The sequence below is a fragment of the Streptomyces sp. GL_140 genome (assembly GCF_057834465.1).
The window spans coordinates 56026-113112 of sequence record NZ_CM174404.1 but is presented as its reverse complement, the minus strand read 5'-3'; the positions used below and the strand labels follow the sequence as shown (position 1 = coordinate 113112).

Below are 57087 nucleotides of genomic sequence, written 5' to 3'. Positions count from 1 at the left end.
GGCACCGCCTCCTACGCCAACGCATCCTGCTCAGCTGACATCCAGCTCGAAGCGATCACCGGCTACGAAAATCTTGTAAGACCCCACCAGGTTGTGTGAGTGGGGGAGGATTGTTCCTGTTGGTTCCGGTTCCTGCCCTGAACGGAAAGTTGCCCATAGTGATATCGAGGCAGGATGCTGAGGCAGGTCGCGCTGAGGCTGCGGAGCGGGTGGCGCGGGCGTTGTCGCCCGGGGCGATCGACGCGCTGATCGCGGACGCGAAGGAGTCCGAGGTCCCCCTGGACGGCCGGGACGGTTTGCTGCAGCAGATGATGAAGCGGGTCATCGAGCGGGCTCTGCAGGCCGAGATGGCGGATCATCTGGGCTACGAGGCGGGGGACCCGGCCGGGCGGGGCAGCGGGAATAATCGCAACGGCTCCTACGGCAAAACGCTGACCACCACCGCGGGCGCCGCGTCCCCGCGGCTGGAGACCATCATCTTCGGCCCGGCCAACTTCATGGCCTCCATCAACATGAAGTCCCTGGTCGTGGGGATGCAGCCGCCCGGCTACGGCGCGGACGCCTACCACTACATCCTGATGCGGATCCTGATGGCGGCCCGCATGCACAAGCTCCAGGCGATCGACGGCCCCTTGCCCCAGATCAAGAACGTCGACGGCTACCGCGAGGTCGCCGGGCGCGCGGCGGCGCTGGGCTTCGACGGCAAGTGGGTGCTGCACCCGGGCCAGGTCGACGCGGCCAACGAGGTCTTCTCCCCCTCCCAGGAGGACTACGACCACTCCGAGCTGATCCTCGACGCGTACGACTGGTGCACCTCCGAGGCCGGAGGCAAGAAGGGCTCGGCGATGCTCGGCGACGAGATGATCGACGAGGCCAGCCGCAAGATGGCCCTGGTCATCGCGGGCAAGGGCCGCGCCGCGGGCATGGAGCGCACCACCGAGTTCGAGATCCCACAGGCCTGACCTTGGACGGAACAGGTCCCGCGGCCCGGCAGACCTGTGAGGTGCCCCAGTTGTGACTCTGCTGGCCAATTCACACGGCGAGGGCGCGTCGGCGTGTGCTGGCTTGGCGGCGAACACGAGGGCCGCCGCCATCGGTGGGTAGATCGACGGCCCGTGGCTCATCCGGTTGCATCTGGCAGCCTGTACGGCGGGAAGACCGAAGACCGTCTGGAACGCGTGGTCCAGCGTGGTCACCGTGTTATGCGGTCTGCTGCCAGCTGGTTCTTCCGCCGGCTCCTGACCACCACCACCGGACGGGAGCCGAGGGTGATCGTCACGGACAGGCTCCACTCCTCACGGTGCCGCGCACCGTGAGGTGAAGGGGCGTGATCCCGAACTCGATGACATCGAGTTCATGCGCTCACCGGGGGAGTTGGCTGGTCTGTCGGGGCCGCACGCGGACTACCCGGAGCCGATCGTCCGGCGCTACACCGCCAGCCGCTGACGAGGCGGCGCCGTTCAAGTACCGGCGAGGAATCTGCGGCCGCGAGATGTAGCGACACCCCGGCCCGCGTCTTCATAACCCGGTTTTGAAGACGCGGGCCGGGGTGTGCCCTGGGTCACGGTCCAGTGAGGATGGAGTGGGTCCCAATCCGGCGCCAGTAGGAGCAGCCCGCGCTACATGCTGGTTCGGTGGCAGCGATTTCACGAATCCTCATCAGCACCCCGTTGCCGTGTTCGCCCGCCGCTCTCGACGCCGAGCTGCACGCCGCCTTGGCTGCTTTCGACGCTGCGGCCGCTCCATGGCGTGAGGCCCTCGAGGACCTGGACGGTGAGCTGGAGCTCCCAGTTGCCCGTAACGGGCGCTTCAGGGGCGCGGGCATCCCAGAAGGCTGCGCGGTCAGCGTCGGCCGCCGCCGATGCGGCGGTCGTCGGCCAGTGCGGTAAGCGGGCCGAACTCGCGGGCAAGCTGGTTCCACGTCAGAACCTCGCCACAGTGGGCCGGGAACTGCTTCGGGTTGAACTCGGGCATGGTCCAGGTGCCAGTGCCCCGGTCCCGCAGCCACAGGTCCCCGTCACCGTCGACCACAGTCGGCGGGACTGGTACGGGCTCGGCCTGATCGGTGGGATCCCAGGTGACCCGGCCCGGGTGGGAAACGCGGCGCAGTTCGGTGGTGGCCAGCCGCGCGGCCAAGTCACGGGTGGACTCTTCGGCGTCCTTGACCGACGCGAGTCGGAATGCGTCGTCAAGTACGGGCAGGGCTGGATTCTTGCTGCGCTTTGAACTCATACGCTGACTACCTCCGGTGGGGGGCGTCACATCCGTTATGGCACCCCGTAGAGGAACACGGTATCCGAGGCGGGAGCCGGGCCCGGCTACGACCACTGTCCAGGTGGAGGCGCTGGCACACCGGGCGGTGGGGCTAGGTTGGTGAGCTGGTCCTGGACGTGGCGCAACCCGTGGTGCGGGCCAGGACCCCGTCCCAGCCCGGAGCCGCAGGACGAGCCCCAGCCGGCATTCGACGTGGCGGCGCTGCGGGCCCTGAAGGCATCGCGCACAGACATCGAAGCCCTGGACATCACCGCCGAGCAGCTGCGTCGCGTCACGGACGCCTCCACGAAGGCCGGTGACGGAGCCCGTACGAGGACGAAGAAGCTCGCCGACCCCGACGACGCCTCCACACCGAACCCGGTTCGCGAGGACGACCAGCGGGCGCACCGCCCGCAGCAGCAAGACCGGCATCACGGGCCAGACGCCAGCCGCCGAGTGAATCCGGTGTGGTGCACCCAGCACGTCAATCCGCTCATGCGCTTCCGCGTCGATCACCACGGTGGTGTATCGGTGCCGCCGACGCAGGGCGAAGTAGTCGACACCGATCACGCGGGGCACCCGTCCGGTGGGCAGCGCAATGCGCAGCAGGGTGCGTAAGAAGTCATCTCATTTGGGCTTCGCGGGTAGACTGTCGGCCATGGTGGGGATCGTTGAACGGCTGGTGCCGGACGAGCTGTGGGAGCTGTTCCAGCGGGTGGTGCCGGACGCGCCGTCGCGGCCTCAGGGCGGTGGGCGGCGCCGGCATGGTGACCGTGAAGTACTGGCCGCGATCGTGTTCGTCGCGACGTCGGGTTGTACCTGGCAGCAGCTTCCCAAGGCATCGTTCGGCCCCTCGGGGGCGACAGCCCACCGACGATTCTCCGAGTGGAGCGAGGCCCGGGTGTGGGCCAAGCTCCACCGGCTGGTCCTCGACGAACTCGGCGTCCGCGGTGAACTCGACTGGTCCCGCTGCGCGATCGACTCGGTGAACATGAGGGCCCTGAAAAGGGGGATCTGACAGGTCCGAATCCTGTGGATCGGGGCAAGTTCGGCTCGAAGATCCACTTGATCACCGAGCGGACCGGTCTGCCCCTGTCCGTCGCGATCTCGGGCGCGAACCTGCACGACAGCCAGGCTCTCGAGCCCCTTGTCCGCGGCATACCGCCCATCCGATCCCGCCGCGGACGCCGACGACGCAAGCCCGGCAAGCTCCACGCGGACAAGGGCTACGACTACGCCCACCTGCGACGATGGTTACGCGGACGCGGCATCAGACACCGCATCGCCCGCAGAGGCATCGAGTCCTCACAACGGCTCGGCCGCCACAGATGGGTGGTCGAAAGGACCATGTCCTGGCTCGCCGGCTGCCGACGCCTGCACCGCCGCTACGAACGCAAGGCCGAACACTTCCTCGCCTTCACCAGCATCGCCTGCACCCTCATCTGCTACCGCAGACTGACCAAATGAGATGACTTCTAAGGCTGTGTGACGCGACAGGCCCATCGCGAGTATCGCCAGCAGACGCGATCTCGCGCGGCCCGCTAACTCCTTGACCACGGCCTTGACCTGCCTGGTCAGACGGGTTGTGCGCCGCTGATATCGCTCCAGCACCCCCGGCAGCTGCTCGCGGAAGGTGTGGCGACAGCCGCGGGTAGGACACACCAGACGCCGAACCCGGACACGGACCACGACCCGCCGGCCATCGATCGGGAGGTCGGCGACCGTCCGCCAGCAATAGCCGTGCACGTCCCGACAACACCCTGCACACCGGGCAGACAGCGGTCTTTCCCGGAGTCCGTGCCCTCACGACCACGCGTTCACCCTCGTCGACCACACCCTCGATGACCAGCGGGGATATCCCCGAAAACACCGTCGCCACCAGCTCGTTGAGACTCTCCACACCGACATCAACGATCTATACCACTCTGCGTCACCACCGAATGTGAGACAGGGCCGTTTACTGGACACACCCCTCCCAGGAATCCCAGATCTACTGGACCACGACCGGCATCATGTTTCGCAGAGTCACTGACACCAGTTCCGTCACGACCTACCGGACCACCCCAGAAACACCACTACCAGCATCGACCTAAATCAGACGGTCTCTCATACTGACGCCTTGTCAATGTCGTTCGTGCGGCCGAGTGACCGATTCCGCAGGAGAACGACGATGGAGGCAGAATGCCGTTCCAAACCGGCCACTGGAAGATCCCTTTACGCGGACTGGTGGCGGGAATCGGCATGAGCGTGCTCGCCACGCAGGTGGTCACCGCGGCGGTGGCCGCGGAGAACCAGCCCGCCCGACGGATCTCGTACGAGGACGTGACCGTATCCGTGCCGGACGGCTGGGAGACTTCGCCAGGGCACCGGGCGCCTGCCTGCGCCTGGACCGCCCCGCCCTCTACCTGGGTCACGCCGGCGAACAGACCGACTGCCCGGCCTCCGGCAGCAGCACCGGCCGGGCGCCAACCGTACACCTGGAACCGGCCGCGGGCGCCCCGGACCGGGCCGACGTCCCGACTGTGGAGATCGAGCCGGGCACACGGACCGCCGACCGGATCCCCGCCGCCCCCAGTGGAGAGGTACGGCTACTCCTCACCGCGCACGGCCTCGTCGCCACCCTTGGTTCCGCAGGTTCCTGGGAGCAACAGGCCACAGTAGTCGACGCCATCCTTGCCCAGCCCGCCATGGCGCACGGGGCACAGCGCCCCGCCACGCCCCGTGCGGCCCCCGCGCCACCAGCCCCCGTCACCCCAGGCGCGTTCAGCGGCCTCGCCTTCGACGCCTGCACCGCCCCCAGTCAGGCCACGATGAACGCCTGGCGCACGAACTCCCCCTACGGCGGGGTCGGCATCTACATCGGCGGCCAGGCACGTGCCTGCGCGCAGCCCAACCTCACCCCGCAGTGGATCAACACCCAGCACACCAAGGGCTGGCACCTGATCCCGATCTGGGTCGGCCCCCAGCCGGAGTGGAAGTACGAGGGCAACCGGCTGCCCGTCTCCCCGGCCGCCGCCGGGGCCTCGGGCAGCGCCGCTGCGGACGGGGCCGCCGACGCGGCCAAGGGCCTCGGCCTGGGTACCGGCACCATCCTCTACAACGACGTCGAATACTACAATGATCGCGCCACCTGGGACGCCCCCGTCCTCGCCTACCTCGACGGCTGGACCAAGCGCCTGAAGGAGCGGGACTACCGCTCCGGGGCTTACGTCCACCGCAACTCCGGAGTCCAGGCCCTCAGCGCCCAGTACACCCAGGGCAAGTACGCCATGCCCGAGGTCCTGTGGACGGCCAACTGGAACAAGGTCGCCGATGTCAGCGACGCCGCGATGGGGCTGCCCGAAGGGGCCGGCCAGTGGTCGGGCTCCCGCCGGATCCGCCAGTACCAGGGCGACACCACCGAGACGTACGGCGGGGCGACGATCAACATCGACCGCAACGCCGTGGAAGTGGCGGCCGCCGGCAAGCCGGAGCCCGCGGAGCCGGCCTTCTCCGAGAACGTCCCCGGCGCCATGGCTGCGGCCGACTTCACCGCCGATGGGCGCCACGACGTGGCCGCGATCCACGCGGACGGCACGCTGCACGCTTACTACACCGGCAAGGACGGAAAGCTGACCTACGGGCGCAAGCTGTGGCACGACGGCAGCTGGCGCAGCATGCGCCAGATCACCGGCGGCGACTTCGACGGCAGCGGCCGGGCCCAGCTGGCCGCCGTATGGGCCGACGGATCACTGCACCGGTACGAGGCCGGCAAGGACGGCATGCTGCGGCACGCCGGGCAGATGTGGAACGACACCAGCTGGAGCACCATGCGCCAGGTCACCACCTGGAAGACCGGCCCGGGAGCCCGTGACGGGCTGGCGGCAGTCTGGGCCGACGGCAGCTTCCACCGCTACGACATGGGGGCGGCCAACACACTGAACCAGAACAGCACCCGACTGTGGGCGGACAACAGCTGGCGCACCATGCGTCACATCGTCACCGGGGACTTCACCGGCTCGGGCCGTACCGAGGTCGCCGCCGTCTGGGGCGACGGACAGCTCCGCGCCTACCCGGGCACCGGTAAGGGGACCCTGGCAGGCTCCTCCAGCCCGCTGTGGGGGGACCGGTCCTGGGGCAGCATGCGCACGGTGATCGCAGGGGACTTTGCCGGCAACGGTAAGACCGACCTCATGGGGTACTGGTCCAACCGCGCCCTGTACCTGTACGGCGGCCAGGCCAACGGCACCCTCCAGCCCGGCATCCCGGCCGCGAAGTAGGACAGCGGTGCTGTCACGTTTGTGGGGGAGTGTTCATGAACGGCGGATCTGATGATCAAGGAGACGCCAGATGAGCGACACCACCATCGAGCAGATATCGGGCGGTGAGGCGGCGGTTGCCGGGGCCGCGCCGGCGAGCGACGAGCAGTTGGTCGCGATGCTCGTGAGCCGGGCCTGTTCGGAAGGGCTGCAGCTGACCGGGGAGGGCGGGCTGCTCCAGCAGCTGACCAAGCGGGTCCTGGAGTCCGCGTTGGAGGGCGAGATCACCTCGGCTACGAGAAGGACGACGCCGAAGGCCGGGGCAGTGGTAACAGCAGGAACGGGAGCCGGGCGAAGACGGTGCTGACCGACGTCGGTCCGATCGAGGTGAAGATCCCCCGGGACGTGGCCGGCACCTTCGAGCCGGCCATCGTCAAGAAGCGGCAGCGGCGCCTGACCGGGGTGGACCGATCTCCCTGGACGTCAGCCCCTTCCCCGTGAACGAGAGGACCATTTCGTCCAGGGCTCCGCTCGGCGGGGTACTTCGGCACCAGTCCCGGGCGGAAGGTGTCGAGCCGGTCACGCGGGACGTTCACCACCACCGGGCCGACCTCGGTCATCACCTTCTTCGCCCGGTAACCGTTACGCATGTTTCGGCCCGAACGCGATCCCCGGCCGCCCACTCGCACCGATTCATCGGCCAGATGCAGATCCATCTCCGCCTCGAGCGCGGCCTGCATCAAATGCTGAGCGAGCTCAGGAAGAATGCCGCCCTCGCCCATCAGCCGAAGACCACCGGTCGCGGTCTTCTCCGCCGCGAGCACGGCCAGTTCTTCCAGCAGTTCGACCGACAGACCGTTCTCGGATACCGGCATCGCCTTCACACCAGAACCCTCAGCAGTCCCGCCGCCCCCGGCAAGCGACACACCGCCGGCCATCCCGATCGAGTGCCCCGTCGTCGTACCCACCAGATGACTCCTTCGAGGAAAGAACCCACCTGATTCATGGGTCTTACAAGATTTTCGTAGCCGGTGATCGCTTCGAGCTGGATGTCAGCTGAGCAGGATGCGTTGGCGTAGGAGGCGGTGCCCGGCGCGGCCGTAGGTCTGGCGTTTGAGCAGTTTGATCTTGTTGTTGACGCCTTCGGTGCGGCCGTTGTGCCAGGGAAGGGTGAGGGCGTGGTCGACGGCCGCACGGTCGCGTTCGAGGCCGGTGGCGTAGGAGTGCAGGAAGGGCAGGTCCGCGGTCCGAACCCTGGTGATCCAGCCGGTCAGCGCGCGGGCGTTGGCCGGTGCCGGGGTGAGCAGGGAGGCGAAGTCGCCCAATGCCGTGGCCAGCGCCGTCATCTGCGGACAGGCTCCGGCGAGCTGGTCGCGCAGTACCAGCTGCTCCTCGCGCAGGTGGACGGGGTCGGTGAGCAGGAGGCGGGCGGCCTTGCGCATGGAGAGGCTGGCGTGGTCGGCCTCGACCCGGCCCTGGGTGATGAAGCGGACCAGGAGGTTCGCGCTGCCGGTGTAGCCCAGCTCCTTGATCTCTCGCAGGAGGTGGGTGACGGGCACTGCCGGGTCCTCGGTCCGGCGTCGGCGCAGGTGGTCGCGGTAGGGGTCGACCAGGGTGGGCCGGTACTGCGGTGCACGGACCATGCGCTCGGGCTTTGCGTGACGGGCATAGCGCTTGACGGTGTTCAACGCGAGGCCCAGGCGGCGGGAGCATTCCAGCAGGCCGGCGCCGGCATCAAGCAGCTGATGGACCTGGTGCCACCGCTCGAGGGTGGTCTGCGCACGAGTGCCCTCCCGAAGCGGCGGACCGGCCTTGGCCCAGCAGGCGCTGTGTGCTGCGACCTCCCTCTGTGCCGCCTCGGCCAGGCCGTGCCACAGGTGCCAGCGATCGCAAACTTGAGTGATCGCGGGGTCGGCATCCGTCGTGGCCTGGGCAAAGCCCCCAGCGCCATCCCGGCAGACCACGTGGATGCCGGGGTGGGCCTGCAGCCAGGCAGTCACCGTCTCCATCCTGCGGTCTGGCAGGACATCGATCCGCTCGCCGGTGGTGGCGTCGATCAGAATGGTGGCGTAGTGGTGGCCCCTGCGCAGGGCGAACTCGTCGATGCCCAGCACCCGCGGGACTGGCCGTGGCGGCGGCGTGATGCGCATCAGGCAGTTCAGTACGCTCGCCCAGGTCAGCACGTGGTGCAGCACACTCAGCAGCCGGGCTCCGGCCGACCCGGCCAGTGCCACGGCGACCGCGTTGACCACCGCCTGCAGGGCCGGAGTGCGGCGCTGGTAACGCCGGGTCAGCCCCGGGACCTGCTCGACGAAGGTGGCCTTCTCGCAACCAGGGTTCTCGCAGTACAAGCGGCGCACCGATAAGTCGATCACGACCGCACGGCCACCCACCGCCTCGTCCGCGACATGCCGCTCGTATCGAGAGTGCGCCCAATTCGACGGTTGCCCACACGCCGGACATGCCACCGGAGCGTCATCCCTGGTCCGGGCCGTGATCCTCAGCAGATCCTCGCTGGCCTCCACCCGCTCGACCTGCACCGCGGCCAGCTGCGGCAGCAGGTCCCCCACCCTCACGACACACACAGCCAGCATCTCACCGACAACCAGCCAACACCACAGGCAAGTTGAAGCGATCACCGGCTACGAAAATCTTGTAAGACCCTGATTCATGACACTCCCGCCTGCGACGGCCCCTGACACTACTGTCCGGCGAAGGCGGTCCGCCGATGGGTCTTGTCGGACGTCACGGCCGCAGCTGCTCGTCGGCGTCGAGAGTGATGCTGATCCCGGGCAGGGTGCCGCGGTGGTTGAAGTTTTCGCAAGTGCACGGACTTGCTTCATGTGCACCATCTTGGTGGCTATCGCCCGATTGTCGTTACGAGTCGGGAGCGGTTGAATGTCCAGCAGGCCCTCCCTGGTGAGCCCGTAGGCGAGCGATATGCGGGTTTATGTTCCGGAAGCCTCGGGCTCGGTGCCGGTTCGACGAGACGTCGCCGCACAGCATCAAGGTTGAGCCGGCAGCCCCAGAACCCGCGATCAGCGTGTCGCTATCTTGAGGGTTTGCTCATATTCATAACTTTTGTTCTCTTGTGCTGGAGCGTGGTGTCGGCGGCGTGTTCGTCGCCGACGCAGACAGATGGCTGGAAGGTTCTGGATGAGCGGCATACACGAAGGTCGACTCCGAGAGGTTGTGGACCGGGACGCCGGACGGCTGGAGGATGCGTCGGCGGAGGAAGTGAACGCGTGGGCGGCGGACACGTTCAGGACCTGACGGACGCCCGCCACCGCAGATAAGCCCGCCGGGAGAAGCAATGGGCCCGGCTGAGGTCGGAGAACCCGCAGGACCACCAGGCCGCCGTGGAGGCGGTCCTGGGGCGTACCGGTACCACGGGGCTCCGCGACACACCGGTGGACCAGCTCTCCGGCGGTCAGCGCCAACGCGCCTGGAACGCTCTGGCGCTGGCCCAGGACACCGGACTGCTGCTGCTCGACGAGCCCACGACCTTCCTCGACCTGCGCCACCAGCTCGACGCACTCGACCTGGTGGCCGAACTACACGCCGAGGCCGGCAACGCCATCGTCATGGTGCTGCACGACCTCGGGCAGGCGGCCCGCTACCTGCGAGCGGCGGCGGGTGAAATTCCCGCCGCCGACTCACCTGGTCGTCCTCAAGGAAGGGCGGCTGGCCGCGGCCGGAGTGCCCGCCGACGTCCTCGACGCCGACCTGGTCAAGTCCGTGTTCGACGTGGACTGCCGGGTGATCCCCGCCCCGGAGACCGGCACCCCGCTGGTCATCCCCAAAGGCACCGCGGCCCGGCACACCACCACCGCGATCCCAGCCTGCCCCGACCTGATCCTCTCCTCGAACGTCCGGCACGGGAAGGTGTACGACAAGCTCAGGGGAATCGCCCCTACGGTCTTCACCGACACCACCGGCGGCCCGTGGAAGGCGAACCTCAAGGTTCATGCCGAGGCACTCGGCATGAAGAAGCAGGCCGCCGACGCCTTGCAGTCCTACGAGACCCAGGCCAAGGCACTCGGCAAGGCAGTCAAGAAGAACTACGACGCCAAGATGTCCGCCGCCTCCGTCGTCCGCTTCGGCGCCGACCCGATGCGCCTCTACCAGAAGTCCTCGTACAGCGGTGTCGTCCTGAACGACATCGGCCTGCAACGCCCGGCCTCGCAGTCCTCCGAGGACCCGAAGGTCACGATGAAGGACGGCAGCCCGGAGTGGATCGACCAGGCCAACGCCGACCTGGTCTTCGTCACCACCGCCGACGAGCCGTCCAAGACCAAGACCAAGCAGCCGGACGTGATCTCCGACCCGGTCTGGAAGGGGTTCTCACCCATGCGCCTCTATCTGCTCGCCCTCAACCCAACCGACTCGGTCACCGAAGGCTTCCTGCCCGCCGCCCGCCGGCTGGGCCTCGACGTCACCATCCTCACCGACCTGCCCGAACCGCACCGCCGGCGCAGCCCCGACGTCGAAGTCCTCGAATGCGACGTACGCGACCACCACGCCGTCATCTCCAGGATCGCCACCCACCACCGGGCCGACGCGGTCTTCACCAACAGCGACCACCTGCAGTCCCAGACCGCCCTCGCCGCCACCTACTTCGGGCTCCCCGCCAAGGACTGGCGCGCCGCGCTGCGCACCAAGGACAAGGCGGAGATGCGCCGCCATCTCGCGGCCACCGGCGCCGACACCGTCTGGTCCGCCGAGCTCACCGCGGGCCAGGACCCCACGGACCTGCTCGCCGCGATGGTGCCCTTCCCCTGCGTCGTCAAGCCCCGCGAAGGCGTCGCCAGCGAGGACGTCGTGCGGGCCGGCAGCCCCGACGAACTGGTACTGCGCTGCAAGGAGATACAGCAACGGCGCCCCGGAGCTGCCCTGGTCGTCGAGGAGTACCTCGCGGGGGAGCTGCACACCCTGGAGACCCTCGGCGACGGCCGGATCCGCCATGTCCTGGGCGGCTTCCGCACCCAGATCTCCCCACCCCCGTACTTCATCGAGCAACGCCACACCTATGTGCCCGCGCACCCCAAGCCGGTCGTCTCCCAGGTTCTCAACCACCTCGACGCGCTGGGCGTCGGGTTCGGCGCCTGCCACACCGAGTTCGTGGTGCACGAGGGCCGGGCGCGGATCATCGAGGTGAACTACCGGGTCATCGGCGACCAGTGCGACCTCATGCTCCAACAACTCTTGGACATCCCCCTGTTCGAGCACATCCTGCGCACACACCTGGGTGAGCCGCTCCCCGCCGACCTCGGCGCCCGCGACGACGGCAGGGCCCGCATCGACCACCTGTGTGCCACGAGCGCCGGAACCCTCATCGCGGCACCCGCCGCGGCCGACCTGACCATGGACGGCGTCCACCTGACCTACCGCCCGCTGCGCGCGGTCGGTGAACGGCACGAGCTGCACCACGCCAACCGCGACTACGTCGGGGTGCTCAGGGCCACCGGCACTGACCAGGCGGCCGTGGACCGGGCCGTGTCCGCCTTCCTCGCCGACCAGCGATGGGAGTTCACCCCGTGAGGACCGTAGCCGCCACCGCCACGGCTCGTGACGCCGACGAGGCCGCCCTGGCACTGCGCGTGCTCAGTGCGATGCTGCGGGAGGACATCGTCGGCCTGCGCACCGCCGCCACCCCCGTCGAGCTGCCGGACGGCCCCTGGCTGCGACTCACCCCCGCCAGCCCGGCCGGGGCCCTGCTGCTGCCGGTGGCCGACGACGGCTTCCAGTGCGCGCAGGCCCCCCGGCTGCCGCTGCTGCGCCGCGAGGCGGACGGCACCGAACTGACCGGCGTCCAGGAGATCGTCACCGCGCTACGTGCACTTGCCGACCCCGCCGACCGCGGCGGCTTCGACGACTTCGCCGAGGAGTGCCGGCAGACCCTGGCCACCATGCGGCTGCACACCGCCACCCGCGACGAGCTGGACACCTCCCTCACCGCCCGCTACGGCACGGACCCCGGACACTGGACGGGCCTTGCCACCAGTCTCGCCCACGACGCGCTCGCAGCCCGCCTCGACCACCCCGTCTATCCGACCGCACGGGGCCGCTCCGGCCTCGATGAGTCCCAACTCCGCTCCTACGCGCCTGAGTTTCACCCCTGCTTCGCACTGCGCTGGCTCGCACTTCCCCGCGAGGCGGTTACGGTGGCCGGCGGTCCCGAGGCCCTGCCCGCGTACTGGCCCACACCTGCCGACCTCAGCCTCGGCCACCTCGACGACAGCCACCTCACGCTTCCCGTCCACCCGCTCTCGCTCGGTACTCCGCTGCGCGAGGCCCTGCGCGAGCAGGGCCTGACCGACCGCGCCGTTCTCGCCGAGCGCCCGTGGCTTGACGTCGTGCCCACCCTGTCGATGCGCACGGTCGCCCTCGCTGATGAGCCTGCGCTCCACCTCAAGGTGCCGCTCGCCACCGCCACCCTGGGCCTGCGCAACCGCCGCACCATCAAGCCCCGTACACTGCGCAACGGCGCTGTAACCCTGCGGATGCTGCAGAGTGTGATCGCGCGCGAGGGGCGGTTCGGGGACACGGTCCTGCTCGCCGACGAGAGCGTGTACGCCCACGCCGATCACGAGCTTCTCGCCGTCCTGTGCCGCAGCTACCCCACGCCGCTCGACAACGGCGCCGTCGTGCCCATGGCCGCGCTGCTCAGCCGGGCGCCCGGCGGCCGTCTCGTGATCGATCACCTCGCCGACCGGTTCTATGGGGGCGACCCGCTCGCCCTGCTCGACGCCGCTTTCACCCTGCTCTTCGACTGGCAGACCACGCTCTTCGGCTACGGCATTGCGCTGGAGTCCCACCAGCAGAACGTCTCCCTGGTGTTCCAGGACGGCGCGGACGGCCCGCAGGTGCGACTGCTCCTCAAGGACAACGACGGTCCGCGCCTGAACTTTGTCTGCCTCCGCGAGCGGCTCGGCGCCGACGCCCCCGGGGCGGAGGACTTCACCGACCCGCGGATCACCACCGGCGGGGACCGGTCCCTGACCGACCTGTTCGCCACGATCACCGTGCACCTGTGTGCGGGCGCCTACGCCTTCGGTCTCGCCGAGCACGGGCACGCCCCGCTGGAGGTGCTGCTGCGGCTCGTCCGCGACCGGCTCGCCGAGGCCGTCGAGCGGCTCGGCACCGGGCCCGGCGAGCGGGGGGCGGTGCTGCGCGACCACGTACTGGACGCGTCGGGCCTACCGGTCAAGGCGATGCTCACCGCCGGCACCCTGCTCAGCAAGGAACGCTCCGGCGCCACCGACATCAACAAGCACTACACCACCGGACCCAACTACCTCAAGCTGAAGGAACGTTCACGATGAGCACTCCCACATCGGGGGTGCCCGCCGAGGCGGAACAGTCCCCGGCGGCCCCGGCCGGCCTCGGCCGCCGCCAGGTGTACGCCGTCGCGGCCTGCTACTTCGTGGCGTCCTTCGCCGCACTCGGCCTGCCGCCGTACCTCACCGAGATCCTTCCAGAACTCGGCGACGGGAGCGCCCGCTGGGCCGGTCTGCTGTATGTCGTCCCCACCGTCTTCGGCGGACTCGGTGCCCCCCTGTGGGGCCGCCTCGCCGACCGCTACGGCCGCAAACGGCTTCTGCTGCGTGCCCAGTTGGGCCTCGCGCTCTCCTTCCTCCTCGCCGGATGGGCCGATTCACTGGCGACGTTCACCGCGGCACTGGTCCTGCAGGGCATCCTCGGCGGCACCTTCGCCGCGTCCAACGGCTACCTGGCGGCCGGCCTCCAAGGCCCGTCCCTGTCCAAGGCCCTCACCCTGATGCAGGGCAGCGCGCGGGCAGCCCTCGTCCTCGCACCCATCCTCGTCGGCGCGCTGTCGCCCTGGCTGTCCCCGCACCGCCAGTACGCGCTGCTTGCCGTGCTACCGATCGGCGCCGCTCTACTGCTGGCCACGCTACCCGAACCGAAGGCCACCGCACCCGGACCGAAGAACACCGAGGCGCGGGACACACCGGACACCACCACGTCCCCGGTCATGTCCCTGCGCGCCCTCTACGCCCTCGAATTCGGCTTCGTCTTCTCGACCGTCATCTCCTTCCCGTATCTGATCTCCCTCGTCAAAGAACAGCTTCCGGGCACCGGACCGGTGCTGGCCGCCGTCCTGTTCGCCCTGCCGCACGTCTGCTACCTGGTGGCCGCGATACCCGTGCACGCCGCCCTCCGGGGCCGGGCCAAGCTCGGCATTGCGGTCGGCTTCGTCTGCATCGCGCTGGGCCTCGCCTGGCACGGTGTGGCCGAGTCGCAGGCCGCCTTCATCGGCGCCCGGCTGCTGCTCGGCGCCGGCCTCACCCTCGGCCTGGTCGGCCGGTCCCTGCTGGCCGCCGAATGCGCCGAGGGCCGCCCGCCCAGCGGCATGTTCGGTTCCCTCGAATTCTTCTCCAAGGCCGGGGCGGTGAGCGCGGGGCTCGCCGCCGCGGCGGGTAACGCCGGGTACGGGCCCACCGCGCCCGTGCTGACCGGCACGGCGGCCGCTCTGGCCGCGGCCTGCCTGGTCGCCCTCCCCGCTCTGATCCGCCGCTCGTCCACTTCGCTCTGGAGCCGTTGATGTCGCTGCCGACCGGCACTGCCCCACTTGCCCCCCTTCCCACCTCCACCCCTCGCGTGCTGCCCACCGCCGACGAGGCCGTGGTGCATACCCTGCTGAACTGTCTGCTGCGCGAAGTGTCGGCACCCGAGCACCAGACCGCCGTGGCCGACGGCCATCTGCTGCTGCGTCTGCCCCGCCGCGGTGTGCTGCTGCGGGTCGCGCTGCGCCGGACCTCCCTGCTCGGCGCGCACCGCTTCACCGGCCCGGTGACCGAACAGCGCGACGGCGCGTGGACCGAGGTCGGCTGGCGAGCGCTCGCCGAGCACACCCGCGCCGAACTCTCGCTGCGTACGGGGGTGAGCAACGACGAGTTCCTGGAGCAGATCACCTCCAGCCACCAGGGAGTCTCTGCCGCGCTGTCGGCCCGAACCGCCCGCGCCGACGAGGCCGACCGCTATCTGGCGTCCGAGCAGTCGCTCCTGTTCGGCCACCGATTCCACCCCACACCCAAGGCCCTTACACGCGATGCCAGTTCGTGGTCTTCGTACGCGCCCGAGGCGGGGGCCACCTTCCCCCTGCGTCATCTCGCCGTCCGCGCGGAGCTGATCGCCGAGGAGTGCGCGCAGGCGGGCGCGGCCACCCCGCTGGACCGGCTGTACCCCGACGTTCCGGTCGGCTACCGGCTGCTGCCCGTGCACCCCTGGCAGTACGAGCTGCTGCACGAGCACCCTGCGCTGCGCGCGGCCATGGACCGGGGCGACATCGTCGATCTCGGTACGGGTGGGGAACCGTTCGCCGCCACTGCGTCCGTGCGCACCTTGTACGACGGCAGCACGTTCCTGAAGTTCAGCCTCAATGTTCGTATCACCAACTGTCTGCGCAAGAACGCCAGTTACGAACTGTCGGGCGCCGTAGCCCTGACCCGCCTGCTGGAACCGGCGCTGACCGACCTGGAGGCCCGCTTTCCCGGCAGCGCCATGCTCCGCGAGCCCGCTTACCGCAGCCTCGCGCTCCCCGGCCCCGACGGCGTCCCGGACCTCGCCCTGCTCGAAGGCTTCGGCGTGATCGTCCGCGAGGGCCTGGCGCAGCGGCAGCTGCCCGGGACCACCGCACTGCTCGCGGCGGCGGTCGCCGACGAGTACCCGACCGGGCCCGCCCACATCTCCCGTCTGCTCGACGGGGCGGGCCCGCAGGCCGCACTCGTCTGGTGGGCGGCCTATCTGGACCTCCTCGTCCCGCCCGTCCTCGCCGCCCACTTCGACCACGGCCTGGTACTCGAACCGCACCTCCAGAACGTCGTGGTCTGCGTCGACAGCGACGGCATGCCCGCCCAGGTCCTCTTCCGCGACCTGGAGGGCACCAAGCTCCTGCCCGAGCACCACGCCGAGACCCTCGCCTCCCTGCCCGCCGCTGTCGCCACCCCGATGACGTACGACGCGCAGCGCGGCTGGGACCGGGTCGTGTACTGCCTGTTCGTCAACCACATCGCCGAACTGGTCGCCGCCCTCGCCGACCTGCACCCGCAGACCGAGCCCGCCCTTTGGACCCAAGTCCGGCTCACCATTGAACAGTTTGCTGACCGGAACGGCTGCCCACCCTTGCTCGCCGCCCTGCTCGCGGGGGTGCCGCTGCCTGCCAAGGCCAACCTGCTCACCCGCTGGGAGCGCAAGGCCGACCGCGAGTCCGGTTACGTCCGCCTGCCCTCGCCGCTCGCCGAAGACGTCCTGTCCTCGATGGTCCGCGCCGACACCCCCTGGAGCGCCCGATGACCACCCCCACCCCCACGGTACGCGACCTCGCCCTCACCCTTGTGCCCACCGAACTCCCGGCCTACATATACGACATGGCGGGGCTGCGCGAGCACGCAGCAGCCGTACGGGCCACCTTGCCCGACCGGGTCGAGCTGTACTACGCCGCCAAGGCCAACCCCGACCCGGAGATCCTGGCCGCGCTCGCCCCGTACGTGGACGGCTACGAGGTCTCCTCCGGGGGCGAACTCGCCCATGTCCACAAGGCTGTGCCCCAGCACCCGCTGGCCTTCGGCGGCCCGGGCAAGACCACCGAGGAGATCACTGTCGCCCTGGAGACCGGCGTACAACGTTTCCATGTGGAGAGTCTCCACGAACTGCGTGTGCTGGCGGAGCTGGCCGCCCGCACTTCCCCGCCCGCTCCACTCGCGGTCCTGCTCCGCTTTAACCTCCCGCTGGCCGAGGGCTCGCTGGAGAACAGCTCGCTGGCGATGGGCGGCCGGCCCACGCCGTTCGGACTCGACCCGGGGCAGGCCGACGAGGCCGTCCGGCTGCTCACCGACGGTACATCTCCCGACCTGGAGCTGCGCGGAGTGCACGCGCACCTCGCCAGCGGACTGGAAGCCGCGGAACAACTGGCGGTGGCCGAGTCGGTGGTGGGCTGGGCGGTGGACCTGGCAGGTCGCCACGGCATCCGCATTTCCGAGGTGAACGTTGGCGGCGGCATGTCGGTCGACTACTCCGACCCGTCGCACCACTTCGACTGGACGGCGTACGGCGAGGGTCTGAGCCGCCTCACAGAGGCCCACCCGGAGTTGACGCTCCGCATCGAGCCCGGCCGCGCCCTCACGGCGTACTGCGGCTGGTACACGACTGATGTGCTCGACGTGAAACAAAGCCACGGCGAGGAGTTCGCGGTGGTCCGCGGCGGCACTCACCATCTGCGCACCCCGGCGACCAAGGAACACGACCAGCCGTGCGCGGTGCTGCCGGTGGCCGACTGGCCCAGCCCCTGGCCGCGCCCGGCAGCCCGGCAGGACCTCATCACCCTCACCGGACAGCTGTGCACCCCCAACGACGTCCTGGCCCGACAGGTCCCCGCCACGGGCCTGCGCGCGGGCGACCGGTTGGCGTTCGCGCTCGCCGGTGCATACGCCTGGAACATCTCCCACCACGACTTCCTGATGCACCCGCACCCGTCCTTCCACTACGTGGGCCGGGGCCGCTGAGGTGCTGCGACCCAACCTCGTCAAGGCGAAGCTCTCGGCGGGGAAGGAGGCCGACGGGCTCTTCTGCTCTATCCCGGAGCCCGCTCTGGTCGAGATGATCGGCTGCGCAGGATACGACTTTGCGATCCTGGACACCGAGCATCTCCTCGTGAACCCACAGCAGTTGGAGAACCTGATCCGGGCCGCCGAGGCAACTGGCCTCACCCCCTTCGTGCGCGTGCCGGAGGCCAATTCTGGGGCGGTGCTGCGGGCACTCGACGCCGGCGCGATGGGCATCGTCGTCCCGCACGTCCGCAGCCGGGCCGACATCGACGCAGCCGTCCGGGGCGCCCGCTACGCACCGGAAGGTATGCGCTCCCTGAACGGCGGGCGCGGGCCCGGCTTCGGCCGGATCGACCCGGTCACGTACATGAAGCAGGCGAACGCCGAAGTCATGGTTGTGGCGCTCATCGAGGACGCCGAAGGGGTGGCGGCGATCGACAGCATCCTGGCCGGCGGCGGCATCGACATGGTCCTGCCCGGCCCCGCCGACCTGTCGCAGTCCTACGGCGTTCCTTGGCAGCTGCGCCACCCGCTCGTCCGCGACGCCGTGCACGCAGTGCACGCCGCCTGCCACCGCCACGGCGTGCCGTTCTGCGCCATGGCCACCACCCGGGAACGCCGTGCACAGTGGCGCGCCCTCGGTGTCACTACGTTCGTCCTGGGTGAGGAACGGGATCTGGCTGCACGCGCGTTGCGAGGCCATCTGGAGGGGCATCGCGGTACTCCTGAGGCTGAAGCGAACTGACAGGGCCTCCCGCACGGCCAGGGCGACGGCGGCGACCGCCCTCCCGCCCCAACCCCGCCCGTTTTTCATCCCCTCATCACCGCCGACCTCGGCCACCGCCTCATGACCCGGCCCCGGCACGGCGCCTGGTGGTTGCCCCAGGTAGCAGTAACCGGTGCTGCTGCCTGCGGGGTGAGCAGGTGGATCAGCTGTGCGAGGAGTTCGTTTGTCCGTCGCTGCTCGGCGACCACCTGCCGCTGCTCTGCGATGAGCGCCTCGAGCCGATCGTTGGTTTCACCTTGGGCATTCTTGGCCTGCTGCAGTACGGCTTGGTCGAGCATTCCCATCGCGTTTGCCTCCTGAGTGCGGCTGTCGGAGCGGGCTGAGGGCGCTGCCGGGGGCCTATCCGAGCTTGATGGCGGCCTTCTCGTAGTCGGCTGCTTGTGCGGGGGTGAGGTAGTGGCTGACGCGGATGAGGTGGTTGCCGTGGACGTAGCCGTATTCGGCGAGGGCGGGGATGCTGCTGGTGACGGCTTGGAGGTGGTCGTGGCGGGTTTTGGCGTCGGCGGGGGTTGCGAAGGTTTCGATGCTGCCGCCGAGTTCGATGTCGTCGGGCTTGTTGCCTTCGGTGTTTGCGGCGGGGATCCGGCTGTCCGTGAACGTGATCTTCGAGGTGTATTGGTGGGGCCGGCCGAGGAGGTGGTTGCCGTCGTTTTCGGCGGTGACGGTGGTGCCGAGTTTGGCGGTGGGGATGGCGGCGGAGATGGTGGTGAAGGCACTGCCGGCGTCGGCTGCGGCCTTCGGCGCTGGTGCGGCGGCCTTGCTGCTTGAGGCTGTCCCGCCGGGGGCGGCTTTGGGGGTGCTGGTGGCGGCGCTGCAGCCTGCAAGCAGGATGACGGTGGCGGCGGCTGCGGTGGTGGTGACGGCTCCGTTCATTGGTGTCCCTAGCTTGTGGCGAAGGGGCCATCTGACCGGCTCGAGGGGGTGGGTGTGCCCGATGTTGCTGTTTCGTGACGGATGTTCTGGTTCATTCCGGTGCGAGGGCGTGTGCCGGGCGGGTGAGGCTGCCTGCGCGGAGGGCTGGATGGTGGCGCACCGTGCGTTTTCGACCACGGGAGGACTTCTGAGCTCGGGCAGCATTACGCCCCGCCAGCCCGTGGAGGGTTGGCGGGGAGGTTGCTGGCCGGTCACGCGAGTTCGGCGACTGTCTCACGGGTTACCGGCCGGGGGTGAAAGTGCGACTACTCGGAACGTTCCTGGGGCTTCCCGTTTCCGAGGATCTTCGCCTTGTTTAGAGCGATGGCATAGATTCCCCCGAGGAGGAATGTTGCCAGGTATTGCGCCCGGGTGATGTTGTCAAGTGCCCTGTTCGCCGCGATGAGTACTCCGGCCCAAAGGAGAGTGAATGCTACCTTGGCTATTTAGGTTGCCACCTTAGGCGAGGGATGCGAGGCAGCCGGTGGCGTCGGCAACGAGAATTCTGGCCGCAAGTCCTTGAGAATGTCCTTGCCGATGAAGGGGCTGGCGATTAGGGCTGCGCGTCGGGGGCCTGAATCGGCGTTTGCTGCACCGGCGCCGCTGGTCAGGATCACGGTTCCCATGAGAGCAGCTGAGAGCGCACCTGAGATGAGAGTCTTCATTTGGGTTTTCCCGGTTCAACAGTCTACTTGGAGCGGCTCTGGTCAGGCGCCGCCCGTTCTTGATCGCTTACGAGGTTACTTGTCAGATTTGTCCAGAGGAACACAGTTGAGCAAGTTTTGAGGTTGATCGACGTTTCCATTCCTGCACCGGCAAGAGATCGAGGAATTCGGCCAACTCGGGCAGACATTCAGCCACTGAATGGGCGACGGAATTGTGAAACGCTAAACAAAGTGTTGGATGCCATCGACGGCCCGCTCGGGCCACGGCCGTGGCCCGAGCGGCGAAGGGCCTCATCCGACCCGCCAACGCAGCCGACTGCCCGGCCGTCTCGCAACGGGTGGGGTCAGTTCTGTCCGTTACAGGGGCGCGCGGGGGTTGCTCGCACGCCCCCGTGGTGGGAAGTCGGGGTAAGCGGCTGCTGCTCCTGGAGCAGGTACGCAGCTACCTGTGGCCCACGGTGACGAAACTGACGCCGCTCACCAGCCCCGTCGTGGGAGGCGAGGGGCTCACGTCGGCTGGTTCCTGGGAACTCGGGCAGGGCCTGACCTCGGCAACAGGACAGCGCGTTTCCGGACTTGCCGGAAGGCTCCAGTGCCCGGGGACCGGAGACTGTGAACAGTGCCTCAAGCAGCACGGCTTCAGCGACTTCTGGGCCGAGTCCCCCCGGACCCCCCTGTGGCCGCTGCAGTGGATGGAGGCGGGCGTGTGCCTGGCGGCCGCCACGGTCCTGCTGGTCCTGTGCACCTGGTGGATCCATCGCCGCCTCACCTGAGAGGGGGCACGGCCGGACAGCTGCGCCGGTGACGGGCGGTCGTTGCCCGGCGGCCAGCGGGACCCGACAGCGCAACTCGGCCGTGGGCGGGGTCGGGCGCGCATACCAGTGGTTCGAGCCGGTGCATGACCTGCTGTCCTGGGGGCTGCCCACGGGCATTGAGGAGCGGCCTTTCCTGGGAGTGGACGAGGTGAATGCCTTCCTGCAGATGCTGGTCCCGCTAGGCAGTGTCTGATGGCCCTTGCCCGGGATGGTGGATCCTCGCTGTTCCGGGCATGAGTCGGTCATGGTGCGTCGGCATGAACTGACGAGTGCTCAGTGGGATCGCATAGCCGGGCTGCTGCCGGAGACCGGTAGTCCGGGTGGCCGGTGGGCCGACCACCGGACCGTGGTCAACGGTGTCCTTACTGGACGCGGACCGGTATTCCTTGGCGTGACCTGCCCGAACGCTACGGATCCTGTCGGACCGCCTACGAACGCCATCGTCGCTGGTCGGCCGACGGCACTTGGTCGAAGATCCTGCGGGCGTTGCAGGCTGACTCAACCGTTCCGGACGCGGACGGTTCATGGGCGGTCAACGTCGGCTCCACCACCTGCCGGGCCACCAGCCGGCCGGGGCCCGGCACTCCGCACCTGCCGACCGTCCTGAAAAAGGGGCGGGACCCGTGTGGGTGCAGATGGCCGCGAGGCCCTTGGACGCTCCCGGGGCGGACTGACCAGCAAGATCCATCTCCTGGCGGACGACTGCTGCCGCCCTCTGGTCTGGCTGACTTCGCCCGGCCAGCGCGGGGACAGCCCGATGTTCATCCCGCTCAGGCAGGCCCTGAACGTGGCCCGCACCGGGCCGGGCGACCCTGCAGCCGACTGGACCGGGCCCGCGGCGACAAGGCGTACTCCAGTCGTGCCAACCGCGTCTACCTGCGCAATCAAACTGAGCGACCCACCCGTTGCAACGCCGAGAACGCCAGCAGCCTCTTGCGGCTCGCGTGCCAGTCCCCGGAGACAGGGTGTCGGCCCCCATGGCGGGCCGACAGCTTGTCGGTGGACGAGACCGAACTGGCTCAGGTGTCCGTACGTTCCTAGGCAGGCACCCCACATCACGACGGCCCGGCCCCGGTCGCCGAGCGTCCCACGGTCTTGATCTGCCAGGAGGGGCGTATCCGCAGTTCAGTATACCCCGGTGGGTATCTCGGGTGAGGCATCTGAGATGCACACAGCGCTGCGACCCAGGATACCCTGGGGGGTATTTGACTTTTCCGTGGTGTCGACTTATGGTCGAGGACGTATATACCCATGGGGGTATCGAAAGCAAGGGATACCTCGATGCGTGAAGTAGGTCTGGACGTCTTCGCGGCCGAGCTCGCTCACGGTGCGTCCGTCATCGATGTCCGCGAGTCCGACGAGTACACGGCGGGCCACGTGCCGGGAGCGCTCAGCACTCCGCTGTCGGCGCTCGGAGCTGTCTTCGGTGAGCTGCCCGGCGACCGGCCCGTGTACGTGATCTGTGCGAGCGGCAACCGGAGCGCCTGGGCGGCTGAGCAGCTCACGGCTGTCGGTGTGGACGCCGTCTCCGTTGCGGGTGGCACCGCGGGCTGGGCCCGCACCGGGCGTCCGCTCGTGCGCGGTGCCGCCGCTCACGCCGCCTGAAACCCCAGATCCACCGGGCCCGGACCCGTCACGCCGGGCGTGCAACCGCCCCCTGCTCCACCGCTCTCGCACCCGGCTCGTGGTGCGCGTTCCTCATGAAGGGATTGCCGTGTTCTTCACCCAGTACTACCTCGACTGCCTCTCCCAGGCGTCGTACATGATCGCCGACGAGACCACCGGTCAGGCCGTGGTCGTAGACCCGCGCCGGGACGTCTCCGAGTACCTGGCCGATGCCTCCGCGCACGGGTTCACGGTGGTCGGCGTGATCAACACGCACTTCCACGCGGACTTCGTCGCCGGCCACCTGGAGATGGCGGACGAGACCGGTGCCTGGATCGGCTACGGCCGGCGGGCCGAGACCGAGTACCCGATCCGCCTGCTCGCCGAGGGTGAGCGGATCTCTCTCGGCGACGTCACCCTGGAGATCCTGGAGACGCCCGGGCACACCCCGGAGTCGATCAGCGTCCTTGTGTACGAGCGCGCCGAGGACCCCGTCCCGTACGGCGTGCTGACCGGCGACGCGCTGTTCATCGGCGACGTTGGCCGCCCCGACCTGCTCGCCTCCGTCGGCGTCACCGCCGAGGAACTGGGTGTGATGCTGCACGACAGCGTCCAGAACAAGCTGATGGGTCTGGCCGACGAGGTGCGGGTCTTCCCCGCGCACGGCGCCGGATCGGCCTGCGGCAAGAACCTCTCGACGGAGAAGCAGTCGACCATCGGCGAGCAGCGCGCCACAAACTACGCCTGCGCCCCGATGAGCCGCGAGGAGTTCGTCGCGCTCGTCACTGCCGGGCAGTCGGCCGCGCCCGGCTACTTCGCCTACGACGCCGAGCTCAACCGCAAGGACCGCGCCCGGTACGACGCCTCGGCGGCCCCTCGGCCGCTGTCGCAAGCCGAGTTCGCCGAGCTGCGGGCCGCCGGCGCGGTCGTCGTCGACACCCGCGACCCGCAGGAGTTCGCCGCCGGGCACCTGCGCGGGGCGGTGAACGTGCCCGCCGACGGGCGGTTCGCCGAGCAGGCGGGCACGGTGCTCGATCCGGCCGACGAGCTGGTCGTCGTGGCGCCGCAGAACCGGGAGGAGGAAATCGTCACCCGGCTCGCCCGGATCGGCTTCGACCGGGTCGTGGGCTACCTGCGCAACCCCGAGGACACCCTGGAGGCGTGGGCCGACGAGGTCGCCCCGGCGAGCCGGGTGACCGCCGCGCATCTGCGTGCCGCCCTCGCAGGGGACAACCCTCCCGCCGTGGTGGACGTCCGCACCTGCGGCGAACGCGAGGCCAACGGCCTCATCGACTCCGCCCTGCACATCCCCCTGAGCGAACTGCCCGCACGCAGCGGCGAGCTGCCCACCGACCAGCCGCTCGTCCTGCACTGCGCCGGCGGCCACCGCTCCTCCATCGCGGCGAGCCTGCTGCGCCACCGTGGCTTCACCGACGTCTCCGACATCCTCGGCGGGTACGCCGCCTGGGCCCTGTCTGCGGATTCGGCCGGCGCGGCCGAGCCCGCCAACGGCTGACGGTAGCGGCCCCCACCCCCTGGCCCCGTCGACCGCCGGGACCCCTGCGCCCACAAATACCCCTGTGGGTATATAGGTTCGACCGAAAAGGACCCTCATGAGCACCACCCCCTCACCCTTTCCCTCCCTCACCCCCGCCGTGCTGGCACAGCTCGTCCAGGAGGGGAGGGCGCCGCGGCTGCTCGACGTGCGCACGCCCGGTGAGTTCCGTACGACGCACATCCCGGGCTCGTACAACGTGCCCCTGGACACCTTGCGCGAGCACCGGGCCGAGCTGCTGACCCACCTCGACGAGGACGTCGTGCTCGTCTGCCGTTCCGGGGCCCGTGCCGCCCAGGCCGAGAAGGCCCTGGCCGAGGCCGGCCTGCCGAACCTCCGCGTCCTGGACGGCGGCATCGTCGCCTGGGAGGCGGCGGGCGCGCCGGTCAACCGGGGTCCCGAGCGGTGGGACATGGAGCGTCAGGTACGGCTCGTCGCCGGCTCGATCGTCCTGGCCACCGGCCTCGTCGGTGTGTTCGTGCCGGGTGCGCACCTGATCGGCACCGCCGTCGGTGCCGGCTTGACCTACGCGGCGCTCAGCAACTCCTGCATGATGGGCGTCCTGCTGTCCAAGCTGCCCTACAACCGCGGCCCGCGCCCCGACATCCGCACGGTGATCACTGAGCTGCGGAGCACACCGTGACCGCCCTGATCGTCGCCGCGTCCCTGCTCGTCGGCGTCAGCCTGGGCATCCTCGGGGGCGGCGGCTCGATCCTGACCGTCCCGATCCTGGTCTACCTGGCCGGGCAGGACACCAAGGAGGCGATCGCCACCTCGCTCTTCGTGGTCGGTGTCACCAGCCTGTCCGCGCTGGTCCCGCACGCACGCGCCCACCGGGTGCGCTGGCGGACCGGTCTGCTCTTCGGCGCCTTCAGCATGGGCGGGGCCTACGGGGGCGGGCGGCTCGCCGAGTACATTCCCGGCACGGTTCTGCTCGTCGCCTTCGCGCTGATGATGCTGGCCACGGCCGCCGCGATGCTCCGCAAGTCCCGCAGCGGCCGGAAGGAGACCCGGCCCGCACACAGTGATCTGCCCCTGAAACACATTGCGGTCGAGGGCCTCGTCGTCGGCGCGGTGACGGGCCTGGTCGGCTCCGGCGGCGGATTCCTCGTCGTTCCCGCCCTCGCGATACTCGGCGGGCTCCCGATGGGCATCGCGGTCGGCACCTCGCTCCTCGTCATCGCGATGAAGTCCTTCGCCGGACTCGCCGGGCACCTCTCCGGCGTCGAGATCGACTGGCGTCTCGCGCTGACCGTGACGGCCGCCGCGGTGGTCGGCAGCCTGGTCGGAGGCCGGCTCGCGGGCCGGATTCCCCAGGACGCGCTGCGCAGGGCGTTCGGCTGGTTCGTCGTCGTCATGGGCGTCTTCGTGCTCGCACAGCAGCTCGACACCGCCGTGTGGACCCACCCGGTCGCCTGGGCGGGACTCGGGACCGCCCTGACCGCCACGGTCGCCGCCCGGCTGCGGCGGGCCTCGCGGTCAATGAACCCGCTCACAGTCCGTCCGCTCAAAGGCGTTCCAATCCGGCGGAGGGGTGCGCGGAACACACGGTAAAGTTCTGACTCATACCCCATAGGGTATTCTTGTCGGGGGGCGAAGGAGGATCTCGTGCAGGTGGACGAAGAATCGGTACGGCCTGTCCTGAACCGTCTACGACGGGCCCAGGGGCAGCTGGCAGCCGTGATCGCGATGGTCGAGGCAGGCCGCGACTGCAAGGATGTCGTGACCCAGCTCGCCGCCGTCTCACGGGCCCTGGACCGGGCCGGTTTCAAGATCGTGGCAAGCGGGATGCGGCAGTGCCTGGCCGAGGGATCCGACGCCCCTCCCATGACAGAGGAGGAGCTGGAGAAACTCTTCCTCGCCCTCGCCTGACTCTTCTCCGTCCGGTCGGCACTGCCCAGTACTGACCGGACGGTGCAGTTCCGGTGCGGCGGCCTTGCGTCCGCCGCACGGCAGACCCCGGGAAGGAACGACTCGGCTCGCGGACTTCGCCGCCGGCCACATCCCGGGGGCGACCTCCATCCCGCTCCGCGCCGAGTTCGCCACCTGGCCGGGGTGGCTGCGGCCCGACGGCATCCCACCCGGCTTCGTCACCCGCCCGGCCAGGACCGGAATGACCCGACCTGGCAGGCCCTGAAGACCGGGTACGAGCGGCCGACGGGACATCTCGACGGCGGCATGCCCGCCTGGACCGCCGGTGGCGGAGCGCAGGAACACGTCGAGCTGCTCACCGCCGACAAGATCACCACGCCCGCCGTCCTCGACATCCGCCAGCGGAGCGAACACATCCCGGGGCACATGCCCGGCGCCGTTCACATCGAACTCGGCGAACTCGCCACCCGCTTTGACGACGCCCCGAAGGGCGCCGTCGTCGCCTGCGGCCACAACGAACGTGCCATGACCGCCGCCAGCATCCTCCAGCGGGCAGGCCACACGAATCTCGCCGTCCTCGACGGCGGTCCCACCGACTCGCCCCCGTCCACTGGATGCCCGTTGAAGAAGGCAGGCGCGTGACCACCACACGAACCACCCCGGGCACCGGCGCGATACAGCTCGGGCTGCGCGCCAACCTGGCCCAGTTCACCCTGCTCGTCGCGGTCAACGCGCTGGTCGGCGGCATGCTCGGCCAGGAACGCACCGTCCTGCCGTTGCTCGCCGACGACGTCTTCCGTCTCTCCGCCTACACCTCCGCCCTCACCTACATCGTGGCGTTCGGGGCGACGAAGGCCGTCACCAACTTCTTCGCCGGCACCTGGTCGGACCGCTTCGGCCGCAAGCCGGTCCTGATCGCCGGATGGCTGATTGCCCTCCCCGTCCCGGCGATGCTCGCCTGGGGCCCCACCTGGGGCTGGATCATCGCCGCCAACATCCTCCTCGGCATCAACCAGGGCATGACCTGGTCCACCACCGTCATCATGAAGATCGACCTGGTCGGCCCCGAACGACGCGGCCTGGCCATGGGCTTCAACGAAGCCGCCGGCTACGTCGCCGTCGCGGCGACCGCCATGGCCACCGGCGCCATCGCCGACCACGCCGGACTCCGCCCCCAGCCGTTCCTCCTGGGCGCCACCTACGTGATCCTGGCCCTGGGCCTGTCCACGCTCGCCGTACGCGAGACCCGCGACCAAGCCCGCCTCGAAGCCGCCCGCCACACCGCCCGGACGGGCCGTGCCGACGACGGTGAACTGACCACCGGGCAGGTCGCACGGCTCACCAGCCTGAAGGACAGAGCCCTGTCCGCCGCCAGCCAGGCCGGAATGGTCAACAACCTCAACGACGCCCTCGCCTGGGGCATTTTCCCCCTCCTCTTCGCCGCCCATGGCCTGTCCATCGCCCAGATCGGCATCCTCGCCGCCCTCTACCCCGCCGTCTGGGGCGCCGGCCAGATGCTGACGGGCTGGTGGTCCGACCACATCGGGCGAAAACACCTCATCACCGCAGGCATGCTGCTCCAGGCCACCGCCATCGCTCTCGTCGCAGCCGGCACCACGTTCAGCGTCTGGGCCACTGCCCAAGTCCTCCTCGGCATCGGCACCGCGCTCGTGTACCCCACCCTCCTCGCCGTCATCGGCGACGTAGCCCACCCCGCCTGGCGCGCCCGCGCCGTCGGCGTCTACCGCCTGTGGCGCGACGGGGGCTTCGCCGTCGGAGCCCTCCTCGCGGGGATCCTTGCCGACGCCTACGGCCTGACCATCGCCATCTGGGCCATCGCCGCTCTCACCGCCGCCTCCGGCCTGGTGGTAGCGGTACGAATGTACGAGACGCGCCCCCACAACTGACCAGCGAGAGGCCCAGCGATCGACCGAGGGCTGCCGACCGCCTTGGCCAGGAAGGCGAGACCATGCGTTTACCGCGACGTTCCCCTTGGGCAGCACACTCGCCGGACCGGTCCGGCAGTAGGACGGGGCTCGGTGGGTACTGCTCCTCCGTGTTGATGGTGGCGTGGGTCTATGTTGCAGGCCGGTCGGCGGCGGACAGGCGGCTGAGGATCCTGAGCGCGGCAACGGTGTGCACGGCGACCAGGTCGTCCTCCGCTTCCTCCAGGGACTTCTGGGAAGGGAGGGACCCGAACGCGACGAGTCGGTTGGGCCGTGCGACCCAGCCGAGCAAAGGGACGCCGCGGTCGCTCATGTCCTGCGCCACAGCTCTGTAGAAGGACGGTTCCGTCGCGGGCGCCTCGGCTTCGCCGTGGCAGACCAGACCATGGACCGCGACGTCGTGGCGGTCGCGCAGGACGGCGGCGCTCTGCTGCGGGGTGAGCCGGGGCTGGTGAACAACCTGCCTGGAGCCGGCTTGGGCGATCCGGCGCTCGGTGCGGGGGAGATCGCCGACTCCCGCGATGGCAATGAAGTGGTCTGCCACGTCGTAGGGGTGCCACAGGTCGCTCAGGATGAAGTCCGGCAGCAGGACGATCAGGTCGAAGGCTTCACGGGCGTGGCCGACCGCATCGCGCAGGGGGGGTGAGTTCGCGGGCTGTCCTGGGCCGGCTTCAGCCGTGTACCAGGCCAGGTTCTGCACGGCCAGCCGTCCATGGCTTCCCTGGTGAGGAACAGGGGTCCAGAGGGGAACCGAGTACGGCCCGGGCGGTGAGGGGGGTTCGACGGACACCCACTTCCCCTTCACCCGCTCAAGCAACGGCATCCGCACGTCGTGTTCCCGATCGCGCAGGAGGAGAACGCGCCGGCCCAGCCGGGCCCAGGCCGCTGCAATGCCGCCGATGACGTAGACGGGGTCGTGCAGGTTGCGGGCAAGGAACTGGACCACCTGCCCGCCCGACGGGCACCCGCGGGTATGGCCGCGCAGAGCGGTTGTGTACTTGGCGCCCCAGCGGGCTCGCTGTTCAGCGGTGGACTGGGATTTCGGCATGACGTTCTCCCGCCGGCAGAGCCACGCTCTCCACCGGCACGACGACAGGCCGTTGTACGGAAGATGATGCGCGGGACTCGGAAGACTTTGACCAAGGTGCACACCTGGCAGCATGGGCCTGGGAGCGGGGGTGAACGGCGGTACGCGTCTGGCCGTGCGGACAACGTAGTGGACCGAGCCCGTCCCCGAGCCACGACGTGCCGGGTGGGGTTGCCGGCGGAGACCGGCTTCTTCGGCCGTGAGCGCCTCGCCGGGGCGCCGGATACGGACCTGGCGGGGTCGAGGGGCTGCCGTCGGCGGCCCGGGCCCGCCTGGCTGCAGCTGTCAGGTGCGGCGCTTGTGGCGTCGCTTGGCGACGGTGTTGTTGGGGCCGTAGAAGTGCATGTCGATGCCTTCTTCGTCGATGATGAAGACGGTGGTGCTCTCGAATCCGGCAGTGGCATTCTTCTGCTGCAGGATGATGCGGTTCCCGTCGCGGCGGGCTATCCCTTTGACCGGGGCGCCGTACGGGCTCTCGACGAACTCCTGGCCGAGGGTGAACTGCGACACGATGGTGCGGGCGGGGCCGGTGGTCTTGAACGTGTAGTGGTCGCCCTCCTGCATGACCATCAGGATCTGCTCGGGCGATGCCAGGTCCTTGCGGGCGTCGGGTGCGAGACCGATCGACTCGAGGTACTCCTCGTACCCTTCGCTGTCGGCCACTTCGTACGTGCCGGTGAAGTCGGCGAACGCTCCGAGTCCCATGCGGGCCCCCTCCGTCGTGATCATCATGGCTCCGGCGCCGTGGTCGGCGCCGCGTTCGTCATGATCCGGTTGTCGGCCGGGCGGGAACAGAAGGAATCGGGCCCAAGTGCGGCCGGGAGCGTACGGTTCGCCGTCATGTCGGTTGGCCCCGCCAGGACACCCCAGCCGAGCGCGCCTGCATCAACGCTCACAGCCCGGGCAGGTGGAGTGCCGCAGTTGGTACTCCTGGCCGTTCGGCCAAACGGCGTGGGGCCTGCCGTTGAACGAGGCCAGCGCGGCGTTGCTCCAGGACGTAGCGAGCTTGCCCCCCTTCTACGCGATGGACGGGAGTTCACCCCCGCCCAGCCAGCCGCACAAACGGCTTGACTCAGTGAGCTCTTTCAGCTTGGCCACCGATTCCCAATGGTGTTGTCAAGCGGCGGTGGTGACCCACTGTGGTCGGGTCATACCGCTGTCGCGCCCGCGCGGGCCGCAGCGGTCTCGAAGAGCTTGTGGTCGCGCAGGAGTGCCCAGAGCACGTTCAGGCGGCGCCGGGCGAGGGCCAGGACGGCTTGCTTGTGGGACTTTCCCTCCGCGCGTTTGCGTTGGTAGTACCGCTTAGATTCAGGGCAGCATACGGCGGCGACCTGGGCAGAGAGATAGAACATTCGCAGCAGTCGCCTGCTGTAGCGCCTGGGCCTGCGGAGGTTACCGCTGACCTTGCCCGAGTCACGGGGGACCGGGGCCAGGCCGGCCACGCCGGCGAGCCGGTCGGAGCTACCGAACACGGACAGGTCTCCACCGGTAGCGGCGATGAACTCGGCGCCCAGCGTCATGCCGATGCCGGGCATGCTGGTGATCACCTCTGCGTCGGGATGCTCCCGGAACCGGGCCTCGATCTGGGCTTCGAGCTCCGATATTTCCTCGTCGAGGGCCGTCACCGCCGCGGCCAGCGTGTGGACCATCCGCGCGCAGGTCCCTTCCCCGGGAACGACGGTGAACTGGGCCTCTCCGGCGGTCACCGCGGCCCCGGCCGTGCTCCTGGCAGCGGTGCTGGTGCGCACGCCGTGGTTCTTCAACCAGGTCGTGAGCCGCGACCGGCCGATCCTTCGCAGGGCTGCCGGGGTTTGGTAACCGGCCAGCAGAATCAGCGCGCTCTTGGAGGTGCTCAGATCGAAGGCACGCTCCAGGGCGGGGAAGTACTCCAGCAGCTGCGCGCGGAGGCGGTTGATCGCGCGAGTGCGGTCGGCCGCGAGGTCGATCCGGCGCGCGGTCAAAATCCGGAGGTCTACTGCGATCTCACCGAGCTCCTGCAGCGGCTGCAGGTCACGGCGCATGCGGGCGGTGTCGGCGATGATGAACGCGTCCTTCGCGTCCGTCTTCCCGCTGCCCCGGTAGGCCGCTGAGGCGTGGTGCACGGTCCGGCCGGGGATGTAGAGCACCTTCTGGCCGTGGTTGACCAGCAGCGCGATCCACAAGGAGGCCCCGCCGGCGTTCAGGTCGACGGCCCAGGTGACCGGGCCGCCGTCGGCTATCCCCAATACGTCACCGAGGAGTTCGAGTAGTTCAGCCTCGCTGTTCGGCACACGCCGCGACAGCAGCGTCGTCCCGTTGGCGTCGATGACCGTGCAGTGGTGCTCGGCCTTCCCCGCGTCCGTCCCGGCCCACAATTCCGGCACCGATCCTCCTCCAACGTGGTGTTGTGTCCCAGCAGACGACTTCGCCGACGCATCCATACGAGCGATTCAGTTCGCGTATCCCAATTAGCGGCCGAGTCGTCGCGGGGTGCCGGGCGGCCAATCAGTGGAAGCCACATCATCGGCTATCGGGTGACAGCCATACCCAGCACCCCTGGGTGCTCCGATCCTACGAATGACCGGAACGGCCCACGACGAACGGTATGGATCGGGTGATGCCCGTGGAGGTCGTCGCCCTCCTCGCACGCTGGGCACCCGGACTGACGGCCGCCCTGCGGGGCAGGCCGGACACGGTGAAGCCGGCATACGTCCTGGTCGACGGCACCCTCGCCGAATGCGACCGGGTCGGTGACGGACGTGCCGACTACTCCGGAAAACACCGCCGGCACGGAGTGAACCTGCAGGTCGTCATTGAACCTTCCCCTTGATCGTGGACACCTGGAGACTGGGACCCGAGGTTCCAGAGGAAGTAGCACCAGGTGGGAAGCAAGTACACGAAGCGGTACACCGAGGAGTTCAAACGGGACGCGATCGCGCTCGTCGACTCCACGGGTAAGACGGTCACCGCCGTCGCCCGGGACCTGGGCATCAGCTCGGAGTCCCTGCGCGGCTGGTACCGCCAGGCCAAGACGGACCGGGGCGAGGGACGGCCCGGTGAGCTCACCATGGCCGAGAGGGAGGAGCTCAAGCGGCTGCGCAAGCTCGCCGCCGAGCAGGCCAAGACCATCGAGGTACTGCGAAAAGCCGCGGTCTTCTTCGCGAAGGAGAGCGATCGGTGAACGACACGTACGCGTTCATCGAGGCGGAGAAGACCACCCACGGCGTCGCTTTCCTCTGCAGGCTGCTGAAGGTGGCCCGCTCCTCTTTCTACGCCTGGCTCGCCGCGGCGAAGTCCCGGGCCTCCCGCCTGGCAGCCGACGAGGCCCTGGTGCACGAGATCGCCGTCATCCACGTCGCCTCCCGCCAGACCTACGGTGTCCCGCGCATCCACGCCGAACTGCGGCGGCTGGGACGGTGCGTGAACCGCAAGCGCATCGCCCGTCTGATGCGCGAGCACGGCATCCAGGGCGCCCACCGTCGCAAGAGACGATCGCTGACCCGGCCTGACAGGAAGGCGAAGCCGGCACCGGACCTGATCAGCCGCGACTTCCACGCCGAGATCCCCGGCGCGAAGCTGGTCGGCGACATCACCGCCCTGCCCACCGGCGAGGGCTGGCTCTACCTCGCCTGCTGGCTGGACCTGGCCACCCGCGAGGTCGTCGGCTACTCCATGGCCGACCACCACCGCGCCACCCTCGTCGTCGACGCGTTGAAGATGGCTGCCGGCCGCGGCCGCCTCAGGCCCGGCTGCATAGTGCATTCGGACCGCGGTAGCGAATACACCAGCAACCAATTCCGGTGTGAAATAGCCGAGTTGGGCCTCCGCCAGAGCTGCGGACGCACCGGATCCTGCTTCGATAACGCCGCCGCGGAGAGCTTCTGGGCCCTACTCAAAGAAGAGATCGGCACTCGCGTCTGGCCCGACCGGGCCACCGCCCGTGCCGAGGTCTTCGACTTCATCGAGACCTTCTATAACCGCCGCCGGCTCCGCAAGCACAAGGTCTTCGGCTACCTCACCCCAGCCGAGACCCGACAGCGGCAACAGCACACCCTCGCCGCGTAACGAACGAGTGTCCGAGATCACGGGGAAACTTCATCATCGATCCAACGGGGAAGATCCTATGGATCTCACGAGCCCTGTCGGGCCGGACCCACGACCTCACGGCCGCGCGCCGGCACCGCATCATCGCCACCTGCATCCGCCTGGGAACAGCGGTTCTGGCCGACCTCGGCTACGTCGGGGCCGGTGGAACGTTCGCGGTTCCCCGCCGACGGCGGCCCGGCCAGTACCTCGCCGTCGGCCAACGCTCGCTCAACCGGGCCCACGCCAGACTCCGCTACCCCGTCGAACGCGGCATCGCACGACTGAAGACCTGGAAGATCTTCCGCCGGGCCCGCTGCAGCCCCAACTGGCTCACACACGCAGCCAGAGCCGTCCTCACCCTGGAGAGCTACCGCTGAAAATCCTCAGTCATTGAAACTCCCCGGCAGACGAGATGAGGTGTGAGATACCTCCCTCAACTGCCGAGGAGCCCCGTTTGTTCTGCCCGAACCCACGACCACGGGCATCACCCGATCCATACCGTTCGTCGTGGGCCGTTCCGGTCATTCGTAGGATCGGAGCACCCAGGGGTGCTGGGTATGGCTGTCACCCGATAGCCGATGATGTGGCTTCCACTGATTGGCCGCCCGGCACCCCGCGACGACTCGGCCGCTAATTGGGATACGCGAACTGAATCGCTCGTATGGATGCGTCGGCGAAGTCGTCTGCTGGGACACAACACCACGTTGGAGGAGGATCGGTGCCGGAATTGTGGGCCGGGACGGACGCGGGGAAGGCCGAGCACCACTGCACGGTCATCGACGCCAACGGGACGACGCTGCTGTCGCGGCGTGTGCCGAACAGCGAGGCTGAACTACTCGAACTCCTCGGTGACGTATTGGGGATAGCCGACGGCGGCCCGGTCACCTGGGCCGTCGACCTGAACGCCGGCGGGGCCTCCTTGTGGATCGCGCTGCTGGTCAACCACGGCCAGAAGGTGCTCTACATCCCCGGCCGGACCGTGCACCACGCCTCAGCGGCCTACCGGGGCAGCGGGAAGACGGACGCGAAGGACGCGTTCATCATCGCCGACACCGCCCGCATGCGCCGTGACCTGCAGCCGCTGCAGGAGCTCGGTGAGATCGCAGTAGACCTCCGGATTTTGACCGCGCGCCGGATCGACCTCGCGGCCGACCGCACTCGCGCGATCAACCGCCTCCGCGCGCAGCTGCTGGAGTACTTCCCCGCCCTGGAGCGTGCCTTCGATCTGAGCACCTCCAAGAGCGCGCTGATTCTGCTGGCCGGTTACCAAACCCCGGCAGCCCTGCGAAGGATCGGCCGGTCGCGGCTCACGACCTGGTTGAAGAACCACGGCGTGCGCACCAGCACCGCTGCCAGGAGCACGGCCGGGGCCGCGGTGACCGCCGGAGAGGCCCAGTTCACCGTCGTTCCCGGGGAAGGGACCTGCGCGCGGATGGTCCACACGCTGGCCGCGGCGGTGACGGCCCTCGACGAGGAAATATCGGAGCTCGAAGCCCAGATCGAGGCCCGGTTCCGGGAGCATCCCGACGCAGAGGTGATCACCAGCATGCCCGGCATCGGCATGACGCTGGGCGCCGAGTTCATCGCCGCTACCGGTGGAGACCTGTCCGTGTTCGGTAGCTCCGACCGGCTCGCCGGCGTGGCCGGCCTGGCCCCGGTCCCCCGTGACTCGGGCAAGGTCAGCGGTAACCTCCGCAGGCCCAGGCGCTACAGCAGGCGACTGCTGCGAATGTTCTATCTCTCTGCCCAGGTCGCCGCCGTATGCTGCCCTGAATCTAAGCGGTACTACCAACGCAAACGCGCGGAGGGAAAGTCCCACAAGCAAGCCGTCCTGGCCCTCGCCCGGCGCCGCCTGAACGTGCTCTGGGCACTCCTGCGCGACCACAAGCTCTTCGAGACCGCTGCGGCCCGCGCGGGCGCGACAGCGGTATGACCCGACCACAGTGGGTCACCACCGCCGCTTGACAACACCATTGGGAATCAGTGGCCGCGTTGAAAATGCTCAATGGCTCGCCCCAGTGCCGTTACGACCGAACCTCACAGTTCCGGACTCCCGAACTCTGGGACGCCTGGCCAGCCGGGCACGGCAGCGATAGTCAGCCGCTCAGGCCCATTCCTGGCTTGGGCCCACCTGCATTCTGCACACCAGTTCATGGTGATACTCAGGTTCAACCCGACCAGGAAATACGGGCGGCACCGGTCCCCCCGAACCGGCCGGGGTAGCCGCCACCGGCGCCGCCCGGGCCACCTGCGCCGCTGCCGTCGCCCAGCTGGTTGTAGGCCAGGCGGGAATCGCTGTCCGAGCACGGCTTGTAGACCGCCCCCTCGGGATAAAGACTCGCGCCCTGACCGCCGCCGCCACCGCCGCCACCGCCGCCGCCGCCCCAGGGGCCGCTGCCGTTGGCGCCGGGGTTGCCGCCGGCACCGCCCTGGCCGCCGGAGACGCCGGGGACGCCGGTGGCTCCGGCGCCGCCGTTGCCACCGCCACCGCCGTTGCTGCCGTTGCTGCCGTTGCTGCCGGCGCCGCCGCCACCGCCGGCGCTGCCGGCGGTGGTCCCCCCGCCTCCGGTGCTGGGGCCGTTGGGGCCGCCACCAGTGCCGCCACCAGTGCCGCCACCGCCGGCGGCGCCGTTGCTGCCGGAGGTGCCGTTGCTGCCGGAGGAGGCGGCGTAGGAGCCGGCGTAGCCGCCGCCGTTGCCGCCGTTGCCGCCGTTGCCGCCGACGCCGCCGCCGGGGCCGGTGTAGCCGGCGTCGCCGCCGACGCCGCCGTCGCCTCCTGCTCCGGCGATGAGGTTGAAGGCGTTGCTGTAGAAGTAGGTGCAGTCGCCTCGGGCGCCGATGTGGACGCCGCTGGGGCCTGGTGATGCGGTGGTGGTCTGTTTGATGTAGGCGCCGGGGCCGCCGTGGCCGCCGGCGCCGCCGCTGGCGTCGCCGCCGCCGCCGTCGTCGGCGCCGCCGTTGCCACCGTTGCCACCGGGTCCCCAGAGTTCGAGGGTGATCTGTTTGGCGTTGCCGGGGATGGTGAATTTGGGGTCGCCCGGGTCGGTGCACAGGGCCCCGCCACTACCCGTGGCAGTGGCCGTGCTGGGAGTGACAGCACACCAGTTGTCGTTCTCGACGAAGTAGCCACTGTCCTGGTACACGCCGTCTGGCTTCGCGGCGGTGACGACGTTTGTGGTGGCGGCCCAGGCGATGCCGTTGGTGAAGTCGGCGGTAAGACCGCTCCACGCGGTGCTGATAGGGACGGGATACTGGCTTCTGTTCCACTGGTAATTGTCGTCGGCGACCGGTACGCATTGGGAGCCATTGAAGAACCAGATTTTGTGATCATTCGGGGAGTACAGGGCGGCATCGACCGAACCGAACGCAAACACCTTCCCGTTCCCATCACCGGAGTCGTAGCCGAAGACATCCGTGATGGAGCTGGTGAAGCCCTGGGTCTTCAGCCGGCTTCCCGTGGGGTTGCTGATGGAGAAGGTGATGCAGTTCCCGCCCTGGAAGAGGTAGACGGTGCTCGCATCACCCAGGCAGAGGGCGGCGTCGACGGGCTTGCCGGCGTCCAGGAGGTTGCCAGTGCCGCCGTCGCTGAACTGGTCATACCCCCCGGTCAGGTCATGCAGCGAGTACGTGTCGGCGGGCTGATCCCCCCGCCAGGGCTTCCCGGACGCCGGGTCCCACTCATAGCGGTCACACATGACCTGTTGGCTGTGGCCCGTTCCGTACAGGCAGTACAGACTCGGCAGCCAGCGCTCGCCGCCGACGAACGGGGTATCGACAAGATGGGCGGAGAAAGCCGCCAAATAAGCTTTCATGAGCAACACTCCTTTGGTAACCGGCCCCGCTTGACCAGCGCGTCCGTGACACCCCGGGAAGAGAGGCCAAGAGACGGGGGGACAGGCGTCTCCCTCCTATCCGGGTTGTAGTCATGCCCGGGCGGCTTCCCCTCGGCACATGGGGAAGCCGTGCACTTCTCCCCGACAGACCCAGGTGAGGTGACTCCCTTCATGTCACCAGGGCCAGGACGACTCCGTTGCTCAATTGCTGGTTACACGGTGAGTTTGGCCGCCGCCCGCCCGCGGCCTCCGGCTCCGGTCCCGGTGTCCCTGCCCCGGCCAGTGAGGCGCTGGGGACGCACGTATGTCTCGAGGCCGCGGCCCTGCGCGGCGCATTGGGCAAAGCGCGACGGCGTCCACGACCGGGTCGGGACACCGGTTCTGGCCGACCCCGGCTACGTCGGGGCCGGTGGAACGTTCGCGGTTCCCCGCCGACGGCGGCCCGGCCAGTACCTCGCCGTCGGCCAACGCTCGCTCAACCGGGCCCACGCCAGACTCCGCTACCCCGTCGAACGCGGCATCGCACGACTGGAGACCTGGAAGATCTTCCGCCGGGCCCGCTGCAGCCCCAACTGGCTCACACACGCAGCCAGAGCCGTCCTCACCCTGGAGAGCTACCGCTGAAAATCCTCACTGTCTCGTCACTGCTGGCCAGGGGACGGCCTACGGATGTGTGCGCGATGCCGTCCTGGACGGCAACGTCCTCCGCATCTCGCTGGATCCCGAGGCGTGGAGAACCTTTGGCTGGAGGAGGGCGAGATCGAGGCCGTCCTGGAGGCGTCGGCCGAGGACGTGGCTCGGTTCCGCGAGATCCTTGCCCAGGTGCTGGCCTAAGGGCGGGCGGACGCCGTGCCCACGCGGTTGGCAGTCTGACGAGAGGGGTGGGGCCAGCCCAAACCGTGCCTCCCCGACTGGTGGGGCCAAACCATGCTGTCGAAGACACCCGTGCCCCAAGCCGGTCGGCCGTGGCTGAGCTTGATCTTTAACCTCGCTCGTCACCCGACCTGCTGATCTGCGGTGTTTCCCGGGACAGCGAAGGCGGCCGTTCTCCACGCTTCGAGATGTCGAGTCACGAGGTACCAGAGAACGGCCGCTGCGTATGAGTCTGTCTGCTGAGGTGTCCGGACGCGAGGCATTGGGCGTGTTGTCCCGCTTTCGTGTCGAGTTCTACGACTGCCTTTACTCCCGGGCTGACGCGCTCTTCGAGCTCGTCGACGCGGCGCTATGTGCCGACGGGCCGGTCAGGTCGCTGGTCGAGCTGACGCTGGCGGCCGAGCACCGGCGCGGACACGGAGCGATGTACGACGCCGTCAACCACGGCTGGCTGGAACCGCGCCGCCTGCGCCGGCTGGTCGCCTCCACGCCGTTGCCGAGGGCTGCCGACGGGCGGATCGTCCTCGCGGTTGATGTGAGCAACTGGCTGCGGCCCGACGCTCCCACCAGCCCGGACCTGCTGTTCTGCCACGTATACGGGCGAGGCCGCAGTGCGGACCAGATGATCCCCGGCTGGCCGTACTCCTTCGTCGCGGCCCTGGAAACGGGCCGGACCTCGTGGACCGCGGTACTGGACGCGATCCGTCTGGGCCCGGCCGACGACGCCACCGCGGTCACCGCCTCCCAGCTCCGCGACGTCATCACCCGGCTCCTGAAGGCCGGCCAGTGGAAGCCCGGCGACCAGGACATCCTCGTCGTCGTGGATGCCGGCTACGACGTCACCCGACTCGCCTACGTCCTGGCCGACCTGCCCGTCGAGCTGGTCGGCCGGCTGCGCTCGGACCGGGTCATGCTCCGCGACGCCGGCCCACGCCGCTCCACCCCACGCGGCGGGCAGCCCCGCAAGCACGGCGGCGTCATCACCTTCTCCAAACCCGACTCCTGGCACACACCCGACCACACCACCGCCAGCACCACCACCCACTACGGCGCGGCCGCAACCCTCGCCTGGGACCGCATGCACCCACGCCTGCAAGCCCGAGGCCCCTGGCTCGACCACTGCGGCGAACTCCCTCTGATCCACGGCACATTGATCCGATTGAAGGTCGAGTATCTCCCTGGTGACCGTGACCCGAAACCGGTCTGGCTGTGGTCCTCCAAGACCGGGATGACGGGCCAGGACATCGACCTGCGGTGGCAGGCATTCCTCCGGCGCTTCGACCTCGAGCACACCTTCCGCCTCTTCAAGCAGACCCTCGGGTGGACCGTCCCGAAGGTCCGCGACCCGCACACCGCCGACCTGTGGACCTGGCTGATCATCGCCGCCCACACCCAGCTCCGCCTCGCCCGCCCCCTCGCCGAGGACCTCCGCCGCCCCTGGGAACGGCCTGCGGAACCCCGCCGACTCACTCCAGCCCGAGTCCGCCGCGGGTTCCGGCACCTCCGCGCGAAGACCGCCCAGCCCGCAGGCGTGCCCCAACCGTCCCTGCCCGGCCCCGGACGCCCACCCGGATCGAAAAACCGCAGGCCAGCCCCACGACACGAGCCCGGCAAAACGGTAAAGCGAGCAGAGACACTCACCGAACACGTCCGCTTGAAAGAACAACGAGGTTAAAGATCAAGCTAAGAACCCGTTGTCTTTTCGAACGTGATCGTTGAGTTTCCGCTGGTGGGAGTGGTGGTCGGTCCGGCGAGGCAGGGATGCATCGTCCTGTTGGAGTGCTTGTGGGGGCGTGTGATGGCGTCGGTACTGGGTTTGCTGGAGGCGAAGGAGTCGGCTGCGCGGGAGGTGATCGAGCGGCTTCGGGAGGAGGCTGATCGTGTCCTGGCCGCGCTCGGTGAGGCGGAAGCCGGTCTGGAACGGCTGGTCATCGCGCGCGAGACGGTGACCGAGGTCCTGAACGGGCCTGTCGTTCAGGTGCAGGAGGCGCCCCAGGCGTGTGTGGGCGGCGGTCCGATGGGGGTCATGGTGGTGCCACGCCATCGTGAGGGGCTCTCGGCCCGCGTGCTGCCCGAGGAATACCAGCGTCTGCTTGCCGTGCTGGCGGCCGGGGCGGCCGGCGGCCCGATGCGGGCAAGGGACCTGACGGTGGCCCTGGGCCGGGAAGCGGTGCCGGCGAAGATCGAATGTGTCCGGTCGATGGCTAAGCGTCTGGTGGCCCGGGGGTGGGCAGTGGCCGAGCAGGGGCTGTTCGCCGCAGGCCCTGGTTCAGCCGCGGGGCCGGACGCCCGGTGAGTGCGGACGGCTGCGGGCGAGGCGGCGTCCCATCACCATGGTCATGGATGAGGTGACCCCCGGAATGTGGACACAGGGGTCATGCTGCGAGTGAGAGTTTAACTGTCTTGTGGTGCTGCTGTTCGAACTCCATTGGGGAGAGGTAGTCCAGCGCGCTGTGGCGTCGGCGGGCGTTGTAGTAGGTGAGCCACTGGAAGATCTCCAGCCTCGCCTGACGGAACGTCGAGAACAGCTTCCGGTGCATCGTTTCTCGTTTCAGGCCCTGCCAGAAGCTCTCGGCCAGGGCATTGTCGTAACTGGAGCCGACCCGGCCCATGCTCCTGCGGATGCCGTACCGATCGCAGACCTGGGCGAACGCGGCCGAGGTGTATTGCGATCCGCGGTCCGCGTGGAAGATCACTCCGGTGACGTCGCCGCCGCGGGTCGCGACCGCGGCCTGGAGTGCGTCGATGACGAGCTCGGCCCGCATGTGCGGGGCCATCGACCATCCGAGTACCCGGCGGGATCGGATGTCGATGACGCAAGCGAGGTAGAGCCATGCGGTTCCGACCTGCACGTATGTGATGTCGCCGCACCACTTCTCGTCCAGCGTGCCGGCGGTGAAGTCCCGCTGGAGCAGGTCTGGCACCGGCGGCGCCAGGCGGTCCGGGATCGTGGTGCGCTTCTTTTTCCGCAGGTGGCGGCCGACGATGCCGTGCTTGCGCATCAGCCTGGCCACGCGCTTGCGGTTGACCGTGTACCCAAAGCCCCGCAGTTGGGCATGGACTCGGAGCGCGCCGTAGTTTCCGCGGTGTTCGGCATGGATTTCGCGGATCTCGGCGACCAGGGCGTCCTCGGTTCCCTGCCGCTCGGCCCGCGCCTGGGCGCCGGCGATCCACCGGTAGTAGCCCGAGCGGGAAACTTCCAGTACCCGGCATATCCGCTTGATGCCGTACATCTCGGCGTGGGCGGAGACGAAGTCCCAAGCGGCGGTCCTCACTTCATCTCCCGCGCGAAATAGGCGGCTGCCCGTCGCAGGATCTCCCGCTCGAGCTGCCATTCCTTCTCCGCCTTGGCCAGCCTGGCGTTTTCCGCCCGCAGCCGGGCCAGCTCGGCCTCGGTGTCCTGCGACGCGCCGGAGGCGACCGGACGGTCTTCGGCGTCACGCACCCAGGTCCGCAGCGTCTCGGGGTTGACGTTCAGATCGGCCGCGACGTCCCGAAACGTCCGCCTGCCGGCCGAGGCCCGCCACAACGCGACCGCGTCGGACCGGAACTCCGCACTGTACTTCGAGGGCCTTGCCACGTGGATTTACACCTTCCAGGATCAACAAGATCCATTGTCAGGTGTGTCCACACCACGGGGATCACCTCATGGACCACATGACCATCGTCTCGTGGGTGGCGGGCAGACGTTCGTAGTCGCGGACCAGGCGCCGGCGGTGCATCAGCCAGGCCAGTGTCCGCTCGACGACCCACCGGCGGGGAAGGACAACGAACCCGGGGGCGGTATCGGTGCGTCGGACGATGGTCAGTGCGAGGCGGAGCGTTTCCCTGGCCCAGTCGACGAGCTGGCCCGCGTAGCCGCTGTCGGCCCAAACCAGCGTGATCTTCCGGTGGAGCCGGCGGAGCTGTGCGAGCGCAGGCGCGGCCGCGTCGCGGTCCTGAACGGACGCCGGCGTGACCGTCACGGCCAGCAGCATGCCCAGGCAGTCCACCACCACGTGGCGCTTGCGGCCGCCGACCTTCTTTCCCGCGTCCCAGCCGCGTGAGCCGGCACCGACGGTGTCGGCTGCCCGCAGGGACTGCGAGTCGATAATCGCGGCCGTCGGCTCCTTTTCGCGTCCCGACATTTCACGCACCCTGGCCCGGAGCCGGTGGTGGAACTCGGAGATCAGCCCCTGGCGGTGCCAGCGGCGAAAGAAGGCATAGACGGCGGTCCAGGAAGGGAAGTCGGCAGGAACGGCCCGCCACTTGATGCCGTTGTCGAGGAGGTAGCGGACCGCGTCGAGCATCTCGCGGTGGCAGTAGCCCTCCGGTTGCCCGCCCCGGCCCTCCAGCCAGGCCGGCACCGGCAGCAGCGGACGGATGACCGCCCACTCCGCGTCCGTCATGTCCGACGGATAGCGCCGCCTGCGGCCAGCGTGATCAGCGGCATTTCCATACACGTGCGCGATGCAGTCACACGATGGGGCAGCCGGGTTGGACGCGGTGAGCTCGGACGCGCAAAGCTGTGGCAACAGGGTCTCCTGGAACTGCCCGGATGGGGTCGCACCCCCGAGCTACCAAGAGGCCCTGCCTTTATGCCCGGACCACCGGAATATCACCCGGACCAGAACCTTGTTCGAACCCAAGCGCTCCCACGATCGATAGAACAACGGGTTCTGAGCTTGATCTTTAACCTCGCTCGTCACCCGACCTGCTGATCTGCGGTGTTTCCCGGGACAGCGAAGGCGGCCGTTCTCCACGCTTCGAGATGTCGAGTCACGAGGTACCAGAGAACGGCCGCTGCGTATGAGTCTGTCTGCTGAGGTGTCCGGACGCGAGGCATTGGGCGTGTTGTCCCGCTTTCGTGTCGAGTTCTACGACTGCCTTTACTCCCGGGCTGACGCGCTCTTCGAGCTCGTCGACGCGGCGCTATGTGCCGACGGGCCGGTCAGGTCGCTGGTCGAGCTGACGCTGGCGGCCGAGCACCGGCGCGGACACGGAGCGATGTACGACGCCGTCAACCACGGCTGGCTGGAACCGCGCCGCCTGCGCCGGCTGGTCGCCTCCACGCCGTTGCCGAGGGCTGCCGACGGGCGGATCGTCCTCGCGGTTGATGTGAGCAACTGGCTGCGGCCCGACGCTCCCACCAGCCCGGACCTGCTGTTCTGCCACGTATACGGGCGAGGCCGCAGTGCGGACCAGATGATCCCCGGCTGGCCGTACTCCTTCGTCGCGGCCCTGGAAACGGGCCGGACCTCGTGGACCGCGGTACTGGACGCGATCCGTCTGGGCCCGGCCGACGACGCCACCGCGGTCACCGCCTCCCAGCTCCGCGACGTCATCACCCGGCTCCTGAAGGCCGGCCAGTGGAAGCCCGGCGACCAGGACATCCTCGTCGTCGTGGATGCCGGCTACGACGTCACCCGACTCGCCTACGTCCTGGCCGACCTGCCCGTCGAGCTGGTCGGCCGGCTGCGCTCGGACCGGGTCATGCTCCGCGACGCCGGCCCACGCCGCTCCACCCCACGCGGCGGGCAGCCCCGCAAGCACGGCGGCGTCATCACCTTCTCCAAACCCGACTCCTGGCACACACCCGACCACACCACCGCCAGCACCACCACCCACTACGGCGCGGCCGCAACCCTCGCCTGGGACCGCATGCACCCACGCCTGCAAGCCCGAGGCCCCTGGCTCGACCACTGCGGCGAACTCCCTCTGATCCACGGCACATTGATCCGATTGAAGGTCGAGTATCTCCCTGGTGACCGTGACCCGAAACCGGTCTGGCTGTGGTCCTCCAAGACCGGGATGACGGGCCAGGACATCGACCTGCGGTGGCAGGCATTCCTCCGGCGCTTCGACCTCGAGCACACCTTCCGCCTCTTCAAGCAGACCCTCGGGTGGACCGTCCCGAAGGTCCGCGACCCGCACACCGCCGACCTGTGGACCTGGCTGATCATCGCCGCCCACACCCAGCTCCGCCTCGCCCGCCCCCTCGCCGAGGACCTCCGCCGCCCCTGGGAACGGCCTGCGGAACCCCGCCGACTCACTCCAGCCCGAGTCCGCCGCGGGTTCCGGCACCTCCGCGCGAAGACCGCCCAGCCCGCAGGCGTGCCCCAACCGTCCCTGCCCGGCCCCGGACGCCCACCCGGATCGAAAAACCGCAGGCCAGCCCCACGACACGAGCCCGGCAAAACGGTAAAGCGAGCAGAGACACTCACCGAACACGTCCGCTTGAAAGAACAACGAGGTTAAAGATCAAGCTGAGGCCCGTTTGCCGGCGAAGGTTTGCCTGGGTGCGAGCTGTTCGGTGCGTGTGAGCTTGACGGGGAGTCGCTGCAGAGGGCCGGTAAGGCCATCGGTGGTGGAGGTCGTGGCCGATGGGGCGCGGGTGTATGGGGCAAGGTTGTGGGGCTATCTCTGCCGGCGCAGCGCAGGGCCGGTGACCTGCGATGGGGAGGTTGGGGGAGACTATCTCTGTAGTTACTGCGGCCCTGTCTCACATTCGGTGGTGACACAGAGTGGCACGGGTCGTTGATCTGAGCGTGAAGAGTCTCAACAAGCTGGTGGCGACGGTGTTTTCGGGGATATCCCCGCTGGTCATCGAGGGTGTGGTCGACGAGGGCGAGCGCGTGGTCGTGAGGGCACGGACTCCGGGTTCGACCGCGGTCTGCCCGGTGTGCGGGGCCTTGTCGGGGCGGGTGCACGGCTATCACTGGCGGACGGTTGCTGACCTGCCGATCGACGGCCGGCGGGTCGTGGTCCGTGTCCGGGTTCGACGTCTGGTGTGTCCGACCCGCGGCTGCCGCCACACCTTTCGCGAGCAGTTGCCGGGGGTACTGGAGCGATACCAGCGGCGCACAACCCGTCTGACCAGGCAGATCAAGGCCGTCGTCAAAGAGTTAGCGGCGTGCGGGATCGCGTCTGCTGGTGATACTCACGATGGGCCTGTCGCGTCACACAGCCCTGCGCTCCCTGCTTCGCATTGCGCTGCCCACCGGGCGAGTGCCCCGCGTGATCGGTGTCGACGATTTCGCCCTGCGCCGGCGCCACCGCTACGCGACCGTGGTGATCGACGCGGAAACTCATGAGCGGATTGACGTGCTGCCCGACCGGACGGCCAGCACGCTGGAAGCATGGCTGCGCGAGCATCCGGGCGTCGAGGTCGTATGCCGCGACGGCTCCGCGACCTACGCCGAAGCCATCCGCCGTGCCCTGCCCGACGCAGTGCAGGCCAGCGACCGGTGGCCTTGTGGCACAACCTCTGCGAAACCGCCCTGAGCGAGGTCAAGGCACACAGCACCTGCTGAGCCGCCGTGCTGGACACCCCAATCCATGAAGGACCACGAGCCGAGACGACGCTCGAGCGTTGGCATCAGGTCCATGGCCTTCTCCAGCAGCATGTGAGCCTGCTCGAATGCGCCCGCCGACTGCAACTGTCCCTGAACACGGTCAAACGCCATGCCCGCGCCGACCGACCGCCGCCGGCCCCTCGACTACCGGGCGCCCGCTCCCTGTGGTGACCGCCCGGTGAAACAGACGACCCACCGACCAGTAGACGGAGAATCATGACTGACCTTGGCCTGCCCACCGTGCCCGCACAGCAGCACCGCACCGTCGGAACCGACGGCGTCGGATTCTCGGACAACGGCCACCACTTCACCGCCAACGCCGACCTGGACGTCTCCGCCGTCGCTGCGGCCGCCACCGTCCCGCTGTCCGTGATCGTCCAGGTCACCAAGCGGTGCGACTTCGACTGCACCATGTGCTCCGAGATCCTCCAGATGCCGGACCCCACCATCGAGCAGCTCGACGTCATGCGTAAGAACCTCGCGGGCGTCGGCAGGGTGTTCCTGTCCGGCGGAGAGCCGCTGATGCGACGGGACTTCGGCGACATCGTCGACATGTGGCACAAGGACGCGATCCTCGCCATTCCCACCAACGCCACGCACGGCAAGGACCACGCCCGCGCGATCGCCGGGAAGGTCGCCTACGCCAACGTGGGCTGGGAAGGCCCGCGCGCCTACTTCCAGCGGATCCGCGGCGACTACGACAAGACGATGGCCGGGACCCGCGCCCTCCTGGACGCCGGCATCCCCATCTCCATCGGGCTGGACCTCCTTGAGCAGTCGTTCCCAGGTTCCGTCGACCGACCACAACGGGTGCCGTTCATAAACGGTCTTCCACGGGCCGAACCGTTCTGGCAGGTCACGCCACTGCACTCCGGTCCGAACTTGGTGCAGAATCCCGTCGATCACCTGACGGTGATCCCGCCACCGGCCACAACGCCTGTTGCTGACCGGCAGGAACGGCCGCAGCCGTTCCCACTCGGCACAACTCAGATCACCCCGCCCCATGTCCGCATCAACAACCCGGACGCAAAGCGGTCACACGATCGGTTGCACACACCCAAGTCCAGGTCCGGCCGGCCCCGGTGGGGCGTGCTCGATCGAGACACACACCCCGCGGGTGGCGGCGCAGCAGTGATACGGAAGCTTGGCCCCGTCCACCCTCTACCAGTCCAGGTCCCCGTGGCGTCACTCTCCGAGTGTTCGCGCACAATCGATCATGTTTTCAACAAAGAGGGGAGGGACACCGCAACGAAGCATGAATTTGTACAGTTCGGGGTGGCGGTACGACTTCATGACGGCGTGGGCGTCAATCGACGAGGGATTATCATGTCGGAGATTTATAGCCCCGCATAGTGCCCCGAGGTCTGTTTTGCTGAGGTTTGCGTGACTTAGTCTCGCCCCGTCAAATCTGGCCCCGCTGAGATTTGCACCCCCAAGTTTTACGCTGTTCAGGAACGCTTCCCTGAAGTCGGCTCCGGTGCAGTCGGCACCGTCCAGTGCAGCACCAGTAAAATCGGCACGACTGAAAACCGTGTTTCTGAAACGCGCTCCTATCAGGTCGGAAACAGCCAGTGTGGCCCCAGTAAAGTCGGCTTCCGCAAGGTCGGCATCCTTGAACTGGGCGTGGAGCAGTGACGTTCCTGAAAAGTTGGCCCTGGACAGCCAGGCCCCGTAGAAACGGATGCCCTCCAGGTTTATGCCAGAGAAATCGGCATTCACCACCTCAACATAAGCGAAGTCCCGCCGCCCTTTCTTATGCTCTTCAATCACTTCCCTCGAAGTCATCCGGACGCCACGCTGCCCCGTGAATGCCACTTCCGAACCCGCCCCTCCCCGGCCCGACACAAAGAGCGAAGTGTACTCATCCCGTGGTGCCACAACGTGGGCTGCCGCCGACTTCAACGGACGAAGCTGCCCGGTCGGCATCACCCACACCACTCCGCCTCAAGCCCACGTCAACGACACAGGCGCAAGTAACCACATCATCGGCCGGACAGCTCCTGGTCGGCGAGGGCTGCCTTGACCACTGCCTCGACACGGGCACGTTGCTGTTCAGGGGTGGCCGACGTGGCGGGCCGCAGGGTGTAGACCGTTCGGCGGTGCTGTTCGGTGCTCGCGAAGACGCCGCTGGTCCATCCGCCGCTGGAGCCGGTCTTGCCCCAGACCTTGGTGCCGTTCAGCTCGATTCCCATCAGCCCGCCGGCGCTGAAGCAGGCCGCGCGCGTGGGGCAGCTGGTGTTCTCGGGGCCACTGGGTACCGCGGGCACTTCGAAGAGGTGCCGCTGCTGGGCCGGAGGGAGGAGGCGCCCATCCAGCAGGGCACGCAGGAACGCGTCGAGGTCGGCTGTTGTGGACATCAGCCCGCCCTCCGACCAGGCCCAGGCTATCGAAGGGTCCTCGGAGAGGGCGGTGCCGCGCAGGTTCAGCGGGCGCAGGATCCGCCGGTCCAGCTCGTCGGCAAAGGGGCGGCTGGTGACCTGCTCCACGAGCAGCCCGGCGACGAAGCTGTTCAGTCCGTTGTACTGCTGGACGGTTCCGGGGGCCGGAGTCCGGCCGGGTCGGGCTGCGGCGTCCGCTTCGAAGGAGGCGGCCACCACTGCGCGCGGGTCGAGCGGAACCCGGGCCGGACGGGGCAGGTCACTGGTGTGGTCCAGAAGCTGGCGCACCGTCACACCGGCATAGCCGGCCGGGACCAGCTCGGGCAGGTAACGGCGGACGGGCTCGTCGATGCCGATCCGGTGCTCGGCGACCAACTGGAGCACCAGGGCATCGGTGAAAACCTTGGTCACGCTGCCCACCGGGAAGCGTGCGCCAGCCTCCACCGGCCCGGCCGTCCCGGTGTACGGAGTGCGCATGCCCCGGCCGGCCACCCGAACCAGGGCTGCGTCCGTCACCCCGTCAGGCAGCGTGGCCAGCAACGTCCTCACCGCGGCCGCGTCCCGGGTGTCGGGAAAGTCGTGGAAAGCGAGCCCGCCGGGCGCCGCCGTGGACGTGGGGGCGCCGGCCAGACCGGCCGCGAGTGCGGCCAATGCCACGCAGGCGACGGTCAAACGGCGGGCGGCGCGGGGACGGGTGGTCATCGGTGTCTCCTGGGAACTGGGTGGGCGCTCGGATCAGCGCGGTACCCGCGCTGGACCAACCATCGCCCCGGCAGCGACCGTTGGTCGTCAGTGACCACCCTGAGCCGCCCCGGAGCTCACCCCGATCCCCCTCCGGGTCCACGCGGAGATCGGCACCGCGGACCACACATGATCCGGAAGAGGCGGCCTCAGGGCTGTCCCGTAACCGCCGCCTCACTTCCGCGTTGGTCACGGCATGGGTGGGGTGACCTCGGCGAGCGATCCGACGTGGATCGAGCCGTTCGGCGCGGTCACCTTGTCGGGGGTGTGATCGTCTGAGGGTGCGGCGAGGTGCTGTCCGTCTGCTGTTCAGGCTGTGGCGGGCAGGCCGCTGTTGCCGGTGATCTGGTTCCAGATGGTGAAGCGGATGATCATTTCGAAGCGGTGGCGGCCGGCGGTCATGAGATGCCGGTGGGGTCTGAAGTGGGTCGAGATGCCGGTGAACGCGGACAGGAAGCCTTGCGCTCCGCCGACGGTGCGGAAGCCTTTCATCGCGCGTTCGCGTTGCCGGGTGGGCTGGTGCGAGTTTCCGCCCGGTTGTTGAGCCCTTTATGGATCCTGCTGGCCAAATGTCGTGTCCTGCGGTGGGGGCGGGTGGTTGGCATGGTGGTGGCCGGTTCTGTCGTTCCCGGCTGGTGGGGTGGGAGTTATGTCGTTGCTGCCGGAGAAGTGGCCCGAGGTCCCTGAGGTGACGGTGCGGGTTGCGCGGGCGGTGGCTGGTCGTGGGGCGCCGCCGTTGGCTATGCGGGTGCGGGATGAGCTGGGTGGGCTGTTCGCTGATGCCGAGTTCGCGGGGGCGTTCGGTCTGCGGGGCCGGCGGGGCTGGTCGCCGGGGCGGCTGGCGATGGTGACGGTGCTGCAGATGGCGGAGAACCTGACCGACCGCGCCGCCGCCCACCGGGTCCGGTTCGACCTGTCGTGGAAGTACTGCCTTGGCCTGGAACTGGAGGATGTCGGCTTCGACGCCTCGGTGCTCTCGGAGTTCCGCACCCGGGTGGTCGAGCACGGCCTGGAGGAGCGGGTACTGGATCTGCTGCTGGCGGCGTTGAAGGACAAGGGCCTGGTCAAGGCCGGGGGCAGGCAGCGGACCGACTCCACCCACGTGCTGGCGGCGGTGCGGGACCTGAACCGCCTCGAGCTGTGCGGGGAGTCGGTGCGGGCCGCGCTGGAGGCGCTGTCCGCCGCGACCCCGCACTGGGTAGCGCAGGCCGTGGACGTCCGCGGGTGGAACCGCCGATACGGGCGGCGCATCGACGAGAGCTGGCGTCCCGCGAGCTCCAAGGCCAAGCGGGACGAACTCGCCCTGGACTACGGCCGTGACGCGGTGGGCCTCCTGCGGGCGGTCCACAACCCGGACTCGCCCCTGTGGCTGCGCGAGCTGCCCGCGGTCCAGGTCCTGCGCCGGATCACCGTGCAGAACTACCTGGTCACCACCGACGGCGACGGGCGGGAGGTGGTCAAACGGCGGGAGGCGGACAAGGAGGGTCTCCCGCCCGGCAGACTGCGCCTGGCCTCGCCCTACGACCTCGACGCCCGCAACGGCACCAAGAACGCCGTGCACTGGACCGGGTACAAACTGCACATCAGCGAGGTCTGCCAGCGGCCCCGGCCCAGCGCAGGGGCCCCGCGGCCGGGACGCCGGGCGCGTCCGGACATCCCGAACGTGATCACACATGTCGCGACCACGGACGCGACCGTGCCCGATGTGAAGCTGGTCGAGCCCGTCCACCGGGCCCTCGCCGACCGGGGCCTGCTGCCCGCCGAGCACTACCTCGACTCCGGCTACGCAAGCGCGGAACTCCTCGCCGGGGCCCGGACCGCCTTCGGGATCACCCTGGTCGCACCGCTTCTGGCGGGCACCTCACGCCAGGACCGCGAGAACTCCGGCTACCAGCGCGAAGCCTTCACCATCGACTGGGACGCCGAGCAGGCCACCTGCCCCCAGGGCGCCACCAGCCGGTTCTGGAGCCCGGCCCGGCAGCACGGCCGTGAAGGGATCGCGGTCCGCTTCGACGAGGCTGACTGCGGCCCCTGCCCGGTCAGAGCGGCATGCACCGACGCCACACGCCAGGGCCGCCAGCTCACCCTGCGCCCACGGGACCTGCAGGAACTGATCAACATCAACCACGCCGCCCAGCAGGACGCCGGCTGGCAGGCCACAAACGCCCTGCGCGCCGGCGTCGAGGGCATTATCCGCCAGGCCACAGCCGTCACCGGTAACCGTAAGGCCCGCTATCGCGGCCTCGCGAAGACCCACCTCGAACACGTCTACTCCGCCGTCGCCCTCAACCTCATCCGCCTCGACGCCTGGTGGAACAACCAACCCCTCGACCACACCCGCACCAGTCACCTCGCGAGACTCGACCTCACCCTCACGGCCTGACCGACCCCACATTTGGCCAGCAGGATCCCTTGTGGGAGCGGTGCTCGACCGAGGGCATCACCTCACGCAGGGCGGCCCCGTAGGACTTCAGCTTGTCCGTCACGATCACCCTCGGCACCCGGCCGGTGGTGGTGAGGAGCCGACGGAAGAAACGCCTGGCCGCAGCCTTGTCACGCCGGTTGGTAACCAGGATGTCCAGGACGTTGCCGTCGGTGTCGACGGCCCGCCACAGATACTTCCACTCGCCGTTGACCTTGACGAACACCTCGTCCAAGTGCCACTTGTCGCCCGGCCGCGGACGCCGTCGGCGCAAGGCGTTGGCATAGGCCTGGCCGAACTTCCGACACCAGCGGCGCACCGTCTCGTAGGAGACGACCACACCCCGCTCCAGTATCAGCTCCTCGACCTCGCGGAAGCTGAGGGGGAAGCGGAAGTACAGCCACACACAGTGCGAAATGATCTCCACCGGGTACCGGTGGTTGCTGTACGACGGCACCACGGACGACACGACGGGCTTCCTCCCGGACGGACAACCCGAAGATCATCCCACCCCCGCCCCGACAACGTGACAGCACCCAGCAGACCGCCTTCGCGGAGCGCGGTGAACCGGTGGAGTGGAAGGTGTACGGGCACGACTTGCCCGACCTGGGACAAGCACTGACAGCGGCGGGGTTCACCCCGGGCTGGGAGCGCTCCGTGCTGATAGCCGCTCCGCTACCCAGCGAGCAGTCCGTTGACGTGGCGGAGCCCCGGGAGGGGGTGCGTGACCTGTACCGGGTACGGGACCAGGCCGAGCGGGCCCGGGAGATCGCCGTAGGTTCCCCTGGCCCCCACGCGGCACCGTACGCGGAGATGATCGCGGACGGCTCTTCGGACGAGGGCGACGTCCTCATCGAGGTCCTGCTGAAGAACGGGATTGTCACAGACGTCGCCTGGGCGTACGGCGACGAGATCCCCTTCACCCTCATCGGTGGTTTCACCAGCGAGGATCCGGACTTCGTCAGAGCCTGCACCGACCGTTGGCGCCAAAGCGCCTGGCTCGGACACCCCTTGCTCGCCGAGGCCGCGGGCTCCCTGCGCGAGAGCCTCCTTGAGGCCGGCTTCACAGAGGCCGCCACCGTCCGCTCCTACCACTGGAGCCCGCCGGGCAGCCCCGAGACCGCCCGCCCCGCACAATTCCTCGACTGGCTCCACGACGACGGCCCACTGTGGGACCGCTTCTACGCAGACTTCGACTTCAAGCCGAGCACCACCCACCGGCCCGCAATCACCGAACCCGTTCCCTGCGCGGTCTGGAACCTGCACTCCCACCTCCGGCCCGTCCCCGACCTCCCCGCGGAACTCGACGCGATCGTCCAGCGCGGACTGCTCACCGCCACCGAGCCCGGGGAGTTCGTCCACTGGCTCGACTGGAATCACGACGGCTACCGCTACGACCCCCGCCGCACCAACGTTCCCGGACGGCCGCCCCGACCCGGCAAGGGCACTTTTCCCAACGGTGACTACTACCTCCACGTAACCGACGACCTGCGCTTGGGAACCTTCGGCCACCCGTGGGAACAGACACTGACCATCTGGGGACCGACGCTACTTGCAGCCGTCGAGGCGGACCTGACCGAACTCCTTGGAACTCCGATCAGGCACCGCGAGTGACGGTATCGGCCCTGCGTTCTGTCCCCCTTAACTCGAGATACGGGCAAAGCAACAGCCCAGGATCTCTCCCGTACGCCTGGAGGCCGTCTAGGTCGGCGCCGCTGCCGCGGGGGATGTAGACGATGAGTTCCTGACGGGCGTGGGCGGCGATCACGGTGTGCCCGCCGTCGAGATCCAGCGGAAGGGCGTCGAGGACTTCGAGCCCCCGCTGCAGGGGCGCGAGGAGGCGTCCCGGCACGATCGTTGAGTCGACCGCGACGACCCAGTCGAGATCCCTGTCGCCGTCCGTCTGGGCGAGAAGGTCGGTAGACACCCGCTGCCCACGTGCCGTCGATCACCCATGGCCGTAATCGGTTGTAGACACCCTTCCACGAACCGAACTCGGAGGGCATGTCTCCCACGGAAAACCCTGCGGTACTTCCACGCGATCGCCTGGATAACCTGCCGATGATCGCGCCACCACCCGCCACGTCGTGGAGTCCGGTCCGGAAGCAGCGGCTCAATCCGCGACCACTGCACATCAGTCAACGGCATAACCGGACCAACAACCCAATAGTCCGAACGGGTCGGCCTCGGGCAGGATTGGCGCGTGATACCTCCCCGACTGCTGTGGTGCGATCCCCGGCCCATTCCCCGGTTCAACCGGCAGGAGCCGGTGACCACGATCGTTCGCGATCCCAGCTTCTACGAGCCGACTGAAAAAGATGACTGCTTTCGGTTCTGGTCCTTCTGCCAGGCGCATGACCGCCCCTACTGGCACGAGTCCTGCGGGGAAGGGCCGCACCTGATAGCCCTGCACTGCGACCAGCACGGGCCGGAGAACATGTGGCCACAGCCGAAGATGCTGATGTTCCCGGAGGGGTTCGACCCCTTGCTGAGCGACGAGCAGCTGGCCTGGGTGCAGGCCGAGTAGGACGCCGGCGACTAGTACTCCACTTTGACTTCGTAGTTCCACGTCACGTCGCGCGTGTCGCGCTACTGGGCGGTGCCCTGCCCGATCGCACGGAGGACATCGGCGAGCCAGACCAGGTGGTGGCCCACGGCCCGGTTCGGATCGGCGAGGAGGTCCTCAAGGTGCTGCCATGACTCGGAGAGCTGCCCGATTGTGATCGTTCTCGGTTCGTTGGGGACGTCGTAGAGTTCGTCGCCCGGAACGGACCAGAAGTATTCGTGTTCGAGCGCCACCGCGCTGCCGGCTGACGCTTCGATGTGTTGCATTGCCAGCTCGAAGGCGTGCCGAAGCTGGTCAAGCGGAATCCGCAGAGGTTCGCTGTCCATGTGCCTATTTTGTCGATCAGAGGCCGACGGGCCGAACCAAGGAGTTCGGCACTGCCCAGGACCAGGCCTGGAGCGAGAACGGCCACCGCGTGATCATCGGGGGTTGTGTGGACTCCTGAAGATTGTGCGGTGGCCGCGGGCCATAGCGTAGACCCTGCCCGCTGGCGGGCGATGTTCGACCAGGCTATGGCCCGGATTGCGGGCCGGTTCCGACGGGTGGAGCCGAGGGCCACTGCCCGCGCGTACCTGCTCGGGCTGCTGTCCGGTGTCCAGCGGAAGAACTGCTGGCGGCTGGCCGAACAGGCCGGTCACGCCCGCCCCGGGCCGATGCAGCGTCTGCTGCGAAGCGCCCGCTGGGACGCCGATGCCGTCCGCGACGAGGTCCGCGCCTACGCCATCGACCACCTCGGCACCGTCGGTGGGGTGCTGATCGTGGACGAAACCGGCTTCTTGAAGAAGGGCCGGTCCTCGGCGGGCGTGCAGCGGCACTACACCAGCACCGCGGGACACATCGAGAACAGCCAAGTCGGCGTCTTCCTCGCCTACGCCACCAGCCGCGGGCGGGCACTGATCGACCGTCGGCTCTACCTGCCCGAGCATTCCTGGTGCGGTGATACCGAGCGCCGGGATGCGGCCGGAGTGCCGGACGACGTGCAGTTCGCAACCAAACCCCGCCTGGCGTGGGAGATGATCGCCGCCGCACTGGATGCCGGGGTAAAGGCACCGTGGGTGACCGGCGACGAAGCATACGGGCAGGGCCCGCAACTTCGTGCCGCCCTGGAGGCACACGGGACGGGCTACGTCCTGGCCGTCGCCTGCTCCATCCGGGTCCGGATCAACTCCGGCCGCACCCCGATCCGCGCGGACACTGTCGCCGGCCGTCTGCCCGAGGCCGCCTGGCACCGACAGAGCGCCGGAGCTGGAGCAAAGGGCCCGCGCTACTACGACTGGGCCTGGATCGGCATCGGCACCGACGAGCACCGCCACCTGCTGATCCGCCGCAACTCCACCACGAGGGAACTCGCTTTCTACCTCTGCTGGGCCCCCACGGCATCACCCCTGGCCGAACTCGTCCGAGTGGCCGGCACCCGCTGGAGCGTCGAAGAATGTTTCCAGGCCGCCAAGGGCCAAGTCGGCCTGGACCACTACCAGGTGAGGCACTGGGACGGCTGGCACCGGCACGTCACACTCGCCATGCTCGCGCTGGCCTTCCTCGCCGCCGTCGCTGCCGACACAGCCCCCAGCCGGCCACCAGAACCGCATCACTCCACGCGCGGTAGCAACCCGATAGCCCTGACCGTCGCGGAGATCCGCCACCCGTTCGCCGCCGTCTTCAACCAACCAGTCATGTCCCCGGCCAGACTGCTGCACTAGTCGAACGGGCGCAGACGCCACCAGGCAACAGCCCGACGCAGCCACTACCGACGACGGTCAGCCGAGGACACCAGCGGATAGATCACGAACCCGCACTGGAGTACTAGCCCCGCCGTTTCACTTGGTGTGGGGCCGATTCCTGTGCGATAGGTGCTGTCACGCGCCGGGTGGGGGTGGGATGATCTTCGGGTTGCCTGTCCGGGGAGGGATCCGTCCGTGTCGTCCGGGGTGCCGTCGTACCGGAACCATCGGTATCCGGTGGAGGTGATCTCGCACTGTGTGGCTGTACTTCCGTTTCCGCTCAGTTTCCGTGAGGTCGAGGAGCTGATGCTCGAGCGCGGAGTGATCGTCTCCTACGGGACCGTCCGCGGATGGTGTCTGAAGTTCGGTCAGGCCTACGCCAACGCGTTAGGACAACTGAAGCCGCAAACGAGCCCTCCCAGGGCAGACTTTGGGGGCGACACACTGGCCGGTCCCCGCGCGTTCAGGCGCCCCGCCAACGATTCCACAGGTGTCCGGCGTCGACCGCGAGTGAGCCCACTTCGGGCTGAGCGGCCTCTGGCTCCGCGGGGTGGCCGCGAGGACTTGGCTCGTCTTGGGTACTGCCCGCCGCCACATGCCGCTGCTGGCCTCCGGCTGCGACATGGACGTCACCCGCGTGCGATCTCGCAGGACCGGGGCCCCGGTGATCCTGCCGGGCGACGGACCGGCCGCTGAAGCGCCGCCCGCAGCAGTCCGGGCCCGGCCTCAGCCACCGCGGCGAGAAGAACCTGAGTAGCAGCAGGGGGCAATGGCGGGGCACCACAGCGCACAAGGGGCCATGCCTGCGCATCACATGCCGGGCAGCCGATCGCGCGCGTCGCCGCCGAGGCCGGCCGCTTCCGCCGCTGGTTGGTGAAGCGGCCTGGTGCGCAACGGCGCCGAGCTGATGACACTGGCGCATCTGATCTGTGTGCCGGAGTTGTACTGGCAGTGGAGTGCCTGACCGGGAATCCCGTACGTAGTTCCGGCCGGCTGTCGCGCGATGGCCCCTCGAAGGCAAGCGCCGCGCGCATGGACAGCCGCTGTGCCGAGCAGATCATCACGCCGTGCCGGCGTCGTGGTCTGTTCCCTGGACTGGGCGCGTACTCGTCGAACGGCCAGCTGGCCCCATGTATTGCGCCGTGTGCGGCGCGGACGTGTCATGTGCCGGTGCCTTCGGGTGCTGGTTCGGGTGGGTCGGTCTCCAGTCGGTAGCCGTGGCCGCGCAGGGTGGTGATCGGGGGCAGGTTCACGGGTGTGGGTGAGGTGGCGGCGGCTTCTGAGGTGACCCCGTGATTGACTCTGCTGGTCTATTCACGGTGTCGTGAGTGAGTGGCGGAGTGTGGTGAGGCGGGAGGTCCAGCTGCCGCCGTGAGGGGTGTCGGTGAGCCAGGCGTCGATGCGTACGAGGTTGAGGGCCATCGCGGTGAGGACGTGTTGCAGGTGGGTCTTGGCGAGGCCTTTGTAGCGGGCGTGGTGGACGTCGCAGCGTCTGGATGCCTGGGACATGGTGCCTTCGATGCCCGAGCGCAGGGCGTACTGCTCGCGCCAGGCGTCGGAGGTCTGCTCGACGCGTAGGCGCCGCTGGGTCTCGAACTGCCGCTGGGGGCGGAAGGTCAGGGAGCGGGCGTTGACCTTCGAGCGGGTGCAGTCCGGGAGGCGGAAGGTGACCTGGATGGTCGCCAGCCCGTCGGCGCTCATCGAATCACGCCAGTTTCGGCTGACCGCGCCGGTCGGGCAGGTGACATGGCGCTGGTCGAAGTCGATGTTGTCAGGTCGTAGGCGTCCGGGTCGCGGGTCTGCCAGGAGAAGTCCGGGGGCAGGGGGCCAACGAGGTCGATGCCGTGGCCAT

Annotated in this window: 47 protein-coding genes and 13 pseudogenes (2 of these 60 cut by a window edge); 39 read left to right on the top strand and 21 right to left on the bottom strand. The window is 68.7% G+C overall.

Annotated elements, in window-relative coordinates; all coding sequences use genetic code 11:
• On the top strand, positions 1 to 38 hold the end of the coding sequence (locus AC3IYJ_RS00605; protein WP_489399375.1) for an ISL3 family transposase. The gene continues 1504 nt to the left of window position 1, outside the view; the window shows 38 of its 1542 coding nt (coding positions 1505-1542); its start codon lies beyond the left edge, outside the window; the stop codon is at positions 36 to 38.
• A gap of 240 nt (positions 39 to 278) precedes the next feature.
• Positions 279 to 962, top strand: a complete 684-nt coding sequence (locus tag AC3IYJ_RS00600; RefSeq protein WP_489402645.1) for an HpcH/HpaI aldolase/citrate lyase family protein — start codon at positions 279 to 281, stop codon at positions 960 to 962.
• Between the two features lie 880 nt (positions 963 to 1842).
• Here AC3IYJ_RS00600 and AC3IYJ_RS00595 read toward each other — a convergent pair.
• The gene (locus AC3IYJ_RS00595) at positions 1843 to 2232 is read right to left on the bottom strand and encodes a hypothetical protein (protein WP_489399374.1); all 390 of its coding nucleotides are present in this window, start codon (positions 2230 to 2232) and stop codon (positions 1843 to 1845) included.
• Positions 2233 to 2691: 459 nt separating this feature from the next.
• Positions 2692 to 2871: pseudogene (locus tag AC3IYJ_RS00590) on the bottom strand (ISL3 family transposase); the annotation flags it as partial.
• A 40-nt stretch (positions 2872 to 2911) separates the two neighbouring features.
• On the opposite strand from AC3IYJ_RS00590, the gene AC3IYJ_RS00585 reads away from it, so the two are divergent.
• Positions 2912 to 3720 (top strand): IS5 family transposase gene (locus tag AC3IYJ_RS00585; protein WP_489398952.1). Its coding sequence is split into 2 segments (ribosomal slippage): positions 2912 to 3260 and positions 3260 to 3720, totalling 810 coding nucleotides; the frame shifts between segments, so codons are not numbered across the junction.
• Here the strand turns inward: AC3IYJ_RS00585 and AC3IYJ_RS00580 are convergent.
• Positions 3721 to 4168: pseudogene (locus AC3IYJ_RS00580) on the bottom strand (transposase family protein); the annotation flags it as partial.
• A 607-nt stretch (positions 4169 to 4775) separates the two neighbouring features.
• On the opposite strand from AC3IYJ_RS00580, the gene AC3IYJ_RS00575 reads away from it, so the two are divergent.
• Positions 4776 to 6512 (top strand): glycoside hydrolase domain-containing protein, encoded by a 1737-nt coding sequence (locus AC3IYJ_RS00575; protein ID WP_489399373.1) that lies wholly within the window; start codon positions 4776 to 4778, stop codon positions 6510 to 6512.
• A gap of 157 nt (positions 6513 to 6669) precedes the next feature.
• A pseudogene (locus AC3IYJ_RS00570) lies at positions 6670 to 6959 on the top strand (transposase); the annotation flags it as partial.
• A 1-nt stretch (position 6960) separates the two neighbouring features.
• On the opposite strand, the pseudogene AC3IYJ_RS00565 reads toward AC3IYJ_RS00570, so the two are convergent.
• Both AC3IYJ_RS00565 and AC3IYJ_RS00560 read right to left on the bottom strand, forming a co-directional pair.
• Positions 6961 to 7366: pseudogene (locus tag AC3IYJ_RS00565) on the bottom strand (transposase); the annotation flags it as partial.
• 177 nt (positions 7367 to 7543) lie between these two features.
• Entirely contained in the window at positions 7544 to 9085 is a 1542-nt protein-coding gene (locus AC3IYJ_RS00560) for an ISL3 family transposase (protein ID WP_489399070.1), read from the bottom strand.
• Positions 9086 to 9841: 756 nt separating this feature from the next.
• On the opposite strand from AC3IYJ_RS00560, the pseudogene AC3IYJ_RS00555 reads away from it, so the two are divergent.
• From AC3IYJ_RS00555 to AC3IYJ_RS00515, 9 genes and pseudogenes are all read left to right on the top strand, one after another.
• Positions 9842 to 10316: pseudogene (locus AC3IYJ_RS00555) on the top strand (ABC transporter ATP-binding protein); the annotation flags it as partial.
• Positions 10317 to 10376: 60 nt separating this feature from the next.
• Positions 10377 to 10775 (top strand): annotated as a pseudogene (locus AC3IYJ_RS00550) (ABC transporter substrate-binding protein); the annotation flags it as partial.
• Between the two features lie 66 nt (positions 10776 to 10841).
• Complete coding sequence (locus tag AC3IYJ_RS00545; RefSeq protein ID WP_489402644.1) at positions 10842 to 12032, top strand: ATP-grasp domain-containing protein; 1191 nt, start codon at positions 10842 to 10844, stop codon at positions 12030 to 12032.
• Positions 12014 to 13816 carry an IucA/IucC family protein gene (locus tag AC3IYJ_RS00540; protein ID WP_489399372.1) on the top strand — a complete coding sequence of 601 codons (1803 nt, stop codon included), beginning with the start codon at positions 12014 to 12016 and terminating at the stop codon, positions 13814 to 13816. Before AC3IYJ_RS00545 ends, AC3IYJ_RS00540 begins: the two co-directional genes overlap by 19 nt.
• The gene (locus tag AC3IYJ_RS00535) at positions 13813 to 15057 is read left to right on the top strand and encodes an MFS transporter (RefSeq protein ID WP_489399371.1); all 1245 of its coding nucleotides are present in this window, start codon (positions 13813 to 13815) and stop codon (positions 15055 to 15057) included. Before AC3IYJ_RS00540 ends, AC3IYJ_RS00535 begins: the two co-directional genes overlap by 4 nt.
• The gene (locus tag AC3IYJ_RS00530) at positions 15057 to 16808 is read left to right on the top strand and encodes an IucA/IucC family protein (protein WP_489399370.1); all 1752 of its coding nucleotides are present in this window, start codon (positions 15057 to 15059) and stop codon (positions 16806 to 16808) included. The genes AC3IYJ_RS00535 and AC3IYJ_RS00530 overlap by 1 nt, the downstream gene beginning before the upstream one ends.
• Positions 16805 to 18016: a type III PLP-dependent enzyme gene (locus tag AC3IYJ_RS00525; RefSeq protein ID WP_489399369.1), complete on the top strand. Its 1212-nt coding sequence runs from the start codon at positions 16805 to 16807 to the stop codon at positions 18014 to 18016. Before AC3IYJ_RS00530 ends, AC3IYJ_RS00525 begins: the two co-directional genes overlap by 4 nt.
• Before the next feature lies 1 nt (position 18017).
• A complete protein-coding gene (locus AC3IYJ_RS00520; protein ID WP_489399368.1) occupies positions 18018 to 18803 on the top strand; it encodes an HpcH/HpaI aldolase family protein in 786 nt (261 codons plus the stop codon).
• 179 nt (positions 18804 to 18982) lie between these two features.
• Positions 18983 to 19168 carry a hypothetical protein gene (locus tag AC3IYJ_RS00515; protein ID WP_489399367.1) on the top strand — a complete coding sequence of 62 codons (186 nt, stop codon included), beginning with the start codon at positions 18983 to 18985 and terminating at the stop codon, positions 19166 to 19168.
• A gap of 16 nt (positions 19169 to 19184) precedes the next feature.
• On the opposite strand, the gene AC3IYJ_RS00510 is transcribed toward AC3IYJ_RS00515, so the two are convergent.
• Entirely contained in the window at positions 19185 to 19718 is a 534-nt protein-coding gene (locus tag AC3IYJ_RS00510; protein WP_489399366.1) for a hypothetical protein, read from the bottom strand.
• Positions 19719 to 20817: 1099 nt separating this feature from the next.
• Here AC3IYJ_RS00510 and AC3IYJ_RS00505 point away from each other — a divergent pair.
• The 9 genes from AC3IYJ_RS00505 to AC3IYJ_RS00465 all read left to right on the top strand — a co-directional run bounded on the left by AC3IYJ_RS00505 (position 20818) and on the right by AC3IYJ_RS00465 (position 28176).
• Positions 20818 to 21195: a hypothetical protein gene (locus tag AC3IYJ_RS00505; protein WP_489399365.1), complete on the top strand. Its 378-nt coding sequence runs from the start codon at positions 20818 to 20820 to the stop codon at positions 21193 to 21195.
• 369 nt (positions 21196 to 21564) lie between these two features.
• Entirely contained in the window at positions 21565 to 22278 is a 714-nt protein-coding gene (locus tag AC3IYJ_RS00500) for a transposase (protein ID WP_489399364.1), read from the top strand.
• Between the two features lie 240 nt (positions 22279 to 22518).
• Positions 22519 to 22842 carry a rhodanese-like domain-containing protein gene (locus AC3IYJ_RS00495; RefSeq protein ID WP_489399363.1) on the top strand — a complete coding sequence of 108 codons (324 nt, stop codon included), beginning with the start codon at positions 22519 to 22521 and terminating at the stop codon, positions 22840 to 22842.
• A gap of 109 nt (positions 22843 to 22951) precedes the next feature.
• Complete coding sequence (locus tag AC3IYJ_RS00490) at positions 22952 to 24358, top strand: MBL fold metallo-hydrolase (RefSeq protein ID WP_489399362.1); 1407 nt, start codon at positions 22952 to 22954, stop codon at positions 24356 to 24358.
• 97 nt (positions 24359 to 24455) lie between these two features.
• Positions 24456 to 25040, top strand: coding sequence for a rhodanese-like domain-containing protein (locus AC3IYJ_RS00485; protein ID WP_489399361.1), 585 nt, complete (start codon positions 24456 to 24458; stop codon positions 25038 to 25040).
• Positions 25037 to 25951 carry a sulfite exporter TauE/SafE family protein gene (locus AC3IYJ_RS00480; protein WP_489399360.1) on the top strand — a complete coding sequence of 305 codons (915 nt, stop codon included), beginning with the start codon at positions 25037 to 25039 and terminating at the stop codon, positions 25949 to 25951. Before AC3IYJ_RS00485 ends, AC3IYJ_RS00480 begins: the two co-directional genes overlap by 4 nt.
• 54 nt (positions 25952 to 26005) lie before the next feature.
• Positions 26006 to 26269 (top strand): metal-sensitive transcriptional regulator, encoded by a 264-nt coding sequence (locus tag AC3IYJ_RS00475; protein ID WP_489399359.1) that lies wholly within the window; start codon positions 26006 to 26008, stop codon positions 26267 to 26269.
• Positions 26270 to 26452: 183 nt separating this feature from the next.
• Positions 26453 to 26911 (top strand): rhodanese-like domain-containing protein, encoded by a 459-nt coding sequence (locus AC3IYJ_RS00470; protein ID WP_489399358.1) that lies wholly within the window; start codon positions 26453 to 26455, stop codon positions 26909 to 26911.
• Entirely contained in the window at positions 26908 to 28176 is a 1269-nt protein-coding gene (locus tag AC3IYJ_RS00465; protein WP_489399357.1) for an MFS transporter, read from the top strand. The genes AC3IYJ_RS00470 and AC3IYJ_RS00465 overlap by 4 nt, the downstream gene beginning before the upstream one ends.
• A gap of 169 nt (positions 28177 to 28345) precedes the next feature.
• Here the strand turns inward: AC3IYJ_RS00465 and AC3IYJ_RS00460 are convergent, their stop codons facing one another.
• The 3 genes from AC3IYJ_RS00460 to AC3IYJ_RS00450 all read right to left on the bottom strand — a co-directional run bounded on the left by AC3IYJ_RS00460 (position 28346) and on the right by AC3IYJ_RS00450 (position 31665).
• The gene (locus tag AC3IYJ_RS00460; RefSeq protein ID WP_489399356.1) at positions 28346 to 29263 is read right to left on the bottom strand and encodes a hypothetical protein; all 918 of its coding nucleotides are present in this window, start codon (positions 29261 to 29263) and stop codon (positions 28346 to 28348) included.
• A gap of 324 nt (positions 29264 to 29587) precedes the next feature.
• Complete coding sequence (locus AC3IYJ_RS00455) at positions 29588 to 30007, bottom strand: lipocalin/fatty-acid binding family protein (RefSeq protein ID WP_489399355.1); 420 nt, start codon at positions 30005 to 30007, stop codon at positions 29588 to 29590.
• A gap of 443 nt (positions 30008 to 30450) precedes the next feature.
• Positions 30451 to 31665: an IS110 family RNA-guided transposase gene (locus AC3IYJ_RS00450; protein ID WP_489399208.1), complete on the bottom strand. Its 1215-nt coding sequence runs from the start codon at positions 31663 to 31665 to the stop codon at positions 30451 to 30453.
• A 245-nt stretch (positions 31666 to 31910) separates the two neighbouring features.
• On the opposite strand from AC3IYJ_RS00450, the pseudogene AC3IYJ_RS00445 reads away from it, so the two are divergent.
• The 5 genes and pseudogenes from AC3IYJ_RS00445 to AC3IYJ_RS00425 form a co-directional block, all read left to right on the top strand.
• A pseudogene (locus AC3IYJ_RS00445) lies at positions 31911 to 32102 on the top strand (IS5/IS1182 family transposase); the annotation flags it as partial.
• 60 nt (positions 32103 to 32162) lie between these two features.
• Positions 32163 to 32462, top strand: a complete 300-nt coding sequence (locus AC3IYJ_RS00440) for a transposase (protein ID WP_489396335.1) — start codon at positions 32163 to 32165, stop codon at positions 32460 to 32462.
• A complete protein-coding gene (locus AC3IYJ_RS00435) occupies positions 32459 to 33346 on the top strand; it encodes an IS3 family transposase (protein WP_489396336.1) in 888 nt (295 codons plus the stop codon). The genes AC3IYJ_RS00440 and AC3IYJ_RS00435 overlap by 4 nt, the downstream gene beginning before the upstream one ends.
• 32 nt (positions 33347 to 33378) lie before the next feature.
• Positions 33379 to 33744 (top strand): transposase family protein, encoded by a 366-nt coding sequence (locus AC3IYJ_RS00430; RefSeq protein WP_489402643.1) that lies wholly within the window; start codon positions 33379 to 33381, stop codon positions 33742 to 33744.
• Positions 33745 to 34085: 341 nt separating this feature from the next.
• Complete coding sequence (locus AC3IYJ_RS00425; protein ID WP_489399208.1) at positions 34086 to 35300, top strand: IS110 family RNA-guided transposase; 1215 nt, start codon at positions 34086 to 34088, stop codon at positions 35298 to 35300.
• A gap of 235 nt (positions 35301 to 35535) precedes the next feature.
• On the opposite strand, the gene AC3IYJ_RS00420 is transcribed toward AC3IYJ_RS00425, so the two are convergent.
• The gene (locus AC3IYJ_RS00420; RefSeq protein WP_489399354.1) at positions 35536 to 37179 is read right to left on the bottom strand and encodes a hypothetical protein; all 1644 of its coding nucleotides are present in this window, start codon (positions 37177 to 37179) and stop codon (positions 35536 to 35538) included.
• Between the two features lie 192 nt (positions 37180 to 37371).
• On the opposite strand from AC3IYJ_RS00420, the gene AC3IYJ_RS00415 reads away from it, so the two are divergent.
• The 3 genes from AC3IYJ_RS00415 to AC3IYJ_RS00405 all read left to right on the top strand — a co-directional run bounded on the left by AC3IYJ_RS00415 (position 37372) and on the right by AC3IYJ_RS00405 (position 40369).
• A complete protein-coding gene (locus AC3IYJ_RS00415) occupies positions 37372 to 37824 on the top strand; it encodes a transposase family protein (protein ID WP_489399353.1) in 453 nt (150 codons plus the stop codon).
• 475 nt (positions 37825 to 38299) lie between these two features.
• Positions 38300 to 39748 carry an NF041680 family putative transposase gene (locus AC3IYJ_RS00410; RefSeq protein WP_489399350.1) on the top strand — a complete coding sequence of 483 codons (1449 nt, stop codon included), beginning with the start codon at positions 38300 to 38302 and terminating at the stop codon, positions 39746 to 39748.
• A 33-nt stretch (positions 39749 to 39781) separates the two neighbouring features.
• A complete protein-coding gene (locus tag AC3IYJ_RS00405; RefSeq protein WP_489399352.1) occupies positions 39782 to 40369 on the top strand; it encodes a hypothetical protein in 588 nt (195 codons plus the stop codon).
• Positions 40370 to 40448: 79 nt separating this feature from the next.
• On the opposite strand, the gene AC3IYJ_RS00400 is transcribed toward AC3IYJ_RS00405, so the two are convergent.
• Positions 40449 to 41653, bottom strand: a protein-coding gene (locus AC3IYJ_RS00400; RefSeq protein ID WP_489399112.1) for an IS3 family transposase whose coding sequence is annotated in 2 segments (ribosomal slippage) — positions 40449 to 41413 and positions 41413 to 41653 — 1206 coding nt in all. Because the reading frame shifts where the segments join, the coding sequence is not laid out codon by codon here.
• 61 nt (positions 41654 to 41714) lie between these two features.
• Positions 41715 to 42461, bottom strand: coding sequence for an IS5 family transposase (locus AC3IYJ_RS00395; protein ID WP_489399351.1), 747 nt, complete (start codon positions 42459 to 42461; stop codon positions 41715 to 41717).
• Positions 42462 to 42861: 400 nt separating this feature from the next.
• Between AC3IYJ_RS00395 and AC3IYJ_RS00390 the strand changes: the two genes are divergently transcribed.
• The 3 genes and pseudogenes from AC3IYJ_RS00390 to AC3IYJ_RS00380 form a co-directional block, all read left to right on the top strand.
• Positions 42862 to 44310: an NF041680 family putative transposase gene (locus tag AC3IYJ_RS00390; RefSeq protein WP_489399350.1), complete on the top strand. Its 1449-nt coding sequence runs from the start codon at positions 42862 to 42864 to the stop codon at positions 44308 to 44310.
• A 284-nt stretch (positions 44311 to 44594) separates the two neighbouring features.
• A pseudogene (locus tag AC3IYJ_RS00385) lies at positions 44595 to 45569 on the top strand (ISL3 family transposase); the annotation flags it as partial.
• A gap of 54 nt (positions 45570 to 45623) precedes the next feature.
• Positions 45624 to 46160: pseudogene (locus AC3IYJ_RS00380) on the top strand (radical SAM protein); the annotation flags it as partial.
• Between the two features lie 81 nt (positions 46161 to 46241).
• Here AC3IYJ_RS00380 and AC3IYJ_RS00375 read toward each other — a convergent pair.
• The 4 genes and pseudogenes from AC3IYJ_RS00375 to AC3IYJ_RS00360 all read right to left on the bottom strand — a co-directional run.
• Positions 46242 to 46412, bottom strand: a pseudogene (locus tag AC3IYJ_RS00375) (transposase); the annotation flags it as partial.
• A gap of 180 nt (positions 46413 to 46592) precedes the next feature.
• Complete coding sequence (locus tag AC3IYJ_RS00370) at positions 46593 to 47192, bottom strand: pentapeptide repeat-containing protein (protein WP_489399349.1); 600 nt, start codon at positions 47190 to 47192, stop codon at positions 46593 to 46595.
• A gap of 197 nt (positions 47193 to 47389) precedes the next feature.
• The gene (locus tag AC3IYJ_RS00365) at positions 47390 to 48487 is read right to left on the bottom strand and encodes a serine hydrolase domain-containing protein (protein ID WP_489399348.1); all 1098 of its coding nucleotides are present in this window, start codon (positions 48485 to 48487) and stop codon (positions 47390 to 47392) included.
• Between the two features lie 479 nt (positions 48488 to 48966).
• Positions 48967 to 49086: pseudogene (locus AC3IYJ_RS00360) on the bottom strand (IS6 family transposase); the annotation flags it as partial.
• A gap of 182 nt (positions 49087 to 49268) precedes the next feature.
• Between AC3IYJ_RS00360 and AC3IYJ_RS00355 the strand changes: the two are divergent.
• Positions 49269 to 50909: an IS1182 family transposase gene (locus AC3IYJ_RS00355; protein ID WP_489402642.1), complete on the top strand. Its 1641-nt coding sequence runs from the start codon at positions 49269 to 49271 to the stop codon at positions 50907 to 50909.
• A 25-nt stretch (positions 50910 to 50934) separates the two neighbouring features.
• Here the strand turns inward: AC3IYJ_RS00355 and AC3IYJ_RS00350 are convergent.
• Positions 50935 to 51417, bottom strand: a pseudogene (locus tag AC3IYJ_RS00350) (IS6 family transposase); the annotation flags it as partial.
• Between the two features lie 113 nt (positions 51418 to 51530).
• Here AC3IYJ_RS00350 and AC3IYJ_RS00345 point away from each other — a divergent pair.
• Positions 51531 to 52562, top strand: a complete 1032-nt coding sequence (locus tag AC3IYJ_RS00345; protein WP_489399347.1) for a DUF2716 domain-containing protein — start codon at positions 51531 to 51533, stop codon at positions 52560 to 52562.
• Here the strand turns inward: AC3IYJ_RS00345 and AC3IYJ_RS00340 are convergent.
• Positions 52546 to 52875, bottom strand: coding sequence for a hypothetical protein (locus tag AC3IYJ_RS00340; RefSeq protein ID WP_489399346.1), 330 nt, complete (start codon positions 52873 to 52875; stop codon positions 52546 to 52548). The genes AC3IYJ_RS00345 and AC3IYJ_RS00340 overlap by 17 nt on opposite strands.
• Positions 52876 to 53217: 342 nt before the next feature.
• Here AC3IYJ_RS00340 and AC3IYJ_RS00335 point away from each other — a divergent pair, with 342 nt between their 5' ends.
• The gene (locus tag AC3IYJ_RS00335) at positions 53218 to 53475 is read left to right on the top strand and encodes a hypothetical protein (RefSeq protein WP_489399345.1); all 258 of its coding nucleotides are present in this window, start codon (positions 53218 to 53220) and stop codon (positions 53473 to 53475) included.
• A gap of 62 nt (positions 53476 to 53537) precedes the next feature.
• Here AC3IYJ_RS00335 and AC3IYJ_RS00330 read toward each other — a convergent pair whose 3' ends face one another.
• Positions 53538 to 53840 (bottom strand): hypothetical protein, encoded by a 303-nt coding sequence (locus tag AC3IYJ_RS00330; protein WP_489399344.1) that lies wholly within the window; start codon positions 53838 to 53840, stop codon positions 53538 to 53540.
• Positions 53841 to 54011: 171 nt separating this feature from the next.
• On the opposite strand from AC3IYJ_RS00330, the gene AC3IYJ_RS00325 reads away from it, so the two are divergent.
• Positions 54012 to 55214, top strand: a complete 1203-nt coding sequence (locus AC3IYJ_RS00325) for an IS701 family transposase (RefSeq protein WP_489399343.1) — start codon at positions 54012 to 54014, stop codon at positions 55212 to 55214.
• Between the two features lie 216 nt (positions 55215 to 55430).
• Positions 55431 to 55643: pseudogene (locus tag AC3IYJ_RS00320) on the top strand (IS6 family transposase); the annotation flags it as partial.
• A gap of 906 nt (positions 55644 to 56549) precedes the next feature.
• On the opposite strand, the gene AC3IYJ_RS00315 reads toward AC3IYJ_RS00320, so the two are convergent.
• Positions 56550 to 56936 carry a transposase gene (locus tag AC3IYJ_RS00315; RefSeq protein ID WP_489399342.1) on the bottom strand — a complete coding sequence of 129 codons (387 nt, stop codon included), beginning with the start codon at positions 56934 to 56936 and terminating at the stop codon, positions 56550 to 56552.
• Positions 56933 to 57087, bottom strand: partial view of a hypothetical protein gene (locus tag AC3IYJ_RS00310; protein ID WP_489399341.1) — the 3' portion only. 121 nt of this gene lie beyond the right edge of the window; only the last 155 of its 276 coding nucleotides appear in the window; its start codon lies off the right edge, out of view; its stop codon occupies positions 56933 to 56935. The genes AC3IYJ_RS00315 and AC3IYJ_RS00310 overlap by 4 nt, the downstream gene beginning before the upstream one ends.

Excerpts from the sequence above, each read along its gene's own strand:
- AC3IYJ_RS00525 (WP_489399369.1), top strand. The coding sequence starts at position 16,805 with ATGACCACCCCCACCCCCACGGTACGCGACCTCGCCCTCACCCTTGTG.
- AC3IYJ_RS00485 (WP_489399361.1), top strand. The coding sequence starts at position 24,456 with ATGAGCACCACCCCCTCACCCTTTCCCTCCCTCACCCCCGCCGTGCTG.
- AC3IYJ_RS00355 (WP_489402642.1), top strand. The coding sequence starts at position 49,269 with ATGCGGGTGCGGGATGAGCTGGGTGGGCTGTTCGCTGATGCCGAGTTC.
- AC3IYJ_RS00495 (WP_489399363.1), top strand. The coding sequence starts at position 22,519 with ATGCGTGAAGTAGGTCTGGACGTCTTCGCGGCCGAGCTCGCTCACGGT.
- AC3IYJ_RS00370 (WP_489399349.1), bottom strand. The coding sequence starts at position 47,192 with ATGACTTCGAGGGAAGTGATTGAAGAGCATAAGAAAGGGCGGCGGGAC.
- AC3IYJ_RS00420 (WP_489399354.1), bottom strand. The coding sequence starts at position 37,179 with ATGAAAGCTTATTTGGCGGCTTTCTCCGCCCATCTTGTCGATACCCCG.
- AC3IYJ_RS00325 (WP_489399343.1), top strand. The coding sequence starts at position 54,012 with ATGTTCGACCAGGCTATGGCCCGGATTGCGGGCCGGTTCCGACGGGTG.
- AC3IYJ_RS00395 (WP_489399351.1), bottom strand. The coding sequence starts at position 42,461 with ATGACGGACGCGGAGTGGGCGGTCATCCGTCCGCTGCTGCCGGTGCCG.
- AC3IYJ_RS00560 (WP_489399070.1), bottom strand. The coding sequence starts at position 9,085 with ATGCTGGCTGTGTGTGTCGTGAGGGTGGGGGACCTGCTGCCGCAGCTG.
- AC3IYJ_RS00510 (WP_489399366.1), bottom strand. The coding sequence starts at position 19,718 with ATGAACGGAGCCGTCACCACCACCGCAGCCGCCGCCACCGTCATCCTG.
- AC3IYJ_RS00415 (WP_489399353.1), top strand. The coding sequence starts at position 37,372 with ATGTCACCAGGGCCAGGACGACTCCGTTGCTCAATTGCTGGTTACACG.
- AC3IYJ_RS00330 (WP_489399344.1), bottom strand. The coding sequence starts at position 53,840 with ATGGACAGCGAACCTCTGCGGATTCCGCTTGACCAGCTTCGGCACGCC.
- AC3IYJ_RS00315 (WP_489399342.1), bottom strand. The coding sequence starts at position 56,936 with ATGAGCGCCGACGGGCTGGCGACCATCCAGGTCACCTTCCGCCTCCCG.
- AC3IYJ_RS00595 (WP_489399374.1), bottom strand. The coding sequence starts at position 2,232 with ATGAGTTCAAAGCGCAGCAAGAATCCAGCCCTGCCCGTACTTGACGAC.
- AC3IYJ_RS00390 (WP_489399350.1), top strand. The coding sequence starts at position 42,862 with ATGAGTCTGTCTGCTGAGGTGTCCGGACGCGAGGCATTGGGCGTGTTG.
- AC3IYJ_RS00545 (WP_489402644.1), top strand. The coding sequence starts at position 10,842 with ATGCGCCTCTATCTGCTCGCCCTCAACCCAACCGACTCGGTCACCGAA.
- AC3IYJ_RS00410 (WP_489399350.1), top strand. The coding sequence starts at position 38,300 with ATGAGTCTGTCTGCTGAGGTGTCCGGACGCGAGGCATTGGGCGTGTTG.
- AC3IYJ_RS00535 (WP_489399371.1), top strand. The coding sequence starts at position 13,813 with ATGAGCACTCCCACATCGGGGGTGCCCGCCGAGGCGGAACAGTCCCCG.
- AC3IYJ_RS00455 (WP_489399355.1), bottom strand. The coding sequence starts at position 30,007 with ATGGGACTCGGAGCGTTCGCCGACTTCACCGGCACGTACGAAGTGGCC.
- AC3IYJ_RS00530 (WP_489399370.1), top strand. The coding sequence starts at position 15,057 with ATGTCGCTGCCGACCGGCACTGCCCCACTTGCCCCCCTTCCCACCTCC.
- AC3IYJ_RS00540 (WP_489399372.1), top strand. The coding sequence starts at position 12,014 with ATGGGAGTTCACCCCGTGAGGACCGTAGCCGCCACCGCCACGGCTCGT.
- AC3IYJ_RS00365 (WP_489399348.1), bottom strand. The coding sequence starts at position 48,487 with ATGACCACCCGTCCCCGCGCCGCCCGCCGTTTGACCGTCGCCTGCGTG.
- AC3IYJ_RS00460 (WP_489399356.1), bottom strand. The coding sequence starts at position 29,263 with ATGCCGAAATCCCAGTCCACCGCTGAACAGCGAGCCCGCTGGGGCGCC.